Origin of the sequence: Pseudomonas sp. NPDC087598 (assembly GCF_044743525.1) — a bacterium.
Taxonomy (GTDB): domain Bacteria; phylum Pseudomonadota; class Gammaproteobacteria; order Pseudomonadales; family Pseudomonadaceae; genus Aquipseudomonas.
This window is the reverse complement of sequence record NZ_JBIUWQ010000038.1, coordinates 1-56216: the sequence shown is the minus strand read 5'-3', so window position 1 is coordinate 56216 and position 56216 is coordinate 1. Positions and strand designations below refer to the sequence as shown.

52 protein-coding genes and 1 pseudogene (1 of these 53 running past the window's edge) are annotated in these 56216 nt (G+C 59.1%); 38 read left to right on the top strand and 15 right to left on the bottom strand.

Features of this window, described 5'->3' with window-relative positions; genetic code table 11:
- The 19 genes from ACIOWE_RS19900 to ACIOWE_RS19810 all read left to right on the top strand — a co-directional run.
- Positions 1 to 35, top strand: partial view of a hypothetical protein gene (locus tag ACIOWE_RS19900; RefSeq protein WP_401394860.1) — the end only. It extends 187 nt beyond the left edge of the window; only the last 35 of its 222 coding nucleotides appear in the window; its start codon lies beyond the left edge, outside the window; its stop codon occupies positions 33 to 35.
- Positions 32 to 478: a hypothetical protein gene (locus tag ACIOWE_RS19895; RefSeq protein WP_401394858.1), complete on the top strand. Its 447-nt coding sequence runs from the start codon at positions 32 to 34 to the stop codon at positions 476 to 478. The genes ACIOWE_RS19900 and ACIOWE_RS19895 overlap by 4 nt, the downstream gene beginning before the upstream one ends.
- A complete protein-coding gene (locus ACIOWE_RS19890) occupies positions 471 to 896 on the top strand; it encodes a hypothetical protein (RefSeq protein ID WP_401394855.1) in 426 nt (141 codons plus the stop codon). Before ACIOWE_RS19895 ends, ACIOWE_RS19890 begins: the two co-directional genes overlap by 8 nt.
- A gap of 27 nt (positions 897 to 923) precedes the next feature.
- Positions 924 to 2711, top strand: a complete 1788-nt coding sequence (gene tssF, locus ACIOWE_RS19885; RefSeq protein WP_201229349.1) for a type VI secretion system baseplate subunit TssF — start codon at positions 924 to 926, stop codon at positions 2709 to 2711.
- Positions 2675 to 3682, top strand: coding sequence for a type VI secretion system baseplate subunit TssG (gene tssG, locus ACIOWE_RS19880; protein WP_401394851.1), 1008 nt, complete (start codon positions 2675 to 2677; stop codon positions 3680 to 3682). The genes tssF and tssG overlap by 37 nt, the downstream gene beginning before the upstream one ends.
- A gap of 11 nt (positions 3683 to 3693) precedes the next feature.
- Complete coding sequence (gene tssH, locus ACIOWE_RS19875; RefSeq protein WP_401394848.1) at positions 3694 to 6351, top strand: type VI secretion system ATPase TssH; 2658 nt, start codon at positions 3694 to 3696, stop codon at positions 6349 to 6351.
- A gap of 10 nt (positions 6352 to 6361) precedes the next feature.
- Positions 6362 to 7882, top strand: coding sequence for a sigma-54 interaction domain-containing protein (locus ACIOWE_RS19870; protein ID WP_401394846.1), 1521 nt, complete (start codon positions 6362 to 6364; stop codon positions 7880 to 7882).
- A 333-nt stretch (positions 7883 to 8215) separates the two neighbouring features.
- Complete coding sequence (locus ACIOWE_RS19865) at positions 8216 to 8356, top strand: type VI secretion protein (protein ID WP_095137719.1); 141 nt, start codon at positions 8216 to 8218, stop codon at positions 8354 to 8356.
- A gap of 18 nt (positions 8357 to 8374) precedes the next feature.
- A complete protein-coding gene (gene tagH / locus ACIOWE_RS19860; protein WP_401394843.1) occupies positions 8375 to 9571 on the top strand; it encodes a type VI secretion system-associated FHA domain protein TagH in 1197 nt (398 codons plus the stop codon).
- Positions 9572 to 9576: 5 nt separating this feature from the next.
- Positions 9577 to 10077, top strand: coding sequence for a type VI secretion system lipoprotein TssJ (tssJ, locus tag ACIOWE_RS19855; protein ID WP_401394840.1), 501 nt, complete (start codon positions 9577 to 9579; stop codon positions 10075 to 10077).
- Positions 10078 to 10079: 2 nt separating this feature from the next.
- Positions 10080 to 11411 (top strand): type VI secretion system baseplate subunit TssK, encoded by a 1332-nt coding sequence (gene tssK / locus ACIOWE_RS19850; protein ID WP_401394837.1) that lies wholly within the window; start codon positions 10080 to 10082, stop codon positions 11409 to 11411.
- Between the two features lie 5 nt (positions 11412 to 11416).
- Positions 11417 to 12292: a type IVB secretion system protein IcmH/DotU gene (gene icmH / locus ACIOWE_RS19845; RefSeq protein ID WP_201236280.1), complete on the top strand. Its 876-nt coding sequence runs from the start codon at positions 11417 to 11419 to the stop codon at positions 12290 to 12292.
- 12 nt (positions 12293 to 12304) lie between these two features.
- Entirely contained in the window at positions 12305 to 15844 is a 3540-nt protein-coding gene (gene tssM, locus ACIOWE_RS19840; protein ID WP_401394833.1) for a type VI secretion system membrane subunit TssM, read from the top strand.
- Positions 15844 to 16572 (top strand): PP2C family protein-serine/threonine phosphatase, encoded by a 729-nt coding sequence (locus ACIOWE_RS19835; RefSeq protein WP_401394830.1) that lies wholly within the window; start codon positions 15844 to 15846, stop codon positions 16570 to 16572. The genes tssM and ACIOWE_RS19835 overlap by 1 nt, the downstream gene beginning before the upstream one ends.
- Entirely contained in the window at positions 16569 to 17570 is a 1002-nt protein-coding gene (locus ACIOWE_RS19830; protein WP_401394827.1) for a serine/threonine-protein kinase, read from the top strand. Before ACIOWE_RS19835 ends, ACIOWE_RS19830 begins: the two co-directional genes overlap by 4 nt.
- 28 nt (positions 17571 to 17598) lie before the next feature.
- Positions 17599 to 19647 carry a type VI secretion system tip protein VgrG gene (locus ACIOWE_RS19825; protein WP_401394824.1) on the top strand — a complete coding sequence of 683 codons (2049 nt, stop codon included), beginning with the start codon at positions 17599 to 17601 and terminating at the stop codon, positions 19645 to 19647.
- Positions 19648 to 19652: 5 nt separating this feature from the next.
- Entirely contained in the window at positions 19653 to 20672 is a 1020-nt protein-coding gene (locus ACIOWE_RS19820) for a tetratricopeptide repeat protein (protein ID WP_401394821.1), read from the top strand.
- Positions 20673 to 20688: 16 nt separating this feature from the next.
- Positions 20689 to 23724 carry a hypothetical protein gene (locus tag ACIOWE_RS19815; RefSeq protein ID WP_401394818.1) on the top strand — a complete coding sequence of 1012 codons (3036 nt, stop codon included), beginning with the start codon at positions 20689 to 20691 and terminating at the stop codon, positions 23722 to 23724.
- A complete protein-coding gene (locus ACIOWE_RS19810) occupies positions 23714 to 24223 on the top strand; it encodes a hypothetical protein (RefSeq protein ID WP_401394815.1) in 510 nt (169 codons plus the stop codon). Before ACIOWE_RS19815 ends, ACIOWE_RS19810 begins: the two co-directional genes overlap by 11 nt.
- A gap of 73 nt (positions 24224 to 24296) precedes the next feature.
- On the opposite strand, the gene ACIOWE_RS19805 is transcribed toward ACIOWE_RS19810, so the two are convergent.
- Complete coding sequence (locus tag ACIOWE_RS19805) at positions 24297 to 24683, bottom strand: DUF6124 family protein (protein ID WP_401394812.1); 387 nt, start codon at positions 24681 to 24683, stop codon at positions 24297 to 24299.
- A 509-nt stretch (positions 24684 to 25192) separates the two neighbouring features.
- Between ACIOWE_RS19805 and ACIOWE_RS19800 the strand changes: the two genes are divergently transcribed.
- From ACIOWE_RS19800 to ACIOWE_RS19740, 13 genes are all read left to right on the top strand, one after another.
- Positions 25193 to 25618 (top strand): hypothetical protein, encoded by a 426-nt coding sequence (locus ACIOWE_RS19800; RefSeq protein WP_401394809.1) that lies wholly within the window; start codon positions 25193 to 25195, stop codon positions 25616 to 25618.
- A gap of 9 nt (positions 25619 to 25627) precedes the next feature.
- Positions 25628 to 26089 carry an XAC2610-related protein gene (locus tag ACIOWE_RS19795; protein ID WP_401394806.1) on the top strand — a complete coding sequence of 154 codons (462 nt, stop codon included), beginning with the start codon at positions 25628 to 25630 and terminating at the stop codon, positions 26087 to 26089.
- Between the two features lie 20 nt (positions 26090 to 26109).
- Positions 26110 to 27480, top strand: a complete 1371-nt coding sequence (locus ACIOWE_RS19790; protein ID WP_401394886.1) for a lysozyme inhibitor LprI family protein — start codon at positions 26110 to 26112, stop codon at positions 27478 to 27480.
- Positions 27481 to 27547: 67 nt separating this feature from the next.
- Positions 27548 to 28942, top strand: coding sequence for a TIGR01777 family oxidoreductase (locus ACIOWE_RS19785; protein ID WP_401394804.1), 1395 nt, complete (start codon positions 27548 to 27550; stop codon positions 28940 to 28942).
- 9 nt (positions 28943 to 28951) lie between these two features.
- Positions 28952 to 31402, top strand: coding sequence for an alpha/beta hydrolase (locus tag ACIOWE_RS19780; protein WP_401394801.1), 2451 nt, complete (start codon positions 28952 to 28954; stop codon positions 31400 to 31402).
- 97 nt (positions 31403 to 31499) lie between these two features.
- On the top strand, positions 31500 to 31949 hold the full coding sequence (locus ACIOWE_RS19775; RefSeq protein WP_401394883.1) for a hypothetical protein: 450 nt from the start codon (positions 31500 to 31502) through the stop codon (positions 31947 to 31949).
- A 10-nt stretch (positions 31950 to 31959) separates the two neighbouring features.
- A complete protein-coding gene (locus tag ACIOWE_RS19770) occupies positions 31960 to 32331 on the top strand; it encodes a hypothetical protein (RefSeq protein WP_401394798.1) in 372 nt (123 codons plus the stop codon).
- A gap of 19 nt (positions 32332 to 32350) precedes the next feature.
- Positions 32351 to 32899, top strand: coding sequence for a hypothetical protein (locus ACIOWE_RS19765; protein WP_401394796.1), 549 nt, complete (start codon positions 32351 to 32353; stop codon positions 32897 to 32899).
- The gene (locus tag ACIOWE_RS19760) at positions 32886 to 33731 is read left to right on the top strand and encodes a type IV pilus biogenesis/stability protein PilW (RefSeq protein ID WP_401394793.1); all 846 of its coding nucleotides are present in this window, start codon (positions 32886 to 32888) and stop codon (positions 33729 to 33731) included. Before ACIOWE_RS19765 ends, ACIOWE_RS19760 begins: the two co-directional genes overlap by 14 nt.
- The gene (locus ACIOWE_RS19755) at positions 33728 to 34489 is read left to right on the top strand and encodes a lysozyme inhibitor LprI family protein (protein WP_401394790.1); all 762 of its coding nucleotides are present in this window, start codon (positions 33728 to 33730) and stop codon (positions 34487 to 34489) included. Before ACIOWE_RS19760 ends, ACIOWE_RS19755 begins: the two co-directional genes overlap by 4 nt.
- A gap of 87 nt (positions 34490 to 34576) precedes the next feature.
- Entirely contained in the window at positions 34577 to 35542 is a 966-nt protein-coding gene (locus ACIOWE_RS19750) for a hypothetical protein (protein ID WP_401394787.1), read from the top strand.
- A 61-nt stretch (positions 35543 to 35603) separates the two neighbouring features.
- Entirely contained in the window at positions 35604 to 36026 is a 423-nt protein-coding gene (locus tag ACIOWE_RS19745) for a hypothetical protein (protein ID WP_401394784.1), read from the top strand.
- 253 nt (positions 36027 to 36279) lie between these two features.
- The gene (locus tag ACIOWE_RS19740; RefSeq protein WP_185036836.1) at positions 36280 to 36441 is read left to right on the top strand and encodes a hypothetical protein; all 162 of its coding nucleotides are present in this window, start codon (positions 36280 to 36282) and stop codon (positions 36439 to 36441) included.
- A 113-nt stretch (positions 36442 to 36554) separates the two neighbouring features.
- On the opposite strand, the gene ACIOWE_RS19735 is transcribed toward ACIOWE_RS19740, so the two are convergent.
- Positions 36555 to 36917 carry a DUF6124 family protein gene (locus ACIOWE_RS19735; protein ID WP_401394781.1) on the bottom strand — a complete coding sequence of 121 codons (363 nt, stop codon included), beginning with the start codon at positions 36915 to 36917 and terminating at the stop codon, positions 36555 to 36557.
- 367 nt (positions 36918 to 37284) lie between these two features.
- Between ACIOWE_RS19735 and ACIOWE_RS19730 the strand changes: the two genes are divergently transcribed.
- Entirely contained in the window at positions 37285 to 37668 is a 384-nt protein-coding gene (locus tag ACIOWE_RS19730; RefSeq protein ID WP_401394778.1) for an SCP2 sterol-binding domain-containing protein, read from the top strand.
- 258 nt (positions 37669 to 37926) lie between these two features.
- Here ACIOWE_RS19730 and ACIOWE_RS19725 read toward each other — a convergent pair whose 3' ends face one another.
- The 6 genes from ACIOWE_RS19725 to exbB all read right to left on the bottom strand — a co-directional run bounded on the left by ACIOWE_RS19725 (position 37927) and on the right by exbB (position 44836).
- On the bottom strand, positions 37927 to 39327 hold the full coding sequence (locus ACIOWE_RS19725) for an aminoacyl-tRNA deacylase and HDOD domain-containing protein (RefSeq protein ID WP_401394775.1): 1401 nt from the start codon (positions 39325 to 39327) through the stop codon (positions 37927 to 37929).
- 79 nt (positions 39328 to 39406) lie between these two features.
- Entirely contained in the window at positions 39407 to 41482 is a 2076-nt protein-coding gene (gene recG / locus ACIOWE_RS19720; RefSeq protein ID WP_401394772.1) for an ATP-dependent DNA helicase RecG, read from the bottom strand.
- A 9-nt stretch (positions 41483 to 41491) separates the two neighbouring features.
- Positions 41492 to 42421 (bottom strand): hydrogen peroxide-inducible genes activator, encoded by a 930-nt coding sequence (locus ACIOWE_RS19715; protein WP_103302608.1) that lies wholly within the window; start codon positions 42419 to 42421, stop codon positions 41492 to 41494.
- Positions 42422 to 42698: 277 nt separating this feature from the next.
- The gene (locus ACIOWE_RS19710) at positions 42699 to 43445 is read right to left on the bottom strand and encodes a TonB family protein (protein WP_401394769.1); all 747 of its coding nucleotides are present in this window, start codon (positions 43443 to 43445) and stop codon (positions 42699 to 42701) included.
- Positions 43442 to 43870, bottom strand: a complete 429-nt coding sequence (gene exbD, locus ACIOWE_RS19705) for a TonB system transport protein ExbD (protein WP_103302606.1) — start codon at positions 43868 to 43870, stop codon at positions 43442 to 43444. Before exbD ends, ACIOWE_RS19710 begins: the two co-directional genes overlap by 4 nt.
- 6 nt (positions 43871 to 43876) lie before the next feature.
- Positions 43877 to 44836 carry a tonB-system energizer ExbB gene (exbB, locus tag ACIOWE_RS19700; RefSeq protein ID WP_401394766.1) on the bottom strand — a complete coding sequence of 320 codons (960 nt, stop codon included), beginning with the start codon at positions 44834 to 44836 and terminating at the stop codon, positions 43877 to 43879.
- A gap of 188 nt (positions 44837 to 45024) precedes the next feature.
- Here exbB and ACIOWE_RS19695 point away from each other — a divergent pair, with 188 nt between their 5' ends.
- A complete protein-coding gene (locus ACIOWE_RS19695) occupies positions 45025 to 45882 on the top strand; it encodes an SDR family oxidoreductase (protein WP_401394763.1) in 858 nt (285 codons plus the stop codon).
- 147 nt (positions 45883 to 46029) lie between these two features.
- On the opposite strand, the gene ACIOWE_RS19690 is transcribed toward ACIOWE_RS19695, so the two are convergent.
- The 6 genes from ACIOWE_RS19690 to ACIOWE_RS19665 form a co-directional block, all read right to left on the bottom strand.
- The gene (locus ACIOWE_RS19690) at positions 46030 to 46770 is read right to left on the bottom strand and encodes a hypothetical protein (RefSeq protein WP_201236301.1); all 741 of its coding nucleotides are present in this window, start codon (positions 46768 to 46770) and stop codon (positions 46030 to 46032) included.
- Positions 46771 to 46839: 69 nt separating this feature from the next.
- Complete coding sequence (locus ACIOWE_RS19685) at positions 46840 to 47220, bottom strand: RidA family protein (protein ID WP_003229509.1); 381 nt, start codon at positions 47218 to 47220, stop codon at positions 46840 to 46842.
- A 24-nt stretch (positions 47221 to 47244) separates the two neighbouring features.
- Complete coding sequence (gene spoT / locus ACIOWE_RS19680) at positions 47245 to 49350, bottom strand: bifunctional GTP diphosphokinase/guanosine-3',5'-bis pyrophosphate 3'-pyrophosphohydrolase (RefSeq protein ID WP_401394760.1); 2106 nt, start codon at positions 49348 to 49350, stop codon at positions 47245 to 47247.
- A gap of 57 nt (positions 49351 to 49407) precedes the next feature.
- On the bottom strand, positions 49408 to 49671 hold the full coding sequence (gene rpoZ, locus ACIOWE_RS19675; RefSeq protein ID WP_007894670.1) for a DNA-directed RNA polymerase subunit omega: 264 nt from the start codon (positions 49669 to 49671) through the stop codon (positions 49408 to 49410).
- Positions 49672 to 49838: 167 nt separating this feature from the next.
- A complete protein-coding gene (gene gmk, locus ACIOWE_RS19670; RefSeq protein WP_201236302.1) occupies positions 49839 to 50459 on the bottom strand; it encodes a guanylate kinase in 621 nt (206 codons plus the stop codon).
- A 10-nt stretch (positions 50460 to 50469) separates the two neighbouring features.
- Positions 50470 to 51333, bottom strand: coding sequence for a YicC/YloC family endoribonuclease (locus tag ACIOWE_RS19665; RefSeq protein ID WP_103302951.1), 864 nt, complete (start codon positions 51331 to 51333; stop codon positions 50470 to 50472).
- A 270-nt stretch (positions 51334 to 51603) separates the two neighbouring features.
- Here ACIOWE_RS19665 and rph point away from each other — a divergent pair, with 270 nt between their 5' ends.
- The 4 genes from rph to ACIOWE_RS19645 all read left to right on the top strand — a co-directional run bounded on the left by rph (position 51604) and on the right by ACIOWE_RS19645 (position 55697).
- Positions 51604 to 52326 (top strand): ribonuclease PH, encoded by a 723-nt coding sequence (gene rph / locus ACIOWE_RS19660; RefSeq protein ID WP_003229494.1) that lies wholly within the window; start codon positions 51604 to 51606, stop codon positions 52324 to 52326.
- A gap of 28 nt (positions 52327 to 52354) precedes the next feature.
- Positions 52355 to 52723: a DUF4870 domain-containing protein gene (locus ACIOWE_RS19655; RefSeq protein WP_201236303.1), complete on the top strand. Its 369-nt coding sequence runs from the start codon at positions 52355 to 52357 to the stop codon at positions 52721 to 52723.
- A gap of 402 nt (positions 52724 to 53125) precedes the next feature.
- A complete protein-coding gene (gene gltS, locus ACIOWE_RS19650) occupies positions 53126 to 54334 on the top strand; it encodes a sodium/glutamate symporter (protein ID WP_401394755.1) in 1209 nt (402 codons plus the stop codon).
- Positions 54335 to 54491: 157 nt separating this feature from the next.
- On the top strand, positions 54492 to 55697 hold the full coding sequence (locus ACIOWE_RS19645) for an ISL3 family transposase (protein ID WP_401394753.1): 1206 nt from the start codon (positions 54492 to 54494) through the stop codon (positions 55695 to 55697).
- Between the two features lie 59 nt (positions 55698 to 55756).
- Here the strand turns inward: ACIOWE_RS19645 and crc are convergent.
- Positions 55757 to 56216, bottom strand: a pseudogene (gene crc / locus ACIOWE_RS19640) (catabolite repression control protein Crc); the annotation flags it as partial.

Genomic DNA, 56216 nt, shown 5'->3' with positions numbered 1-56216 from the left:
CCGGCGCTTACTACTCATCGTTGCCTGTCGCATGAACCTGCCGGCCCGCCTGATCTGCTGCCTGTTGATCCACAGTGTTTTCTGTGTGGGTTACACGTTGCTGAACAATTTTGCCGCCGACTGGTACATCGCGACCTACGGCGGTTTGACCTCGCGTGGGGTGAACATTCGCCTGACCAGCAAATTCCTTTACGAGTTTTTCCTGGTGTTCAACTGGCTGCTGGCGATGATCCTCGTTCTGCGCGTGAAGCTGGTGTTGTGGGCGATCTGGGTGGCGTTGGTGCTGTTGTGGATGCTGCCGGATCACCCGCTGCGGGCGCTGCTGTATGGCGTCGGTCAAGGGACTTTCACCCTAGCGGCGATCCTGCTCTGCACCGGGCTGGACCGCTGGTACACCCGCAGATCCAAGGCAGGACAGAACCCGGCACATGGGCAAGAACCGGCCAGCGTGCCTGTCTCGGGGGCCGAGCATGCTTAGTCGCGCGCAACTGAATTTCTTCATGGCGGCCTTGTGGGCGCCGTTGCTGTTGATGCTGGCGTTTTCATCCTATGGCCTGTGGATTGGCGACTACTCGACACTCGAATCGCCAGAGACCCACTGGGTGTATCTGCTGTGGTTCGGTATGCCCGGGCTGCTGCTGTTTGCGCTGTGGGTATCGCGGTCGGCGAAGAGTCGAAGCGAGCAACAAGCGCTGCGGATGGTGTGGCGGGCGCCGGTCAAGTTCATCCCGTTCTACGCCGTGCCGTGGATGCTTTATGGCCTGTGCAGCCTGATCGCTGGCCCACTCGATGACGCTTTCATGGCCTACAGCTGGATCTTGCTGGTGCCATACCTCCTGATCGCCGGTTATGTCTGCGCCGGCGTGACGGTTGCGCTCTACAGGATATTTTTTTGATGAGTACCACTACCAGGCAGGTAACCCGTGTCCTTTAACCACTACTACCAAAGCGAACTCACCGCTCTGCGCCAACTCGGTCGCCGTTTCGCCGAGCGTAGTCCGGCGCTGGCCCCGTATCTGGGGCAGGCCGGGCGGGATCCGGACGTGGAGCGGTTGCTCGAAGGCTTTGCGTTTCTGACCGGGCGCTTGCGCCAGAAGCTCGATGACGAGCTGCCGGAACTCAGCCATTCCCTGATGCAACTGCTGTGGCCGAACTACATGCGCCCGCTGCCGGCGTTCAGCATCTTGCAGTTCGACCCGCTCAAGCGTTCCGGGCCGGCGCTTAAGGTCGAACGTGATACCCCTATCGAAAGCGTGCCGATCGAAGACGTGCGTTGCCGCTTCCGCACCTGCTACCCGACCGAAGTGTTGCCGCTGGATCTGGCCGCGCTGAATTACTCGGTAAAGGGCGACGGTTCGCTGCTCAGCCTGCGTCTGGAAATGAGCGCCGATGGTCACCTCGGTGAATTGGAACTGAGCAAACTGCGCCTGCACTTCGCCGGTGAGCGATATATCAGCCAGATGCTGTACCTGAGCTTGCTGCGCAACCTTGAAGGCATCGAACTGATCCCGCTCGACGGCGCCGGCAAGCCCATCGATGGCGTTAGCGGCAAGCCAATGGCGTTCAAGATTCCCGGTGACCGGGTCAAACCGGTGGGCTTTGCCGAAGAAGAAGCGTTGATCCCGTATCCGCTGAACACCTTCCGTGGTTATCGCTACCTTCAGGAATACTTCGCCTTCCAGGACAAGTTCCTGTTCGTCGACGTCAACGGTCTGGACATTCTCAAGGCGCTGCCGGAAGACACCCTCAAGCAGATGCGCGGCCTCGAATTGCGCTTCGATATCCGCAAGAGCGGCATCATGCGCATGCGACCGACGCTGGATAACGTGAAGCTGTTCTGCACGCCAATTGCCAACTTGTTTGCGCACGACGCACTGCCGATTCGCCTCGATGGCAAGCAGGACGAATACCTGTTGCTGCCGGCGGAATACGATCTGGAAAACTGCGGCGTGTTCTCCGTGGAAACCGTGACCGGCTGGAAGCCTGGCGGCCTCGGTTATCAGGAATACGTGCCGTTCGAGTCCTTCGAGCACGACCCGAGTTTCGACGTGCCCAACAGCCGTCCGCATTACAGCATCCGCCAGCGCTCGTCCTTGTTGCACGACGGCCTCGACACTTACCTGAGCTTCGGCATACGCCACACCGAAGCCCACGAAACCCTGTCGATCGAGCTGATGTGCACCAACCAGAACCTGCCGCGCAAGCTCAAGCTCGGCGACATCTGCATGGCTTGCGAAGAGACGCCGGAGTTCTTGAGTTTCCGCAACATCACCCCGGCGACCTCAAGTTTTGCGCCACCGCTGAACCGTGACTTCCTGTGGAAGCTGATCAGCAACATGTCGCTTAACTATCTGTCGCTGGCCGACGTCAATGCGTTGAAGGTGATTCTCGAAACCTACGACTTGCCGCGCTACTACGACCAGCACGCGGAGAAGGTCAGCAAGCGCCTGCTCGGCGGCCTCAAGCACATCAAGCATCACCACGTGGACCGCTTGCACCGCGGCCTGCCGGTGCGCGGTTTGCGCACCGAACTGACCATCGACCCGGAAGGGTATATCGGCGAAGGCGACCTGTTCGTTTTCGCTTCGGTTCTTAACGAGTTTTTCGCGCTTTACGCCAGTCTCAATTCGTTTCACGAGTTGCGCGTAAAAAGCACACAGGGAGAGGTGTACCAATGGACACCACGTATGGGCCTGCAGCCCCTGCTTTAAGCGGGCTGACGAAGGTAATACGCGAGTACTCGCTGTTTCAGGCCGTGCTGCTGGTGATCGACCGGCTGCGCGAGGCACACCCGCACCTGAGCGAAGACGATCTGTACGATCAGGTCGAGTTCCAGGCCAACCCGAGCCTTGGATTTCCGCGCAGCGATGTCGATCGCGTGGAGTTTTTCGAAGAGCACGGACAGATGCGCGCGCGCATGCGTTTCAACCTGATCGGCCTGGTCGGCTCGGGTTCGCCGTTGCCGGCGTTCTACGGCGAACAGGCCCTGGGCGACAGCGAAGACGGCAACCCGACGCGCAACTTCCTCGACCTGTTTCACCATCGTCTGCAACGGCTGATGCTGCCGATCTGGCGCAAATACCGCTATCGCGCGAGCTTCCAGAGTGGCGCGCTCGACCCGTTCTCGGCGCAGTTGTTTGCGCTGATCGGTCTGGGTGGCGACGAGATCCGCAAAGCCAAGGAACTCAACTGGAAACGCCTGTTGCCGTACCTCGGCCTGCTCAGCTTGCGGGCGCACTCGGCGGCACTGATCGAAGCCGTGCTGCGTTACTACTTCAAGCACGAAGACCTGGTCATCGAGCAGTGCATCGAGCGTCGCGTGGAAATTCTCGAAGAACAGCGCAATCGTTTGGGCCGCGACAACAGCGTGCTTGGTGAGGACCTGGTGCTCGGTGAGCACGTGCGCGACCGCAGCGGCAAATTCCGCATTCACATCACCCAACTCGACTGGCAGCGATTCCATGAATTCCTGCCGATCGGTTTCGGTTACCAGCCGCTCTGCGCGCTGGTGCGGTTCACCCTGCGTGACCCGCTCGATTACGACATTCGCCTGGTCCTGCGCCAGGAAGAAATCCGCGAACTGCGCATCGGTGAGCAGAACGCCTGTCGCCTTGGCTGGACCAGTTGGCTGGGCCGCGAAAAAGCGGACGGCGTGGTGACCCTGGGCAGCAAAATTCATTAAGGACGTGAGCCATGATCAACGTAGACCTGCAACAACTGATTCAGGCGCTGGACGCCGAAACCCGCCGTGATCTGGAGCGTTCGGCCGAGCGCTGCGTTGCCCGTGGCGGCAGCAAGATCCTTGTCGAAGACTTGATGCTCGGCCTGCTGGAGCGTCCCAACGGCTTGCTCGCGCGCGCGTTGCAGGATGCTGATGTCGACGCCGGTGAACTGAGCGCCGCACTGCAATCGCGAGTTGAACACAGCGCATCGCGCAATCCAGTGTTTGCCCCGGAACTGGTGCAATGGCTGCAAGACGCCTTGCTGGTGGCCAACCTCGAACTGGGCCAGACCCAGGTCGAAGACGCCGCGCTGATTCTCGCGCTGCTGCGCAACCCGATGCGCTACGCCGGCAGCCGTTATCAGCCACTGCTCGCCAAGCTGAACATCGATCGCTTGAAAGAATTTGCCCTGTCGCAAAAAGAGCAACCGGCGGCCAACGGCAAACCGGCCGCGCAGGGCGAATCGCTGTTGCAGCGCTTCACCCACAACCTGACCCAACAGGCCCGCGACGGCAAACTCGACCCGGTACTGTGCCGCGATGGCGCGATCCGCCAGATGGTCGACATCCTTGCCCGTCGCCGCAAGAACAACCCGATTGTGGTCGGTGAAGCCGGTGTCGGTAAAACCGCCATCGTCGAAGGCCTGGCCTCGCGCATCGCTGCCGGTGAAGTGCCGCAGGTGCTCAAGGGCGTCGAGTTGCTGTCGCTGGACATGGGCTTGCTGCAGGCCGGCGCCAGCGTCAAAGGTGAATTCGAACGTCGCCTCAAAGGCGTGATCGACGAAGTCAAAGCCTCGCCGAAACCGATCATTCTGTTCATCGACGAAGCTCACACCCTGATCGGCGCGGGCGGCAATGCCGGCGGTTCCGACGCGGCCAACCTGCTGAAACCGGCGCTGGCGCGTGGTGAACTGCGCACCATCGCCGCGACCACTTGGGCCGAGTACAAGAAATACTTCGAGAAAGACCCGGCACTGGCCCGTCGTTTCCAACCGGTGCAACTGCACGAACCGACTGTGAACGAAGCGGTGACCATCCTCCGTGGCCTGGCTCAGGTCTACGAGAAGAGCCACGGTATCTATCTGCGCGATGACGCGGTGGTGTCTGCGGCCGAGTTGTCCGCGCGTTATCTGGCCGGTCGCCAACTGCCGGACAAAGCCGTTGACGTTCTCGACACCGCTTGCGCCCGCGTACGCATCAGCCTCGCCGCTGCCCCGGAAAGCCTGGAACGCCTGCGCGGCGAACTGGCTGAAGGTGGCCGTCAGCGTCAGGCCCTGCGCCGCGATGCCGAGGCCGGTCTGCTGATCGACCACGAAGCACTGGACGCACTGGAAGCGCGGCTGGAAGAAGCCGAAAGCGAAATGGTCGCGCTGGAAACCCTGTGGACTGAACAGAAAGCGTTGGCCGAGCGCCTGCTGGAACTGCGTCAGCAACTGGCCAAGGCCCGCGAGGCCGCCGCCGTTGAGCCGACCGTAAGCGTTGAAGAAGACGCCGAAGGCACCGTGATCGAAACCCTCACGGCCGCCGTTGAAGAAGGCCAAAGCGTCGAAGCGCTGGAAGCCGAACTGAACAAGACTCACGCCGAGCTGACCGCCGCACAGGTCAAGGAGCGTCTGGTCAGCTTCGAAGTCTGCCCGCGTCTGGTGGCTGAAGTGATCAGCGCGTGGACCGGTGTGCCGTTGGCGCAACTGGCCCGCGAGCACAATGCCAAGGTCGCCAGTTTCGCCATCGACCTGCGCACGCGCATCCGTGGTCAGGAGCAAGCCGTACACGCCCTGGATCGCTCGATGCGCGCCACGGCGGCTGGCCTGAACAAACCCGATGCGCCAGTCGGCGTGTTCCTGCTGGTCGGCCCGAGCGGCGTCGGCAAAACCGAAACCGCGCTGGCGCTCGCTGACCTGCTGTACGGCGGCGATCGTTTCATCACCACCATCAACATGTCCGAGTTCCAGGAGAAGCACACCGTATCGCGTCTGATCGGTGCGCCACCGGGCTACGTCGGTTATGGCGAGGGCGGCATGCTCACCGAAGCCGTGCGGCAGAAACCGTACTCGGTGGTGCTGCTCGATGAAGTCGAAAAGGCTGATCCGGATGTGCTCAACCTGTTCTACCAAATTTTCGACAAAGGCGTGGCCAACGACGGCGAGGGTCGCGAGATCGACTTCCGCAACACGCTGATCCTGATGACCTCGAACCTCGGTAGCGACAAGATCAGCGACCTCTGCGAAGACGGCGCACGGCCGACTGCCGAACTGCTCGAAGAAACCATTCGCCCGGTGCTCAGCAAACACTTCAAACCAGCACTGCTGGCGCGGATGAAAGTGGTGCCGTACTACCCGGTCGGCGGCCCGGTATTGCGCGAGCTGATCGAGATCAAACTGGGTCGTCTCGGCGAGCGTCTCAACCGTCGTCAGCTGGATTTCAGCTGGTGCCAGAACCTCGTCGATCACTTGTCCGAGCGCTGCACGCAAAGCGAAAGCGGTGCGCGCCTGATCGATCATCTGCTCGATCAGCACGTCCTGCCGCTGGTGGCCGATCGTCTGCTCGACGCGATGGCGACCGGTGAAAGCCTCAAACGTGTGCATGCCACGCTCGACGGCAACGCCAGCGTGATGTGCGAGTTCGCCTGAGGTGGGTGTGATGTTCACTCAAGTACCGCAACCACTGGTCTACGCCGAAGCGTTGCTGGCGCAGTTCGCCAGCCTGTCGCGGGCGGCGGACGGTGCTGCGTTGCTGGGTGACTTCGTGCGTGGACTGGCCGAGCTGAGCGGTTGCGAATTGACGCAACTGTATTTGCTCGACGCCACCCACACCTGCCTGGGGATGAACGCCGAGTGCCTCGACGGCGCGCTGCAACCGCGCCAGGCGGCGAGCCTGCCGGCGGATTACAACGGTGAACAACTGCTGCAATTCGCCCTGTGCCAGAACCGCGTGGTGTGCCTCGACGACCTCGGCGGCAGCCTGCACGAAACCAGTTTTCTGCCCGCCGTTGCGGCGCCGTGGCAGTCGCTGTTGTGCGTGCCGCTGGTCAATCGGCACAAGGCTGTCGAAGGCCTGTTGTTGTGTGCCAGTCAGCGTCGCACCGACCTGCAAGGTTTTGCCGAATCACTCGGTCAGCTCGGCTCGTTCGTACTCGGCCAATTGCATTTGCTGCAACGCCTGCGCCAGCCGCTAGATGCTCAGGCGCCGGCGGTGCGCAGCGTGCCAAGCATCAGCGGTTACGGTTTGATCGGCAAAAGCGCAGCGATGCGCCAGACCTACTCGTTGATCAGCAAAGTCCTGCACAGTCCGTACACCGTGCTGTTGCGCGGCGAGACCGGCACCGGCAAGGAAGTCGTTGCGCGGGCGATTCACGACTGCGGCCCGCGGCGCTCACAGGCGTTCATCGTGCAGAACTGCGCGGCGTTCCCGGAAAACCTGCTGGAAAGCGAGCTGTTCGGCTATCGCAAAGGTGCCTTCACCGGCGCTGATCGCGACCGGGCGGGGCTGTTCGATGCGGCCAATGGCGGCACGCTGTTGCTCGATGAGATCGGCGACATGCCCCTGTCGTTGCAGGCCAAGTTGCTGCGCGTGTTGCAGGAAGGCGAGATCCGTCCGCTGGGCTCCAACGACACGCACAAGATCGACGTGCGCATCATCGCCGCGACCCACCGCGATCTGTCGGTGCTGGTCAGCGAAGGCAAGTTCCGCGAGGACCTGTATTACCGCCTCGCGCAATTCCCGATCGAACTGCCGGCCCTGCGTCAGCGCGAAGGCGACATTCTGGAGCTGGCCCGGCACTTCGCCGACAAGGCTTGCGCGTTCTTGCAGCGTGACCCGGTGCGTTGGTCAGAGGCGGCGCTGGAACATTTGTCGGGCTACAACTTCCCCGGCAACGTCCGTGAACTCAAAGGCCTGGTCGAACGCGCGGTGCTGTTGTGCGAGGGCGGCGAGTTGCTGGCCGAGCATTTCTCCCTGCGCATGGAAGCGATGCCCGAAGACAACAGCGGCCTGAATCTGCGCGAACGCCTGGAGCAGGTCGAACGCACGCTGCTGCTCGATTGCCTGCGCAAGAACGACGGCAACCAGACCCTCGCTGCCCGCGAACTCGGCTTGCCACGCCGCACGCTGCTGTACCGCCTCGGGCGCCTGAATATCAACCTGGGTGACTTCGATGGTTGATCTCAAATTGATGTCTGCGGTGAACAACATTCCTCTGGCTAGTGGATTCCCTGTGGATTGCAGATTACCTGTGGCGAGGGAGCTTGCTCCCGCTCGGCTGCGCAGCAGTCGTAATCCGGTCAACACGGTTTTCCTGACACACCGAAGTGTCTGGTTTTGGCGCTGCTTCGCAGCCCAGCGGGAGCAAGCTCCCTCGCCACAGGAGGTCGCCGTACCTCTGAGGATTGGCTCAAGGCCCCGATGTAGAGCCTTACAGATGACCTCAAGAATTAATTTCAGCGCCGCCCGCAAGGGTCGGCGCTTTGTGCTTTGTCTACCCCTGGAGACCCTCTGATGTCTGTTCGTCACTGGAACGCTGTCCTGCTGACCCTCGTCGTTCTCTGCGGCCTTGGTGGCTGTAGCGGCAATTACAAATTCAACGATAACGACTATCGCCCGTTGGGTGATCCGCAAGCGGTCAATCGCGGCAAGTGACCGCAAGGAGCATCAAACATGGAATTGGTTTTCGAAATGCTGAACACCAAGCAGTTCGTGCCCACCGAGTTGTGCCAGAAGACCTTCAAACAGGCGGGTGGCGTGATCGGGCGGGGCGAGGACTGCGACTGGATCATTCCTGACCGCAAGCGTCATCTGTCCAATCACCACGCGATTGTCAGTTACCGCGAAGGCACGTTCTTCCTGACCGACACCAGCAGCAACGGGGTTCAGGACGGCGACAGCGGTGCACGTCTGCACAAAGGCGAGCCGGTGCGCATCGAACACGGCAGCACTTACGTGCTGGGTGATTTCGAGATTCGTGCGCGGCTGGTGCGTGACCCGGCGACCTTCGACGGTGAAGCCGGTCGTCCGCGTGCTGCCGGCAGTATCATCCCGGACGACGCGTTCCTCGATCTCGATCCGCTCAACGCGCTCGAACAGCAAGAACGCGTCTACTCGGAAATCGACGAACTGCTGGCGCCGAACACCAAACCTGAGGACTCCCGTCAGCGTGCCGACTACGCGCGCATCGACATGGAAAGCCTGATGGTTCCGGAGCTGATCGCAGCCCCCGCCGAGCCTGAACCTGCGCCGGCACCAAAAGCCATCGAGCGTCAGAGTGAAGGTTTCTGGGAGCACTTCGGTGCTGCGCTGGGCGTGGATGTCAAAGGTCTCAGCCACGACGAACGCGAAGCCATGGCGCTGAACGCTGCACGCCTGTTGCGTCAGAGCGTCGGCGGTTTGCAGCAGAGCCTGCGTACCCGTTCCGAGCTGAAAAACGAACTGCGTCTGGCCCAGACCACCGTGCAAGGCACCAACAAGAATCCGCTGAAATTCGCCGTTGATCCGAGCGAAGCGCTGCAGATCCTGTTGCAGCCGCACAAGCCGGGCCACTTGCCGGCCGAGCAAGCGGTGTCCCGTGCGTTCCGCGATTTGCAGGCGCATCAGGTGGCCTTGCTCACCGCCAGTCGCGCCGCCGTGCGCGGCACGCTGGAACACTTCTCGCCGGAACAGTTGACCCTGCGTTTCGAACGCGACAACAAGCCGCTGATCGCCACGTCCGGCGGGCGCTGGAGAGCCTTCGGCCGCTATCACCAGGCCCTGCGTCAGGACGACGACTGGAGCGAGCGTCTGCTCGCCCGCGACTTCGCCCAGGCCTACGAAGAACAGATTCGTCTGATCTCCACCCTCCACACCGACCACCAAGGATGATGCGCATGTCTCGCCGCTCGACTGCTTTTTTCAAAACGCTGACTGCGCTCACCATGCTGGTGCTGCTCGCCGGTTGCTCGTCGCTGTCGCCGTACTCGAAAGTGACCAAGATCAATCTGAAACTGACCGGCAGCGATCAGCTCAACCCGGACCTCAACGGTCGCCCGTCGCCGATCGTGGTGCGCCTGTTCGAACTCAAGCACCCGGTGACCTTCGAGAACGCTGATTTCTTCAGCCTCTACGAACGCGCCAAGGAATCCCTCAACCCGGATCTGGTGGCCAGCGAAGAACTCGAACTGCGCCCGGGTGAAACCGTGGAAATGAAGCTCAGCGTGGAAGAGGGCAGCCGTTACGTCGGCATCCTCGCCGCTTACCGCGACTTGCCGGAAACCAAATGGCGCTACACCGTGCAGATCACTCCGCTGGAAGTCACCGAGGCCGATCTGACCCTGGATCAGGCCGGTATCCGCAACACCCACGAAGCGCTCGCCAAGGCGGATGACTGACCATGAATACCCATAAAGTCATTTGGCAGGAAGGCATGCTGCTGCGTCCGCAGCACTTCCAGCACAACGATCGCTATTACGATCACCAGATGAAAACCCGCACCCAATTGCTGGGTGGCTACACCTGGGGTTTTCTCAATCTGCAGATCGACCTGCAGTTTCTCAACATGGGCAAACTGGTCATCAGTGAAGCCTCGGGGATTCTGCCGGACGGCAGCCTCTTCGAACTCGGTGGCAACACCGAGCCGCTGGCGCTGGACGTGCCGCCGAACACCGGCAACACGCCGATCTACCTGGCGCTACCGCTGGTCACCGGCAATCACATCGAGTCGCGCCGTCCAGAGCAATCCGACGTGCTGGCGCGCTACACCGCGTACGACGCCGAAGTCGCCGACTCGAACGCCGGTGACGATTCCGCCAGTCAGGTCAGCTGTGGTCGTCCGGACTTCAAACTGTTGCTCGGCGAGCAGCAGAGCGATCAGGCTTACGTGAAGCTGAAGATCTGCGACGTGCTCGACACCACGCCCGACGGCGTGATCAGCCTCGATCCGGATTTCGTGCCGACCTACATTCAGGCCCACGCCTCCAGCTATTTGCTGTCGTGCCTGAAAGAAGTCATCAGCATGCTCAACCATCGGGGCGATACGATTGCCGAGCGGATTCGCTCCAACGGTAAGGTCGGCGGCGCCGAAGTCGGCGACTTCATGATGCTGCAACTGATCAACCGTACCGAACTGCTGCTGCGCCACTATCTGGGCCTGGAGCAAGTGCATCCGGAAGAGTTGTACCGCACGTTGCTGACCATGCTTGGCGATCTGGCGACCTTCTCCGGCGAGAGCAAACGCCCACGCCTGGACAGCCGCTATTCCCACGCCGACCAGGGCGCGAGCTTTCGCAAACTGATGGAAGCGATTCGTCAGGTGCTGTCGATGGTGCTCGAACAGCACGCCATCGAACTGATCCTGCAAGCACGTCAATACGGGATCATCGTGTCGCCGTTGCACGACCACAAACTGCTCGGCTCGGCCTCGTTCGTGCTGGCAGCGAGTGCCAACTGCGACTCCGAAGAACTGCGCCACCGCTTGCCGGCGCACCTCAAGGTCGGCCCGGTGGAGCGTATTCGCCAACTGGTCAACCTGCACTTGCCGGGGATCAAGGTCAAACCGTTGCCGGTGGCCCCACGGCAGATCGCGTTCCACTCCAACAAACCCTATTTCATCCTCGAACTCAGTTCCGAAGACCTGGCACAACTCGAGCGCTCCGGCGGCTTCGCGTTCCACGTGTCCGGCGAATTCGCCGAGCTTGAACTGAAATTCTGGGCCATCAGGAACTGACCGACATGATCAAGGACATGGAACACAACCAGGACGACAAAACCGTCCTGCTCGACCGTCAGGGCCACGGCCCGGCGTCGAGTCCGCTGACCGACTTCGCCGCGCCACCGCGCTTCGAGCAACTGGAAGAACGGATGATCTACGCCGCGCGCCTGCGCCCGGCGGAAGCGTTCAACATCAGCCTCAATTCGCTGGTGGCGGCGTCGTCCGAATTGCTCTCGGAAGTGGTGCGTCTCAAGCACAGCGAAACCCGCGAAGATATGTACGCGCTCAACGAGCGCCTGACCGCCGGGCTCAAACTGTTTGAAGTGCGCGCCCTGCACAACGGCGCGGAAAGCAGCCAGGTGATGGCCGCACGTTACGTGCTCTGCACCGTGGTCGACGAAGCTGTCGTGACAACGCCATGGGGCAACGAAAGCGAGTGGTCGCAGATGAGCCTGCTGAGCAGCTTCCACAACGAAACCTTCGGTGGCGAGAAGTTCTTCCAGCTGCTCGATCGGCTGTCGAAAAACCCGGTCAAGCACCTGCCGATGCTCGAATTGATGTACCTGTGCCTGTCCCTCGGTTTCGAGGGCAAGTACCGCGTGCAGGCGCGTGGCATGCTTGAACTCGAAGGCATCCGCGATGCCTTGTACCGGCAGATCCGTCAGTTGCGTGGCGACGTGCCGCGTGAGTTGTCGCCGCACTGGGAAGGCCTCAACGATCAGCGTCGCAGCCTGGTGCGCATCGTGCCGGCGTGGATGGTGGTGTTGTTCACTTTTGTCTGCCTGGTGGTGATGTATTCGGGCTTCGCCTGGGTGTTGGGCGAGCAGCGCGACACCGTTCTGCAACCTTATCAGCCGCTTGATCCGGCCGCGGTTCAACCGCAGTCGCAGCCGTAACAGGGACGTGTGATGAAGAATTTTTTCAAGAAAGTCGGCGCCTTCCTGCGCCAGACCTGGGTCTGGACCTTGCTGCTGGTGCTGTTCGTGGCGCTGCTGGTGTGGTTCGTCGGCCCGTTGTTGGCGGTGGATGACTACAAGTTCTGGGAGGGCGCTACCTCGCGTCTGCTGACCATCAGCGTCCTGTTCCTGATCTGGGGCCTGACCATGGTCTTCGTCAGCTGGCGCGCCGGTGTGCGCAAGAAAGAAGTCGAAGCCACCGAAGACGGCCAGGAGCGCATTCGCCGCGAAGAGCAGATCGACGACGAGCAGAAAGAGTTGAAGGCGCGTTTCAAAGACGCGCTGAAAACCCTGAAAACCTCGAGTCTGTATCGCGGTCGCAGCGAACGCTGGCGCAGCGACTTGCCGTGGTACCTGCTGATCGGTCCGCAAGCCTCCGGCAAGACCAGCCTGCTGGACTTCTCCGGTCTGGAATTCCCGATCAACAAGATCGACCGCAAGCTGACCCGCGACACCCTCGGCACCCGTCATTGCGACTGGTACTTCGCCGACCACGGTGTGCTGATCGACACCGCCGGGCGCTACACAACTCAGCCGGACGCGGAAGTCGACGGCAGTGCCTGGCGCACCTTGCTGGAACTGTTGCGCAAGCGTCGTCGCGGCCGTCCGTTGAACGGTGTGCTGGTGACCATTCCGGTGGAATCCCTGACCGGTGGCAGCGAGCAGGACATTGATGTTCTGGCGCGCCAGGTTCGCGCTCGTCTGCAAGACGTTTATCAGAAGCTGCACGTCGATGTGCCGGTGTATCTGGTGTTGAGCAAGGCTGACAAGCTGCTTGGCTTTGACGAGTTCTTCGATCAACTGACCCGCGAAGAAAGCGATCAGGTCCTCGGCACCAGTTTCCGCAAGGATCAACAAGGCACCGACGTGGCGGTGCTGCGCAACGAGTTCGAAGAACTGCTGCGCCGTCTCAACAGCCAAGTGATCATGCGCATGCACTCCGAGCGTGACACTCAGCGCCGTGGCCGCATCCTCGACTTCCCGCATCAACTGGGGCAGATCGGCGAGCGCCTGTGCCTGTTCGTCGACATGGCGTTCACCGGCAACCGTTATCAGCGGGCCACGCAACTGCGCGGTTTCTACCTGACCAGTGCGCCGCACCTGACCCAGGAAATGGACGCAACCACCGCCGGCATCGGCGCCAACCTCGGCATCAATGCCGGTGTGTTGCCGACCCTGCGCAGCGGTCGTTCGCGCTTCATCCATCACCTGCTGAGCCAGGTGATTTTCCCCGAGGCCGATCTGGCCGGTCTGGACAAACGCGAACGCAGCCGCATTCATTGGGGCCAGCGTGCGTTGTACGTTGGCGCACTGGCGGCACTGGCCTTGTTCGGCATGCTCTGGGCGGGCGGTTTCTCGGCCAACTATGAGCGTCTGGAAAACCTGCGCACACTGGCGCAGAACTGGACTCAGCAACGTTCGGCACTGACCCCGCGGGATGATGCGATGGGCGTGCTGAAAACCCTCGACACCAGCTACGCCGCGACCCAGGCCTTCCCGAAGAAGGGCGACGTCTCGTATCACGAGCGTGGTGGTCTGTATCAGGGCGAAGACGTCAATCCAGTGGTCAAAGCGGCTTACGAGCGTGAGCTTGAGAAGCAACTGCTGCCACGGGTTGCAACCACGCTCGAAGGGCAAATCCGCGCCAACATGAAGGACCGCGAAAAGCTGATCAACAGCCTGCGTGCGTACCTGATGTTGAACATGAAGGATCGTCGCGACGCCGCGTGGCTCAAGGACTGGGTCGCCGCTGACTGGTCGCAACGCTACACCGGCAACACCGCCGTGCAGAACGGTTTGACCACCCACCTTGAGCGCCTGCTGAAGCAGCCGTTCATCTACCCGCTGAACGATCAGTTGGTGACGCAGGCACGTCAGGTTCTGCGTGCCGAATCGCTGGCCACCGTGGTCTACCGCATGCTCCGCGAGCAAGCACGCAACCTGCCGGAATACCGTTTCAGCCAACACCTCGGCCCACAGGGCTCGCTGTTCATCGGCACCGAGTACGTGATCCCGGGTTTCTACACCCAGCAGGGTTATCAGCAGTACTTCTCGGTGCAGGGCTCGGCACTGGTCACCGACATCCTGCGTGACAACTGGGTGCTGGGCGAAGGCGCGGGCATCAGCGACATGGACTTGCGTCGCCTGATGGTCGAACTGGAGCAACTGTACTTCCGCGACTACGCCAACTACTGGAGCGAGGCCGTTGGCCAAGTGGCATTGCCACCGATCAGCGATGCCGGTGAAGGCGCCGAGCAACTGGCGGGCCTGACCTCGGCCAACTCGCCGGTGCTGGCGCTGCTCACTGAAGTGCGTGAAAACACCCGTTTCCCAGCCGCTGCTGACCCGGTTGATGAAGCCGGCGATGCCGCCGATGCGTTGGCCGGGCAGAAAGGCAAACTGGGTAAAGTCGGCAAACTGGCGTCGGCCGTAGCGGACAAGGCTTCGGCGATGAACGTCGCGAAAAACCTTCCGGACACCGCGAAGAAGTCGCTGCAACGTCGCTTCGAGCCGCTGCATCGTTTGCTCGATGACAACAACGGCCCGGCCGCCGACCTGACGCCAGCCCTCAGCGCGCTCAACGACCTGCAACTGCAACTGTCCGGTCTGGCCCGTTCGAGTACGCCGGAACAAGCCGCGTTTGAAATGGCGAAAACCCGCATGAGCGGCCAGCGTGATGCGCTGACCAACCTGCGCACCGCTTCGGGTCGCCTGCCGCGTCCGCTGAGCGTGTGGTTCAACGTGCTGGCCGAAGACTCGTGGCGTCTGGTGCTCAACGATGCTTACCAATATCTGAATGGCCGTTATCAGAACGAGCTGTACAGCGTGTATGGCAAGACCATCAGCAAGCGTTATCCGTTCAGCGCCAGCAGCACCAGCGACGTGGCGATCAGCGATTTCCGCGAGTTCTTCCGGGCTCAAGGTACAGTCGACCGCTTCTTCGACAGCTACATGCGTCCGTTCGTCAGCGGTGATCCGGGCAACTACCGGATGCGCAGCATCGACGGCCACAGCTTGCCGGTGTCCAAGGTCTACCTCGATCAGATGGCGGCGGCGCTGACGATTCGTCAGAGCTTCTTCTCGATCAACCCGGCCGAGCCGACCGTGCAGTTCAAGCTTGAGCCGTACACCCTCGACCCGGCCGTCAGCCGTTCCGAGTTCAAGTTCGGCGACAAGACCATGGAATACCGCCACGGCCCGATCCTGCCAATGTCGTTCAAATGGCCGACCGATGCTGAAGATGGTCGTACCAGTCTGGTCATGGACAAGATGGCGGGGCGCCCGATCGGCATCGAGAAGAACTCCGGCCCATGGTCGCTGTTCCGTCTGTTCGACCTGATGCAGACCGAGTACCTGACCGGTCGCGACGTGCTGGTGCTGAAAGCTGACGTAGGCGGCCTGCGCGCCAACTACCTGCTGACCAGCCAGCGCACGCCGAACCCGTTCGACATGGGCGTACTGCGCACCTTCCGTATGCCGGTGCAGCTCTGATGCTGGTGGCCAGTCCCTGGCGCAGCGCGGCGCGTACCGACCCGGGCAAGGTGCGGGCGCGCAACGAAGATGCCTTCCTCGACAATCCGCAGCAGGGGCTGTGGGTGGTCGCGGACGGCATGGGCGGTCATCAGGGTGGCGACATCGCCAGCCAGTTGATCGTCGCCAGCCTGGCTGAACTGCCGCAACACGAGGACTTCGACGAACGCCTCAAAGCAATCCGCCAGTGCCTGCACTGGCTGAACCGGCGCCTGGGACAGGAGTTGACCGTCACCGCCGGGCGTCACGACAGCATCATGGGCAGCACCGTCGTGGCACTGCTGGTGGAAGGCAATCGCGCGGCCTGCATCTGGGCCGGCGACAGCCGTTGTTATCTGTGGCGTGGGCAGCGGCTGTATCAGCTGTCCAAGGACCATTCGCTGCAACAGCAACTGATCGACGAACAACAGATGAGCGTCGAACAAGCGGCAGCGCATCCGGCGGCTCAGGCCTTGACCCGAGCCGTCGGCGCCGCCGAAACACTGACCCTGGATGTACTGGAACTCGAGGTTTATCCGGGCGATGCGTTTTTGCTCTGCAGCGATGGTTTGTATCAAGGCCTGAGTAGCGATGCCCTTGGCAACGCCCTCAGCCTCAGCGCGCCGCACGTGGCGCTGGAACGTTTGTTCGACGGCGCCCTGCGCGGCGCCGCTCGCGACAATTTGACTGCCGTGGTAATCCGCCAATGAGTGAAATCGAATCGCCAATCGATGACTTGCTGATGAGCGAAGAACAGGCCAACAACCTGACCTACTTCGCCTTCGCCAAAGCCCATGACGCGGAACCCGCGCTGGCCCCCACCAAGGCCAGCATCGGCGCGTTACCGGACGTGCTGGCCGGCCGTTATCGCCTCGAGCGTCTGCTCGGGGCCGGCGGCATGGGCGCTGTCTACCGGGCGAGGGATCTGCTGCACGAACAGTTCGGTGATCCCGACCCTTACATCGCGCTGAAAATCCTCAGCGAAGAATTTGCCGAATCGCCGGACGCCAGTGCCTTGCTCTACAGCGAGTTCGCTCTGACCCGACGCCTGCGCCACGACAACGTTGTGCGCGCGCACACCTTTGAAGTCGACACCGATTGCCAGCGGGCCTTCATCACCATGGAATACATGCGTGGCCTGACCCTGGACAAATTGCTCTGCGAGCGGCCTCTCGGCCTGCCGTGGAAAGAACTGCGCGACATCGTCCTGCCGCTGCTCGACACGCTGGCCTATGCCCACCGTCGCGGCGTGCTGCACGGTGACATGAAACCGAGCAACGTCATGCTCAGCGAAGACGGCCTGCGCCTCTTCGACTTCGGCTTGGGTCAGGCAGAGGAGGGCACGTTGCCCGGCCTGCCACACCTGAGCCGTGAACGCTTCAACGCCTGGACGCCAGGCTACGCCGCCCCCGAACTGCTTGAGGGCCAACCGTTATCGGCCAGCGCGGACGTGTACGGCGTGGCCTGTGTGATCTTTGAACTGGCAGGCGGCAAACACCCGTTCCGCCGCTTGCCTTCGACCCAGGCCCGCGACGAGCACCTGGAGCGCGAACTGCAAGCCCCGCAGAACTTACCGAAACACTGTTGGCCAGCGCTGCAAACCGCGCTGAGCTTCGATGCGGCAGCGCGCACCATCACTGCCGAACAACTGCGTGACGCCTTGGGCGCCACTTCATCCTGGCTGCAACGTCTGCGGTTTCGGGCGTAACGGATGACATTCGAACAGGGAGCACACAATGTTCAACTCAGCTAACGAGACCCACTTCAGCCTCAAGGTCGAAGACTACGTGGGCGACCTGCAAGTGCTGGCGTTCACCGGCACCGATGGCATCAGTCAGCCGTTTCGCTTCGACCTCGAACTGGTCAGCGAAAACCCCGATCTGGACCTGGAAAAGCTCCTGCACAAACAGGCGTTCCTGGCGTTCGATCCACAAGGTTCGGGCATTCACGGGCAGATCTACCGCGTCGCCCAAGGCGATGCCGGCAAGCGCCTGACCCGCTACAAAGTGTCGATGGTGCCGCAACTGCAATACCTGCATCACCGCACCAACCAGCGCATCTACCAGCAGATGTCGGCGCCGAAAATCATCGCGCTGATCCTCGAAGAACACGGCATCAAGGGCAACGCCTACAACTTCCAGCTGAACCAGCCGTGCCCGGATCGCGACTACTGCGTGCAGTACGACGAAACCGACCTGCACTTCGTCCAGCGCCTGTGTGAAGAAGAGGGTATTCACTACCACTTCCAGCACACGCCGAAAGGGCACCTGCTGGTGTTCGGCGACGATCAGACCGTGTTCCAGAAACTCGGTCAGCCGACCGCGTACGTGCAAGGCAGTGGCATGGTCGCCGACGAGCCGGTGATCAAAGGCTTCAAACTGCGCCTGGAAACCCGCACCAGCCGCGTCACCCGTCGCGACTACGACTTCGAAAAACCGCGTCTGCAAATGGAAGCGGCGTACAAACCCGACGGCGCTCTCGATAGCAAAGACGCTGAACCGGATCTGGAAGACTACGACTACCCGGGCCGCTTCATCGACCGCGCGCGCGGCAAGTTCCTCAGCCAGCGCGCCCTCGAACGCCACCGCGCCGACTACCGTCAGGCCGAAGGCCGCAGCGACCAGACCCGCCTCGTCAGCGGCCACTTCCTGGAAATGTCCGACCACCCGCGCACCGAGTGGAACGACCTCTGGCTGCTCACCGAAATCGTCCACGAAGGCAAACAGCCGCAAGTCCTCGAAGAAGGCGTGACCAGCGACACCACCGACAACAAGGACGACTTCCACCAGGGCTACCGCAACACCTTCCTCGCCACCCCGTGGGAAGTGTTCTACCGCCCGGCCCTTGAACACCCGAAACCGCGCGTGCTCGGCAGCCAGACCGCCCACGTCACCGGCCCCGCAGGCGAAGAAATCCACTGCGACCAGTACGGCCGCATCAAAGTGCAATTCCACTGGGACCGCGAAGGCCAGGCTGACGACAAAACCAGCTGCTGGCTACGCGTCTCCAGCTCTTGGGCCGGCGACCGCTACGGCGCCATCAGCATCCCGCGCATCGGCATGGAAGTCCTCGTCACCTTCCTCGAAGGCGACCCCGACCAACCGCTGGTGACCGGCTGCCTGTACCACAAGGAAAACCCGGTGCCCTACGCCTTGCCGGCGAACAAAACCCGCAGCGTCTTCAAAACCCTCAGCTCACCGGGGGGCGGCGGCTACAACGAACTGCGCATCGAAGACAAAAAAGGCGCCGAGCAGATCTACATCCACGCCCAGCGCGATTGGGATGAAAACGTCGAACACGACCAGAAGATTCGGGTCGGCAACGAACGCCACGACACCGTCGAAAAGAACACCTACACCGAACTCAAGGCCGAAGAACACCGCACCACGGTTTCAGACCGCAAGGTTGAAGCGAAGCTGGATGATCACCTGACGGTTGGGCAAAACCAGCATGTGAAGTTGGGGACTGCGCAACTGACCAGCGTGGGGAAAGAGATTCACCTCAAGGCTGGGGACAAGATCGTTATTGAGGCGGGAACTGAGCTGACCATTCTTGGGGGTGGGAGCTTTATCAAACTCGATGGCGGCGGCGTGACGGTGGTTGGGCCGGTGGTGAAGATTAATGCTGGCGGGGCGCCTGGGAATGGGACCGGGATCGGGATTAAACCGCCGGTGCTGCCGGGGGCGGCGGATAAGGATAAGGCGGGGAGTTTGATGGATCAGGCGTTGGCGAATTCGCCGCCTGAGAAGGTTAAGCCGAAGGCTTTTTTTGTGTTTTCTGAGTGATCGACATGAATGGTTTTTTGAAGAAGAACGATGGCTTTGCCGTAGCGGTTTTCACCGCGTCGCTGCTGAGCCTGTTTCATGGCAGCGTCTATGCGGATGAATGCCCGTCCGAGGATTTCTCTCAGTTCCTTCCGGCGTTTTCTGCGAATGCTGAAACCCAGCAGCGCCTGACTGCGATGACTGTGAAGTTGCTGGTTTTGAAACCGGCAGGGGAGAACAATAATTTTGAGCCGATAACTACGGGGGTCAACAGTTCAACGTTGACGTTTCCCCTGATGGCACCGGTGGCGACGGACAAGACAGAAGGCGTCGAAGTCGAAACGATTGACGACAGCCACTTCAACGTTGTGGACAAGCGAGCGGGTAACAGCAACATAAAGATCCTCAACTTTGCTCGCCAAGCATGTTGGGTACTGGAGGGGATTGAAAACTGGTCGATCAGCGAAAAAGACATGGTTGTGGCAAGTACTCCGACCATGACCACTGCCGAGAACTTCTGTTATCAACGTGCACGGAACTTCGGCCGGCTGGGAGGGTTGGAAAAGTACTCTCTGACGGGAGAGCTTTTTGAGGCGGCTCTTGAAAACTATGTGTGCGCCGCAGCTTCCGGTGACCCCCAGGCAAGTCTCAATGCTGCCAGCTTGAGTCTTTCCGGAATGGCTTCTCAGTTGGAAACAGATAAGGTCGAAGCCCTGTTCAAGGCATCGGCCACTACGCTGGCAAGCGGTGCCTCGGCATTGTCCACATTCTACTGCTATGGCAACAACACTGACCCCGAGGGTCCCTGTCAGCATCCTGAAGAAGCCGAAAGGGAGTTGATTCGCGCTGCGTCGATGGGCTCACCCGAAGCTATGAATAAGCTGGGCGATACTTTTGAGACCGGTAGGTTGGTGACTAAGGATACTGCCAGAGCACTGGATTGCTATCGCTTGGCCGCCAATAAAGGCAGTGCCATCGCCCTGAATAATTTAACCAGATTAAAATCGCAAACCGCTGAAGCCGCTGAAACCAGCCATTGCTATTGATTTGCAGGATGCAGAAATGACAGAACCATTAGATTTAACGGGCAATTACGAAAATCGCGGCTACGTGTACAAGATGGGTGGCGATGGCGTAAAAACCAATGCGACCGGTAATAAATTAATCGATTGTTCGCATATGGTTAATTTGTTGCTGACGGGGGCGGGCTACAAAATCCCTTATCAAGATACAAGCGCGATGGTGGATTCCATCTATTACACGACCGTAGTGCCGCCAGACGTCAAGAAAGGTGATATCGCTCTTTGGATTAATGAAGATCCATTGGGTGGTGGGGAAAAGTTATTTCACACCGGCATTGTTTTTTCCGTTGACCCCGCTGGTACCGCAGGCAAGTTCTTCGGCGCGCAGACGAAGAAAGGTCCGTCGTTCACTCATTTTGGCACTAAAGACCCGGCGTTCTACTGGCCCATTCCAACAAAGTTTCTCAGGGCTAAAGAAGAGTACAGAACCGGCGCGGGGGAAACACCTGCACCCGCTCCCGCCCCCGCGGCAACGCCTGCTGGCCCGGAGCCTGTTCTAAACTTTCAATTTCCCATCAGAAAAGCTGATGGAAAACAATTTGAGAGTGCAAATGAACTGTATGCCGCAATCGAAAATGAGACCTCAGGTCAATACCTGTTGGGCAGCCACAATTTCTGGCACGGTGGCATTCATATCAGCGATGCCAGTGCCTCTTACTGTGTGAAAAATGAACCAGTTCGGTGCATGGCGGATGGCGTGGTTGTAGCTTATCGCCTCAATGAGGATTATTTGCAGTCGGAGTATTCTGGCGATAAGCCGGCCAAGCTTAAATACTCTAACTCTTTCTGTCTGGTCCGGCATGACTACAAATCGCCTGCCAACCCGGAAGAGGGCGCAAATAAAGGAAAACAAAACAGCTTAGTGTTCTTCAGTCTTTATATGCACCTTGTGCCCTTCAAAGGATATTTGCCAACAGAGGAAGAATTGGGCAAGCCTAAGATAAAATTCACGGTAGGAGATTTTATCGCCCGTAGTGAAGCTGAGGATGGGCCAGGGTGTGAAAAGTACGGGATGATTTCTACTGGCACCGTCTTTGAGGTTCTAGAGGAAAAGCTTGCCAGTAACGGTATTGTTTATGCCAAAGGCAAGTTGTTAAGCGGAAAGGTTCCCAAGAGGAAAGTCGGGCAAGAAGCATGGTTTGCGTACAAGAAAAATGGTGTGGCAGTAACCAATAAAAAAGACACCGCGATCTGGAGTGCGATATTACCCCCGGAGCGAACTCGCCCAGGTTATTGGAAAGGCACAGTAAAGGCTCGCGTCAGCGCGCCTAACGGATTACCGTTGTTCGCAGCGCCCAAAGCTGTTGCTAACGGTGAAAGTGCCGGGGAGCCGATGGGAGAAATGGCCCTTTGCTTGAACAGTGAAATTAAATTCGACGGTACTAAAGTATTTAATCTGAAAGTCGGAAGTTCTCTTGTTCGAATGGCTGAGTGCACCTGTTTGTCAGGTGGCTTGAGAGGCGCTGGGGCTGTTCCTTCGACTTTTTGGGCCAGCGTGGAAGATATCGGTAAAGCACGAATGGTTACGTGGGCTGAAGTCACACCCACTGAGTTCGATAAAGTAATCGCCTGTCAGTCAGCAATCAAAGCGGGCCATCCAATAGGATTTTTAGGCTTGCAGGAGAACCTTGGGAAAGTTGAGGGTACAACCTCAAGTAAGTACCATGCCCACATTGAAATATTCACCAGTGACTCGGCGCTCGACAAGTTCCTACAGAATGAAGCTGCGTTGAAGATTGGCATGAGTTATATGAGCCTGCCTGCCGGTACAGTACTTGCCAGTAAAGCGTCCACCGGACAGCCTTCGACGCTTGAATCCAAGCATATAGTGCCTATGGGCTCGGTTTCTATATTCAAAGATTCAAAGGGGGTCGAGTGGTATGAGCCAACAGTGACAGAAAAAGATAAGAAACTGTCGGGTTTGATTAAAAAAGCGGATGTGACATTTACGTCATCAGGTGCTCAACTGATATCTCAGCATGACTGGGCGAAGTTGGGATATACAGTTGTCAAAGAGGGGGATGAAAGCTCAGATGGTTTTCTCGACCCTGATGCCATGCCACCTTTTTTCAAGGAACTGCATGCGCAACTCGACACTCTGGGAGACAAAGATGGTGAGGTGACTTCTGCGGACTTGAACTCTGCATTAAAAAATGTGGAATTTCGGGATAGCTGGACGAAGTTGATCGCCTACCATCCGACCGAATGGCAAGCGAAATCCTCTGAGCCGAAGTGGAGTCGACTTGATAAATTACTCGCGGAGTCTCCAAAGTTACTCGAGCATGAAAAGGAACGCATCGATCAACTGGTATTTTGGGATGAGTTGGCGGGTGCGCTACAGATGCCACTGCCAAAACAGATTTATCATTTTCACCCCATCGCATTCGTCAATAATTTCATGAAATTTGCCGTGCCTGGAAAAGGTTGGGCACACAGCGCGTTTGCCAATTTGCTTGCGAGTGTTGAGTCGAACAACGATTACACGGCTTACAACAAGACGAAGGGTGGTTTAAAAGCCTTCTATAAAACTGATCTGACTACGTTGACGATTGCCGAACTACAGCAGAAGCAGAAAGATCGTGAGATTTTTGCGGCGGGTCGCTACCAAATGGTTCCAGACACTATCAATGAAGCGGTGAAGAAGCTTGAGCTTGCTTCCACGCTTAAATTTGATGAAGAAACTCAGGACAAAATTTTCGAAGAGTACTTGATAAAAATTAAGCGCAAGGCATTCATCCAATATCTGGAAGGCGATGGCGATGTTGAAAGAGCTGCCTATACCTGGGCATTGGAGTTTGCGTCGGCAGGTGTGAGAAAAGGCAAAACCATTAGCTCGGTGCCGAAAAAAGATGAGCACGGCAACATTGAAATGAAAGACGGAAAACCTGTCATGTTATCGAGGGTCGCAAGCTTTGAAGGACAGTCGTATTATGCTGGCGACGGTCTCAACACCGCACACATTTTGCCGGCTGACATGGTTCGAGTTCTAGAGGAGTCAAAAAATAATGGCAAGTAAGGTATCAGCGTTTCGTTTGTTTTGGTTGGGCGCGCTTTTTCTCTTCTCATGTTTCGCCCAAGCTGACACGCCGCGCTTCGAGAACTATAAAGTCGAAGAAATTTTTCAGGGCCAACATCATGATGTCGTCACGAATGATGAAAATAAAAGCTGGGCTGAGGGACGGAAAAATGCGATCAAGCAACCTGTAAATTTTGCGGGCCATTATGTGGTTTACGCAAACGGCTGTGGCGGCGGTTCTATCTGTGGAGAAGTCCTTGACGTGAAAACCGGTGAGGTTGTTACGTCATTCCCTAACGCTTATTACATCATCGGTAATGACGGTACAGCGCCTTACGCGGCCGTCTACAAGCCAGACAGCAGATTGCTGGTGATTATGGGTGTCTCAGCCGACCCGGAAGTGGATGTAAAGGGTAATGACCTCGATGAAGGTAACCGGCAGCGTTTCTACGAATTCGATGGCAAGAAACTTACTTTGATAGATGTCGTCGATCAGTGATTTTGGTTTTCACCCCCCCAAAAGAGTGAGGACGGATTTGCCTCTAATGCATCATCCGTCCCCCGTTATTTCTTTATGTTTTCACTTCCTGCCTGGCCGCCATCAATTCCTCCAGATGATCCAGCGCTCGCTCCACCATGAGTTGTGCGCCATCGGCGATTCGACTCAGGGCCAGCGCTACTGAGCGGTTCGAGCCTTCGACATCGTCGGCTAATTTGGCGGCGATGGCGCTGATGGACAGCATGTCTTCGGAGGCGTTGGCCAGGAGGGCTTCCGGGTCAATGCCGGTGGAGATGGTGAAGAGCCTGCCTTTGCGGCGTTTGGACGGTTTGTCGTTGGTGGGTGGGAAGTAGTGGGCGAAGGCGCGGTCGGCTGCTTCTTTGTCGAGCATTTCTGTGTCGAGGGATTGCTCGGCGGGGGTGCCAGTATTGTCTGGCGGGTTGGGCGTTACTTTGAACATGGATACATCCCGATATGAGTATTTAAAGGGACTGACACCCGTTCGCTTGCATTCGAATGAAGGTGGTAGCTGTACGCAGGTGTGCAAGACCGGGCATATCGGACCCGGCAGACCCCAAAAGGACCTCCCGCGCACAGCCGCCATAAAGCGTCATAACGAGCATTTGAAAGCTCGAACCTCTGACTAGGCGTTTGTGCGGCGATATGTACCGGACTTGCACGTCCGTGTCACCGTTTTTTACGGTGACGAATCAAGGTTAGCGGTGAATGCAAGGGGTGGATAGTTCATGGATGGCTCGGCGTCTTGCGGGAAATGTCCGACGAACATGACATCCGTTTAGCCGCAGATCGAAAAATCGTGACTTCTGTTTAAGTGATCGCGACACAAAGAGGATCGGTCTGACAACAAAGGGCTTATCTGCGTAAATCAGTGGCTACCGATCATTTTTTTTTGCCGAGGAAAGTCGGAAGTAAAAAAGCAGTAAAGCCGACTCTCATAAGGAAATGAACATGAAAAAAGTACTTCTGTTGCTGTCCAGCCTCTTCCCGCTAGTGGCCCACAGCGCAGTCACCAGCGAATCATTTTGCTTCGAACTCTCCGAATCCAGTCCGGTAAAGTTTGAGTTCCGTACCTTTTACGACGCGTCCAGCAAATGGTCAGGTGGCTACGTAAAGTACGCCAAATCCAGCACGCCCATTTCCATTGTGTTGACGGATTCTGAAGACGAAATGTTAGGCCCCGACGCCCCATGGCAGAGCGCCACAACGTGGTCTGAAGTCATCAACGGCAAGGTCGCGGGAACCTACGATTTCGTGACTCAAGGGACGCAGATCGTCTCGATGAAGTACACGAAAAAGTCCAACGGTAAGGTTTACCACTTCTTGAATAACACCAACATCGACTCTTCCCTGGAGTCCGGATGCAAGTGGGAGTAGGGCAAGTACATGCAATTCAAAACTCTAGCGGTATCACTGCTCGGCCTGCTGTGGGCGATCCCGGCACTGGCCGAAACCACTAAGTTCAGCCCGGTCACAGGCGTCGACACGACGCTGGTTATTGAGGGCGCCACACTGAATGTCTCGGTTAAAGGCGAAACACGCAGCGAGCCCCGGACCATAGATTTTGAAGCCATAAACGCACTCAAGGTACAGATCGAGGACTTCAATTTCGACGGTGCCAAAGATTTCGCGATCTGGCAGCTGGATGACGGCATGGGCACTTACGACTACTTCAGAGTTTTCGTTTATCAAGCCAAAACCGGCACCTTCAAAGAGCTGCAGCCGGATTGCGGCGACGGTTTCGTCAACCTGCGCGTCGACAAAAAACGCAAGGTGTTGCTCAGCACTTACTGGGAAATGAACAGACCGAAGCAGTGCGTCACCCGATTCACCCAACGCAAAACCTGAATGACTCAAGGATGAACACAGTGAACCGTTTTGTTTTTACCCTGCTGGCCTCGTTGTTGCTGCCCGTCTCGGCGGCGTATGCGCAGGATGATTGCAGCCAAGTCACCTCAAGTATGGAAATGGTGCCCTGCTCGACGGCGGTGATGAAGGCTGCCGATGCGCAGCTGAACGTCAGCTACAAGCAACTGATGACGCGGCTTGAGTCTGACTATCGAACAGATCCAGCCTTGGGTGCGGAGTACGCGGCGAAGGTTAAAGAGTCGCAACGTGCGTGGCTGAAATTGCGCGATGCGAACTGCCCTTTGGAAGCATTCGAGATCGAGACGGGGATGCCGGCGCATGTGGTCGCAGTCAACTCGTGCATCGCCAGAATGAGTCGCGAGCGCTCGGCGTATCTGGACAAGATCGTCCCTGCTCTAGCGTCCGACAAGAGTGCTTCGACGGCGCCGACCAGCGACGCTTGTCCGTCGGAGGAGTTCGCGCCTTTCCTGACGGCGTTTTCCGCCAACAGCGAATCACAACGCCGTCTCACGGCGTTGACGGTCAAGTCGCTGGTGTTGAAACCGGTAGCGGGAAAGGATCGAAGTACTTTTGAGCCTTCGACCTCGGGTGTCAGGGGCACTTCTTTTACCTACCCGTTAATGGCGGCGATCGTGCCCGGTAAGACGCCTGGAGTTGCGATAGAAGAGATCGACACCAGTCACGTCAACGTCGTAGATAAGCGAGCGGGCAACAGCAATATCAAGATTTTCAACTTTTCTCGTCAGGCATGTTGGGTGCTTGAAGGCGTTGAGGATTGGTCGATCAGTGAGAAAGATTTGATAGTGGCGAGTAAGCCCATGTTGAGTGTCGAGGAGAGTTTTTGTCGTCAACGCGCCCAAGCTTTTAGCGGGCTGGGTGGTCTGGAGCAATACCGTCTCACCGGAGAGCTTTTCGAGGCGGCATTGGAAAATAATCTGTGCGCAGCGCGCTCCGGAGACCCGGAAGCCAGTTTGAGTGCCGTAAGTTTGAGCCTTTCTGGCATGGCACCGCAGTTGCCAACAGAACAGGTGGAGGCGCTGATCAAAGCGGCAGCGGAGACCTCGGCCGACGGCGCGCTGACACTTTCCTTGTATTACTGTGACGGCAACACAATTGCTGGCGTAGGTACATGCCAACATCCAGAGTTGGCTGAAAAGGCATTGATCCGTGCTGCGACCATGGGCAGCGTCCAGGCCCTGGGCGCATTAGGCTCCTCTTTCGAACGCGGTGAGCTGGTGACAAAGGACCTGTCCCGAGCGGCGGCCTGTTATGAGCTGGGCGTAGCGAGGGGCCACAAAGGATCCATTTATCGTTTGGGTGAACTGAAAAAGAACGCCGCCACGCCAATCAAACCCAGTTATTGCTACTGACACTCCCCGAAACACGACGCTTTTCCTTTAAACTCCCCACCCCCAAGGAATGCGCTCAGGACACGGAATGCCAGCCCCCTCGACCTCGCTTCGCCCCGCGCTAGTGCTGTGGCTATACGCCGCCGCGATCGTGCACATACTCGCCGGTCTCACCCTGACCTGGGCCGGTCACTCCGGTTTACTCGACGGCTATTTGCACACACTCGAACTCGCATTCTGGGGCGCCGACGCAGTACCCGCCGCCGGCCACGAACAACAAGTCTGGTGGCTCGCGCTGTTCGGCGCGACGCTGCAAAGCTATTCGTTGTACATGCTTGCGTTGGTGCACTTGGGCAATCGCTTGAAAGCCCCGGCAGTGTGGGGATGGTTGATCGCCGGCATCCTGTTATGGGCACCGCAGGACATGTGGCTGTCAGCGCAACAACAGGTCTGGTCGCACCTGTGGCTCGATAGTTTTGCGTTGCTGGTATTGTTGCCGCCGCTGTTCTGGCTCCACCGGCATGACCGGCGGAAATCCCCTTCAGTAAAGACTCCGAGCCCATCCGACCCGTTTACCGGTAGCGCCTACAAACGCGTGCTGATAACCGGCGGCACTGGTTTTATCGGTGAAGCCTTGGTCAACCAACTGCTCGACGCCGGCCATTCGGTCAACGTCCTGACGCGCGATCCGTTGAACGCGGCCAACCTGTTCAACGGCCGTACCCGCTGCGTGCATTCGCTCAGCGAACTCAGTCACGAAGAAGCCTTCGACGTAGTTATCAATCTTGCCGGCGCTCCCGTCGCCGGCCCCCGTTGGAGTCCCAAGCGTCAGGCGCAACTGCTCGCCAGCCGGGTCGGCACCACCCAAGCGCTGATGGCCTGGCTGAAGACCACAAAGCAAAAACCGGCGCTGTGGATTCAAGCCTCGGCCATCGGTTTCTACGGCGTGCGCGATGCCAGTGAGAGCCTCGATGAGCAGGCGAGCAAGGGCGACGGTTTCATGGCCGAACTCTGTGCGCGCTGGGAGGCGGCGGCGCAACCGGCCACTGAATTTGGCGTGCGCCAGGTGGTGCTGCGTCTCGGCGTGGTGTTTGGTCCGGGCGGTGCGTTGTTGCCGTTGCTGATTCCGTTTCGCCTGGGCTTCGGCGGGCGCATGGGTGACGGCCAGCAGATCATGAGCTGGGTGCACCGCGACGATGTGATTCAGGTGATCGCTCGATCCTTCCACGATGAAAACCTGCGCGGCACCTACAACATGGTCGCGCCGGAAACGGTCAGTCAGGCAGCGTTCGCCGAGAATGTCGGCAAGGTCCTCAAACGCCCGGTGTGGTTCCACATTCCTGCTGCGCCAGTGCGGGCGCTGGCGGGGGAGATGGCGCAGCTGTTTTTCGACGGTCAGCGTGTGGTGCCGCAGCGTTTGAGCGAGGCGGGTTATTCGTTCCGCTATCCGACCCTCGACGCCGCGCTGCGCGATCTGGCCTGAGGATCGCCGATGAGCAAGCCCTTGATGTACCTGCTGGCCGGCAACGGCAGCGCCGCCGATTGGTGGGATGACGCGCTGCCGCACTTTCAGCGCTACGAGGTGGTGCCGCTGGAATTGCCCGGTTTCGGCGCCAACCCGCAGCCGCCCTGCGAGGATCTTGCGCACTATGCGCAAACCTTGCTGGCAATGACGCAGCAGGGCAGCTCGATTATGGCGGTCGGGGTCAACGCGTTGCTGGTGCTGCATGCGCTGCAACGTCGGCCCGGGCATTTTTCTCGCAGTGTTTTGTTGGCGCCGGTCGGTGCTTTTTTATGGCAACGGCGGTTGCCGGCGCTGATGTCGCCGTTGCCGATCCGCAAGACCATCCACTGGTTGCTGTCGAACAAACCGACGCTGTTTGCACGCAAGTTTTCCAACCAGACCTGGACGCCCGCGCAGTATCGGCGCATGGGCGCCGGTTATGCGCGTTGCCGGGCATTTGTGCCGCATTGGGATCTGGTTCGCGCTGACACCGCGCTGCCGTTGCTGGAGTGGATCACCGATTCGGTCGAGCTGGTGTGGGGCGATCAGGACAACGTGCTCGGCATCGAGCAAGCGGCGGCGTGGTCGGCGATTCTCGCTCGCGCCGATTTGACCATCAGCCTCAAACCCGGTTGGGGTCATTACCCGTGGATCGACTCCCCGGCCGAATTTGCCGCGTGGCTGGAGTCCGGCGAGCGTGGTTTTGTCGCGCACACCAAGGGCGGCCGTTTGCGCCTCGCTGAACTGGCAAGGCAAGCGGTGCCGGCGGCGCTGACCCTCAACGATTGCGATGATCCGCGTCTGTCTGCGTTTCTCGCCGCGCAACCCGACGTGACCTGGGCGGTGCGCTCCTCCAGTTATGGCGAGGATCAGGCCGACTCGGCGAATGCCGGTTTGAGCACCACTTACCTGCGCGAGCCGCGTGCCAACGTACCGAAGCGCATCGCCGAATTGACCGCCGAAGGCGTCGAGGAAGTGGTGGTGCAGCGTTTCATCACGCCGCAGGTTTCCGGGATCGCGTTTGTGCGGCATCTGTCGGTAGAGCTGGAATGGGTTGAAGGTCATCTGGAGTCGCTGGCCGATGGTCACGTCAGCCCTGAACGGGCCGTCTTGTCGCGGGTCGGCGAGGCCTGGCGCAGCGGGGCATTTACCGCCACGCACGGTTTGACCGAAGCGCTGCTGTGGCAGTTTCTGCAAGACGTGCTGCGCGTTTTCCACTACGTACCCGGCGACGTCGAATGGGCCTGGGACGGTGCGCAACTGTGGCTGCTGCAATACCGGCCGATCAGCGACTACGGTTGGCGCCGACACTTGACCGCCGCCAACATCGCCGAGATCCTGCCACCGCAACCGAGCGTTTTTGTCGAGTACGCCCAGCGCCGGGCGGCGGCGAGCATTCCGGCGATCATGGCGCGTTGGGATGCGCGGGTGTTGCAGGACAACGAGCCATTCACCGCAGTGTTTGGCGGCGCGTCCTACATCAACAATGACCTGTTTCTCGCCCGCCTCGCCGACTGGGGCATCAGCGCCAGCAACTACGCCGGTGAAGTCGGCGGCGCGACTCCGCATCTGCCGTGGCAACCGCTGAAGCTGCTGCGTTCGCTGCCGCTGTTCCTGCGCATGCAACGCATCGCCCGCGGGCATCTGCTGAGCCTTGAACATGGCTTGCAGCGCTTCGATAAAGAGCTGGCCGAACTCGTCGCCCAAAAAGCTGACGGCCAGCAACTGGCGGACTGGTTCACCCGGTTTTACGTGTTCGTCGTGCAAGGCAATCTGTGCATCGCCACGGCGCTGGCCAGCAGTGGCGGCGATTGGCTGGGGCGCCCGCCGACCGCTTACGACAACCTTGAAAACAGTCCGCATCGATTGCCGTGGGAGACCGATCCCGGCACCCCTCGGCCGGCGTCGAGCGAACTGCCGCTCCAGCCATTTCCGCAATGGTCAGGGCTGATCCGCTTCGCGCATTCCACCGGCCTGCCGGGCCTGCGCGGCTACTACCTGCAAGTGCGCGAGTGGTACCGCGACAACCTGATGCGCATTTTCTTCCGCCTGCACCACGCCATGCCGTTAGCGGATCGCGAGCATTGGTTCGCACCGCATCCGGACGTTCGCAGTCGTGACGGCAGCTTCTGGCAGGACGGGCGCGAAGGTGCGGAGCAGGCCACCGGATTCATGATTTATCCGGGGCAGGTGCAGGGCATTCTGGGCGAGGATATTTTGCTCGAAGACACCCTCGATCCGGGGCGGCATGCGCATTACCAAACGGCGCGGGCGGTGATTGCGCGGATGGGCGGGCGCTTGTCCCACGGCTCGACGTTGTTGAGGGAATTGCGCAAGCCGTCGGCGGTGATGCCGCAGGTTGATCCGGCGTGGGTCGGGTGCGAGGTGCTGTATCGCGATGGGGAATTGAGTCTGGTCAATCCGGGCAATCAGAAATAAGCCGGCAGCCGTTGTTTTTTCAGGTCTTCCATTAAGGAGTTACAGCGTGAAAGGATTTTTGGTTCTACTCGGCAGCTTGCTGCTGGCGGTCTCTTCCATGGCTTGCGCCGCCGACCCGGATTTCAAGGATTACACCGTCACCCCGGTCTTCACCGGCACTCACCCTGCGCTGGTGCCGCAGGAAAACAGCAACCCGGTGATGGACAGTGCGCGAGCGAATGCCCTGAAAGGCAAGGTCAACTTCGCCGGCCACTACATCATCAACCCACTGGGTTGTGGCGGCGGTGCCATCTGCGCCGAAGTGCTCGATGCGCGCACCGGAGAAGTGGTCGGCGGGCTGCCGAATGCCTACGACGGCAGCACGTTCGCCATGCTCTACCACCCCGACAGCCGCTTGATCTTCATCACCGGGATTTCCCTCGATGGTGAAGTAGACGCCCAGGGCAATTCGCTGGAAAGCGTCAATCGGGATCGTTACTACGAATTTGTGAACAACGAATTCCGCCTGCTGACGATGACCGACGCGGAATCGCCGCCGCTTGAATAAGGATGTTGGGATGAACCGTTTTTTCATTCGCAGCGTGCTAAGCGTGTTGCTGCTTTTGCCTTTCGCTATGCCCGCGAGTGCCAGTGAAGTCAGTTGCTACGGCTACCTGACTGAACTGGTCAGGAGCAGCAACTTCCCGTTTCAGTATGTCGGCAAGGACAAGGTCAATCTGCTGATTGATGAGGACGACGGAGAAATGGTGTGCGCCCAATTGTTCTTCGACACCAACGGCACCGGGACCATTGGCTGGGTCAAATACACCCCGGCGACACGCATATTACTCAACACCTCGGCGGAACTGGACGAGCCGGTGGCGTTGTCCTTCGACGCCAGGTTCGCCGATGGCTACGCAAAATGCCTGACGGAAAAACAGGCCGGTTAACGGCGAAAGGGAATTCTCGATGAATCAGTTTTATCTCGCGGGCAGCCTCGTGTTGCTGCTCTGCGCGCCTGCGTTTGCAGCGCCGGCGGATGCCTACACCCAGCGCGATGTCATGCAGTGTGGCGGGGTTGAAGTGGTGTTGGTGTCGTCCTGCCGATCGGTGGCAGTGGATGACGCGGAAACCCACCTGATCGCGGTCTGCTCAGACCAAACGATCAACATCGGCGGCAAGGTGCTGCGGCGAGATGTCGGCAAAGTTCTGCAACGTACCTCCGACGGTGCGAAGACGAAGATGCTGAGCAACGTGGTGGTGGCGATGGATTGCGTGACGGGCAGCAAGGGCAGCCTAGTTTCAATCGGTGGTTACGGCGGTTGCGGTGCCTGCCCGGAGTGGCACGGGTATTACTCGACGGCCGGGCGACTGGAGCAATACAGCTTCGATAATACCCAGCGTTCGTTTGGTTCGAAGGGTTCCTGGGAGGAGCTGATTGAGGCGTATGGGGTTAGCAAAAGACAGCTGCAATCTCCAAGCCCGGCGGTAAAAAGGATTGAATATGGCCAGCGTTAAGTGGGTGTTGCTCGGCAGTCTGTTGGCCACCGCCAGTGCCTTTGCCGAGGATCCGCCAGTAGTAGGCGTGAACGGAAATACTGTGACGTTTCGGGCGACGAAATGGACGTTGCCCGGTGTGGATTCGACGACTGCATGGTTCACCGCCAATGGCAAAACCTTCCCAGTCTTCAGCGCCGACGTTGGCGCCGATGGACACTCCGATTGGCTCAGCCCTGACAAGAAAACCTTGTTGCTCGACCCGGTCGTCTTCGGCATGTTGTCTGATGAGAATCAAGAAGAAAAACTGGTGTCGCAACAGCATTGCGATGTGATTTCGATGGAGACCGGTTGCGTGCTGGCTGAGCGCTCTCCTCGTTTTTGTCTCGGCAAATGGGTGGGTAATCAGTGGTTTTCGGACGATGGCGAAGTCCTCACACCCACCCTGGAAACGCAGTCCCCAAAGGACTGGTTGAAATACATCTCGACGATTAAAACTGCGCAGTCCCGCGCTGACTCCATCGAAGGCAGCCTGGACTTTTTAAGCCCCGAATCCTACATGGCCTGCCATCCCCCGGCGCAAAACGTTCAGGCCTACAACGACCTGGGTTTTTACCTGGCCGAGGGCGGTAGAGATGAACTGGCGCTGAAGTTTTATCGCGGTGTTGAGGCGGTCGGCAAGCGCACGGTGCTGATGCTGAACATCGCGGATTCACTGTGGCGATTGAACAAGAAAGACGAAGCACAGCGTTATTACCGCGAGTACGGCGAAGCAATGGCAGCCGCTGGCAAGGCACAGAAGATTCCGCGACGAGTCATTGAGCGAACTGCACATCAGGGAATGAAAAATTGAACAGGTTGGTGCGCTTTATCGCGTTGTCCTTTGGGTTGTTGTTCGCTTCAGCCGCGTTCGCTGAGGACACTTGCAAAGTCATTACAGTGAGCTGGCAATACCTTGAATGCGTTGAAGCCGAAGGTAAGGCGGCCGACGCTAAACTGAATGCCAGTTACAAAAAACTGATGGCGCGCTTCGCGTCTGAGCGAGCAGAAGACCCAGCAGAAGCCAAGGCTTTCATGGCGATCGCCAAAGATTCACAACGTGCCTGGCTCAAGTTGCGCGACACAACGTGCCTGCTGGAAGCCACAGAAGTCCAACCTGGCTCTCAAGCACAGTCCTTGATGGTCAGCTTGTGTGTGGCACGGATAAGTCTTGAGCGTGCTGGTTATCTGGACGCTATCGCCTCTGATCGACCAAGTGATGTGCCCAATATCAGTTTAGTGTCTCAATCTGCCTCTCAACGCTACGGCGATGTCGTGGCTCGCTACGTTAGTACCTTCAGCAATCCTTGCCTGACTGTTCAGATCCTCGCGCCCGACGGCAACTGGAGAGTGCTGTCTGCCAGACAGTTTTGCAGCTTCGATGGCAAAACGTTCTGGAGCGACTATGCCGATGCGGGTTTCAAGGATCATGCGTTCGCCGAGGATGGGTTACACGTAACGCTCAGCCTGACCGAACGCAGCGCGCCCGGGGAGAAGCGGCTGGCCTGCGTGATTCCGATTCAGAACGAGCAAATCAAAGAGCTGAAATGTGGCGCCACCAAATCATCGTGATGCCCTCGCGCTAGTTATTGAAGATTGATCAATTCGTCGATCAACAAGGAAGTAATGGAAGTGACCAGGTTTTCAAGATGTGTGTGCATGCTCGTATCGATCATCGGTCTTACCGCGCCACCGGCAACGGCTAATGACCTGCAAACCATCGAGCAAATGCATCCGCCGGTGGTGGCATCGGTGGGCGAGCAGAAGATCACCGTGTTGTTCTTGAAGAACACGCTCAAAGGTCAGACGACAGGTGCCTACGTCCCCGGTGGTGAGGTTTTTTACACGACGATGAATGCCACGAAGCCAGAACTCTCGTTTGTGGCGCCGCTCATAGGTGATGAAGTCACATCGGTGTTTTTCTTTGAACGCAAATTCCCTGAGCGAGCGGGGAAGTCCTTGTACGTGCTCATGAGGCAAAAAGAGTCAAACGGTGGTTTCGAAGGCTACACCTATTGGACGCTGGAATTGCCACTCATCAAGCAGGGCGAGCAGTTGTCGTTGCGTTTTTTTCGCGGTGATCCACCAGACCCCGAGTTGCAGGACTGCCGCGACGGTCGAGACCTTGAAAACGGTGTCAATGTTGTGTGCGCCTACAAGGATGCGGCGAGTATCAAAAAGCGTCTGGCAGACCTCGATGCAAAGATCATTGCCGATTCAAAGCATCAACAGGACCTGCGCCAGAAGTCGCCCAAAACCAACGACGGCGTGACCAGTGCTGCTTGTCCTTCACCCGAGTTTTCAGTGTTCCTCGCGACGTTTTCCGAACACGCGGATGTGCAAAAAGCCTTCGTCCAGCAGCCACTGCAGATGGTCACGACGGTAGCGGGCGATCCCGAGCCGGAGCTGCAAAAGCGCAGCCTCAGCGGTGATGAACTCAAGTTTCCAATCATTCCGGATCTGGCAAAGCGAGAGGCCCAGGGCCTGACGTTGACCGTCAAGGAAGAGCGGGGCAACAAAGCGACTGCAATCCTGCAGAAGCCGGATACCGACTATGTCTTCGAGTATCGGTTTGAGCGTGGGCAGTGTTGGCAGTTGAAAGAAGTGATGGATTACTCGCTTTAGTTGACGCCGTGCGCTGTCGAGGCCGAGTTGGCTTTTCAGAAAAATTGGGTGAGAGGGATTTGTGAAAAAATTGCTTTTATTGCTGATGTTGGTGTTGCCGTCGACGGCCTTCAGTGAAGTCATTACCAGCGTTTATTGCTTCCGCTCGCAGGAAGGTAAAAATATCAATTTTGAATTCAGAACCTATTTTGACTCTGCTACCAAATGGAGCGGTGCTGGCGTCAAGTACAGTAAATCCAAGGAGACTATTGGCCTCGTTCATCGCGATACTGAACAAGAAGAATTGGTATATGGGCGTCCCTATCAGTACACGACTACCTGGACAGAGGTGACTGACGGCGCGCTGGCAGGTGAGTATCAAATGGTCACTCAGGGTGGTCGTGTTGATTCGATGACGTATAAAAACTACAAGTCTGAAAAAAAGTACTCGTTCAAGCACGATTTCAATATGGATGTCTCACCTGAGAGAACGTGTCAGTGGTGAACACGGGCTGATAAGAAGGGGAGTCACCGTCCCTTTTAACCCAGACATCTCGATCCGCCACTGAGCTGTGGTGCTGTTTGCTTCGATCAGATAATCAATATCAGAGTGTTTCTGGCGGCTATTCAAAATCTTTCAAATGTCGCTACTCTCGACCTTCAAATTGCCATTGGTTATCCATGTCCAAGAATCGCGGAGGCCGGTAGCGCTGTCAGATAGGGCTATCCAGTCAAATTTCGAGACCCGAGAGGTTTCCATGAAAAAGTCCAAGCATGAACCCAAGCCTATGATGGCTGCCCGGTTCCAGGCTGAAGCTCGTGAAGTTTTGGCCAAGCGTTCCGGTAAGCGCAGCCGCTTTCTGGATGTCGCACTGTCCAAAGGCATTGATTTTGAACCTGTCGGTCGACTGGCTGGCTGACGGTTTCGGATTCTCAAAAAAGCTGCCGTGATTGGCAGCTTTTTTGTGTCTGGGTTTTTAGAGGTTCATCAAAAAGGGGACTTAACGTCCCCTTTTTGCATCCGCAAATCGCCTCACGGCTTGGTCGGCGTACTCCGCACTTCAATGTGATCAAGCATGCCTTCCACCATCAATCGCACTCCGTCCGCCATTCTGCTCAAGGCCAGCGCCACTGAGCGGCGTGAGCCTTCGAGGTCGTCGGCCAGGTCGGAGGCGATGACGCTGATCGACAGCAGGTCTTCCGAGGCATTGGCCATGAGGGCTTCGGCGTCGGTGCCGGGGGAGAGGCTGAAGAGGCCGCCCTGGCGTTTGGCTCGGGGTTCGACGGCGGGTTTGAAGTGGTGGTCGAGGGCGCGCTCGGCGGCTTCGTGGAATTTCTTTGAGTTGGGGGATTCGTAGGGGGAGGTTGCATCGGAGGCGAATGTTTCGTCGGTCATCGGTGTAAATCCTGAGCAGTTAAATTGATTTGCCCCGAGATTCGGACTTGCACATCCGAGTCACCGTTCTTCGGTGACGCACTGAGGCTATCGATAACCATCCAAAGCGCCTAGTTCATGAACAGCCCTGCGGGTTGCAGGAAATTTCCCATAGATTTGCGGGGTGGAAGATCAAAAGATCGCAGCCTTCGGCAGCTCCTACAGAAATGTGTGTCTGGTGGTGTAGGACGTTGCTTTGAAAGTGTGACTTGGCGGTCATCGTGCGGGGAAAACGGGGGATCGTCTTCTAACGGTATTGGATAGTGGCGTTATGGCGCGAAGTCGCTACACTGCCCCGGCCGTTCATTTTCCTTTTGAGGCTGTGTGCATGAAATTTCGTTTTCTACTGTGGATGCTGGGTCTGTTGATGGGTAAGGCCAGTCGGAAAAATCCTGCGTTCCAGCAGCAGTTGGGTGACAAGGAATTGGTGTTCCAGCTACAGACCCTGGACGGGAAAGTGGCGCGGCATTTCCTCGTGAAGGATCAGCGGATCACCAGCAAGTCCGGCACGTATGCCGAGCCTGCGTTTGCGATTGCCTTTAAAGATGCTGCGTATGGTTTTGCCACGATGCAGGCGAAGAACAAGCAACTGGCGTTCATGCAGGGGATTCAGGACAAGTCGATCCAGATCAAGGGCAACCCGGCACTGGTGATGTGGTTTCAGGGGCTGATGAAGTATTTGAAGCCGAGAAAGGCCAAGCCGAAGGCTTGAGCCGAGTCTTGATGAGAAGAGCTTTTGTGGCGAGGGAGCTTGCTCCCGCTGGGCTGCGGAGCGGCCCCAAATCCTGAAAACCGAGTTTTACCTGACACACCCTGCCGGCTGTTTTGCGACTGCTGCGCAGCCGAGCGGGAGCAAGCTCCCTCGCCACAAGGGGTTGTGTTGAGTCAGGTAGACCGGGTTGGATTCTTGGCGAGCAGGCTCGCTCCCACAGGGATTTTGGTGATCCTTGGGGAGCGGGTCTGTTTGCGTTTAGGCCTGGCTGAACTGCGAAGCGAGTTCGCGCAGCAGGACTTCGGCTTCGAGGACTTTGCTGACGACGTCGTTGGCTTTGTCGCGGCTCAGGCCGACGCGTTCAAGCAGGGCGTCGGGGATGTCTTCATCCGGTCCCGAGCCAATCCCGCGACCACGCAGCAGGCGTACGGCCAGGCACACGAGGTTCGGGTATTCGGCGTAGGCGCCGTCGTAGCCTGGGTCGTGCTGGAAGCGCAGGGCGGTGGCCAGCTCGTCCGGCATGTCCCAGTAGCGCATCAGCCACGAGCCGATCTGTTCGCGGCTGATACCGAGCAGGTGTTGCTCGATGTAGCTGTGGCACAGGTGCGGGTTGACCTCCAGGTGACGGCAGATCAGCGAGAAGTGCGGCGGAAAGACGTGGGCCAGCAGCAGGTAACCGAAGTTGTGCAGCAGGCCGGCGAGGTAGGTCAGGCCAGCTTCCGGGCGCTGGGCGCGCGGCATGGCGCGGGTCAGGCCTTCGATGACGGCGGCGGTGTAGATCGATTGCTGCCAGTACGGCGTGGTGTGTTGCGGGTGGTCTTTGGGCAGGCTCAGGGTCTTGCCGAGGGCCAGGCCCAGCGCCAGATTGATCACCAGATCGAAACCCAGCACGCGAACGATCGCGTCTTCCACCGAACGAATCTTGCCCGGCGAGGCGTAGTACGGCGACGCCGCCCAGCTCACCACTTGCGCGGCCAGCGCCGGGTCGGTTTCGACCACGCCGGTGATGTCGTCGATGGTCGCGTTGGGGTCGACGCGCAGCTTGATGATTTTTTGTGCCGTTTCCGCCAGTGGCGGAATCTCGATGGTCGCTTCCAGACGCTGCTGGATGCGCCGCGCGGTGAACGCTTGCACGGCCTGAGTGATTTCCTCGCGGTCGTCGTCCGGGCGGTCGAGGTTGGGACGGATGCTGCTCAGAGCTTCGCCGAAGTTGGCGGCGCTGGCCTTGGTCAGCATGGTCTTGAAGTCTTCGCTGGCGATTTCCAGCAGCAGGCCCGGCTCACCGGAGTTGATCAGCAACGTCGGTTCGCGCAGCAGGCTTTCTTCATAGAGGCACGGCGAACTGGTCAGTGCCGGCAGGCCCGGCAGCAGGCTCAGGCTGTGTTTGCCGAGCATCTTTTCCAGGCGCTCGGTCGAGACGGCGGTCAGGCGACGGCCCGTCAGTTCGGCGAGGCGGTTGAGATCCAGCAACTGGCTCTGCGGGAACAGCACCATCAGGGCGCCAACGGCGTCGTCCAGCAACACGGCTTGCACTTTGCGCGAGGCATTGAGGCCGTGGTGGTCGAGCACTTCTTCGTAGGCGACGCCCAGCTTGTTGAGCAGCAGCCGAATTACAGACGGAGCGTGCGGAGATTCGGGGGCGAGAGCAGCTTCGGTCATGGTCTGTATCCGTTTTTGAAACAATTGCAGGAGTATAACCAGCTCTGTCGGAACGAGCTGTCAGAAACTGCGACGGTGCTCACACTTGGCCGTATTGCTGCCCGTGGCGCAGCCAGCGGTCGAGCAATGGGCTGACGTGCGTCGGCCAGCGTTCCAGCAGCGCTTGCGCGGCATCGCGCACGGCCGGCAAAAGGTCGGCGTCGCGCATCAGGTCGGCGACCTTGAATTGCAGCAGACCGGTCTGGCGGGTGCCGAGCATTTCGCCGGGGCCGCGCAGTTCGAGGTCTTTTTCGGCGATGACAAAACCGTCGTTGGTCTCGCGCATGATGCCCAGCCGCTGACGGCCGATCTGCGACAGCGGCGGATGGTAGAGCAGCACGCAATGGCTGACCGCGCTGCCCCGACCGACCCGGCCGCGCAACTGGTGCAGTTGCGCGAGGCCGAGGCGCTCGGGGTTTTCGATGATCATCAGGCTGGCATTGGGCACGTCGACGCCGACTTCGATCACCGTGGTGGCGACCAGCAGTTGCAGGTTGCCGGCCTTGAATTCGGCCATGACCGCAGCTTTTTCCGCAGGCTTCATGCGCCCGTGAATCAGCCCGACTTTCAGCTCGCCGAGGGCCGCGGTGAGGTCTTCGAAGGTGGTTTCGGCGGCCTGACAGGTCAGCTCTTCCGACTCTTCAATCAGCGTGCACACCCAATAGGCCTGACGGCCCTCGGCGCAGGCACTGCGCACGCGTTCGATGACTTCGACGCGGCGCGTGTCGGTGACCAGCACAGTGTTGACCGGGGTTCGCCCGGGCGGCAGTTCGTCGAGGATCGAAGTGTCGAGGTCGGCGTAGGCGCTCATGGCCAACGTCCGTGGGATCGGTGTGGCGGTCATGATCAACTGGTGCGGACACATGCGCCCGCCGACGCCTTTCTGCCGCAGCGCCAGGCGTTGCTGGACGCCGAAGCGGTGTTGTTCGTCGATGATCACCAGCGCGAGGTTCTTGAACTGCACTTCGTCCTGGAACAGTGCGTGGGTGCCGACCACCATCGGCGTACCGCTGGCGATCTGTTCCAGCGCCGCGACACGATTCTTGCCTTTGAGCTTGCCGGCTAGCCACGCGACTTCAATGCCCAGCGGTTCGAGCCAGCGCTTGAAGGTGATGAAGTGTTGTTCGGCGAGAATCTCGGTCGGCGCCATCAGCGCGACTTGATAGCCAGCTTCCAGTGCTTGCAGCGCGGCGAGGGCGGCGACCACGGTTTTGCCTGCGCCGACGTCGCCCTGAATCAGCCGCAGCATCGGTTCGTGCTGACTGAGGTCGTAGGCGATTTCGTTGCCGACCCGTTGCTGGGCGCCGGTCGGTTTGAAACCGAGGTTGGCCAGGTATTTCGGCGGCAGTTTTGTGGCTTTCGGCATGGCCGGCGCACGGAGTGAACGCATGCTTTCACGCAGGCGCTGCTGCGACAGTTGATGTGTCAGCAGCTCTTCAAAGGCGAGGCGATGTTGCGCCCAGTGATGACCGAGGGCGAGTTCGTCGACATCGGCATCGGCAGGCGGGTTGTGCAGGTAACGGATCGCATCGGCCAGTGGCGCCAGTTGATAGTCGCGGGCCAGTTCGGTCGGCAGCCAGTCGGGCAGGGTGGCAGGCTTGAGCATCGCCAGGGTCTGCATGCACAACTGACGCAGCCGCGCCTGTGTCAGGCCTTCGGTGAGCGGGTAGACCGGGGTCAGAGTTTCATCCACCGGTGGTGGTTCGTCGCCCGTGATGGCGCGGTATTCCGGGTGGTAGATTTCAAGGCCGGACGCGCCGGGCCGGGCCTCGCCGTAGCAGCGAATCCGCGTGCCGCGCTTGAGGCCTTCTTTTTGCGCGTTGCTGAAGTGGTAGAAGCGCAGGCTGAGGCCGCCAGTGCCGTCCTGTAAACGGACGACGAGGCTGCGCCGCCGGCCCATGACCACGTCGGCGCCGCTGACGGTGCCTTCGACCACGGCGTCCTGTCCCGGCCGCAGTGCACCGATCGGCACCACGCGGGTGCGATCCTGATAGCGCAGCGGCAAGTGGAACAACACGTCCTGGAGATTCTCCAGGCCGACCTTGGCCAATTTCTCGGCCATGGCTTCGCCGACACCCTTGAGTGCCGTCACCGACACTTGCGACAACTCAGTCATGACGCTCGCTTAACCGGCCGTAACCGGTGCCGCTGGCTTGGCCACCGAGCACAGGCGAACGGAGTCGGCGAGGATCTCGATGGCTTTCGGCCGCGGGAAGCTCGCGCGCCAGGCAATGGCCACGGTGCGGAACGGCACCGGCGGCGACAGCGGACGCACTTCGATCACGCCCGGGGCGTAGTGATGGCTGTCCACCGCCGACAACGGCAGGATCGAGATGCCCAGGCCGGAGGCGACCATGTGCCGAATGGTTTCCAGTGAACTGGATTCGACCGTGGTGTGCTTGGCGCCGTCGTTGCCCTTGGTCAGGGTCGGGCAGGCTTCCAGCACTTGATCGCGGAAGCAGTGGCCTTCGCCGAGCAGCAGCAGGCTCTTGTCGTTGAGCAGGCCGGCGTCGATGGTTTCTTTTTGCGTCCACGGGTGCTGGGCCGGCATCAGGACGTAGAACGGTTCGTCGTAGAGCGGCAGGGTCAGCACGTCGGCTTCGTTGAACGGCAGGGCGATGATGATCGCGTCGAGTTCGCCGTTGCGCAGTTTGTCGCGCAGAACGTGAGTGAAGTTTTCTTCGATGTACAACGGCATCTGCGGGGCGACCCGATGCAGTTGCGGAATCAGGTGCGGGAACAGATACGGGCCGACGGTGTAGATGGCGCCGACTTTCAGCGGGGCGGTCAGTTGATTCTTGCCGGCCTGGGCCAGCTCGCGGATGCCTTGGGCTTGCTCGAGGACTTTTTGCGCCTGGGCGACAATGCCTTCGCCGACCGGGGTCAGGCGTACGGCGCTTTTGCTGCGCTCGAAAATCAGCACACCGAGTTCGTCTTCAAGCTTTTTCACGCCCACGGAGAGGGTCGGCTGACTGACGTGGCACTTCTCGGCCGCGTGACCGAAGTGCTGCTCTTGGGCGAGGGTAACGATGTAGCGTAATTCTGTGAGAGTCATAGCAAGCGTCCATGAAGATGCGGGCCAAGCATACCGGCTGCAATCGATAGACGCACGTTATCAGACTGAGGGAGGAGTGCGACACCGGGCAATGCCCGTTTGCCGCGTACAGATATGCAAAAGGCACCTTTCGGTGCCTTTATCTCGATTTAACCGTCGCCACATAACCCCTGTGGGAGCGAGCCTGCTCGCGAAAGCGGTGGGTCAGACAAGCATGTGCTGACTGACACGACCTCTTCGCGAGCAGGCTCGCTCCCACAGGGTATTGCAGTGTTGCTTAGCGGCGACGTTCCAGCGAGTAAACAAACGGCGCAACAATTTCGATCGAGCCGTTGTTCAGCATATCGGCCGGTGGCTTGGGCAGCGGTTGTGCGCGGCGGATCATTTCCAGGGTGGCCCGGTCCAGATCGGCGTTGCCGGAGCGGCCCACCAGTTCGAACGACAACACATTACCTTCGCCATCGACCACAAAACGCAGGCGGTTCAGACCTTCCTTGCCCCGTGCCTGGGCGCTGGCCGGGTACTTTTTGTACTTGGCCAGATGCGCGAGCAGGGTGCCTTGCCAACTGGCCTTGGCGGCCATTTGTGCAGGCGACGGGCCTGGCGCAGGCTGGGCGGATTTCTCCGTTGGCGCCTGAGTCGGTTGGGTGTCGGCCGGTTTTTCCTCGGAAGGTTTTTCCTTCGGCGGATCAGGCTGCTTCTTCTCGACTGGCTTCGGCGGCTGAGGCTTGGGCTTCGGTTTAGGCTTCTGCACCGCGATTTCGGCTTTCGGTGCTTCGGCCAGTTTCGGAATCGGCAACTCTTCAACCGGAGCCGGTGGCTGTGGCGGTGTGACGACTTTTGGCGGTGCAGGCGGTGGCGGGGCCGGAACCGGTGCCAGCTCGACCATCATTGCCTGCGGCGGCAATTCGATGGGCGGGCGGGCGGTCCAGTTCAGCGCCAGCGCGATGGCCAGCGCATGAACGCCCAGCACCACGGCCAGGCTACCGCTGTAACGCGTCAGCTTATGGCGCGTCGTGATCATTTCTTGACCGCGCTCTCGAGTCCGACCAGGCCAACCTTCAGGTAACCGGCAGAGCGCAGGTTATCCATCACGCTCATCAGGTCGCCGTAATCCACGCCTTTATCGGCCTGGAAGAAGATCGTCGTGTCTTTCTTGCCTTTGGTGCGGGCGTCGAGGGTGGCGCCCAGTGTTTCAGGCTTCACTTCGTCTTCACCGAGGAACAGGCGCTGGTCAGCCTTGACGCTGAGGAACACCGGTTTCTCCGGCCGCGGCGCCGGTTTGGCGGTCGAGGCAGGCAGGTCGACTTTGATATCGACGGTGGCCAATGGCGCGGCCACCATGAAGATGATCAACAGCACCAGCATCACGTCGATGAACGGCGTGACGTTGATTTCGTGGTTCTCGGCCAGATCGTCGTCTGCGCCTTCTTTCAAATGCAGGCCCATGGCCGATTACCCCACTTTCACCATGTGCGGTTGCGAGCTGCGCTCAGGCTGGTGATCGAGGTCACGGCTGACCAGCAGCAGAACTTCTGCCGAGGCATCGGAAACCTGCGCCTTGTAACCGGCGATGGAGCGGGCGAAGACGTTGTAGATCACTACTGCAGGAATCGCCGCAACCAGACCCAGTGCGGTGGCCAGCAGCGCTTCAGCGATACCGGGCGCTACAACAGCAAGGTTGGTGGTCTGGGTTTTGGCGATGCCGATGAAGGAGTTCATGATGCCCCAGACGGTACCGAACAGGCCGACGAACGGCGCGGTGGAACCGATGGTGGCGAGGACGCCGGTGCCGCTGCTCATGTTGCGACCGCAAGCGGCGACGAGGCGCTCGAGACGGAAGCTGACGCGTTCCTTGATGCCTTCTTTCTCGCGGCTGTTGACCGACAGGCGCATTTCTTCGAGCGCGTCGTGCACCAGCAGGTTGGCGAGGGTGCCTTCCTTGCCCGCGGTGGCGCTGGCTTCTTTAAGGGTGGTGGCTTTCTTCAGGGCGGCGATTTCACCACGCAGACGACGCTTGGCGCCCATCAGCTCGAAGCCTTTGGCAATCCAGATGGTCCAGGTGATGATCGACGCGATGGCCAGACCGATCATCACGATCTTCACGATGATGTCGGCGTTCTGGTACATGCCCCATGGCGACAGGTCGTGGGCCATGCCCAGAGTGTTGTCGGCTTCGAGAACTTCAGGGACGTCGGCCGCATCGACAGCTTGCACTGGATCGGTGGCGGCCGGAGCAGCGGCTGGCGCGTCAGCAGCAGGTGCGTGTTGTTCGGTGGCTGCCGGGGTGGCCGGCGCCTGAGCGTCGGCGAAAGCGGCGGTCGGTGCCAGCATCAGGCTGAGCAACAGTGCCGCCACCGCGCTAAAGGCGCGAGGTCGTTTGGTTGGCGAAGCGGGAGTTTGATTGCGTGTCATGCTGGCCGGACCTGAGATAGAAAAACGTAGATGCTCTTCCAGGCCTCGTAAGGCCGAGAACAAAAGTGGCGTGCATTATTGCAAGTAATTCTTGTTAACAAAAGTAATAGAGTATCTTTTTTTCCTTGATTGCTAGCCGCTCGTCATCTGTCGGGGCTAGTCTGTCGCTTTCCGATGGGAGTTTTTTGATGTCCGCGCCTTCTGTTTTGATTGCCGGTTGTGGTGATGTCGGCAGTCGTCTGGCCACGCAATTACTGGCTGCTGGCTGGGAAGTTCACGGCCTGCGCCGGGACGTTTCACGCCTGCCCGATGGCGTCATTGGCGTTGCCGGTGACCTGTTCAATGAAGACTGCCCGGCGACCTGGCCGGTGGGGGCGGTGGATTACCTGGTGTACTGCGCGGCTGCCACTGATCACGATGAAGCCGGGTATCGCGCGGCTTACGTGCAGGGCCTGCAGAACGTACTGAGCTGGCTGGACGATTACGGCCAGGTGCCGGAGCGGCTGATCTTTGTGTCCAGCAGCAGCGTTTATGGGCAGATGGATGGCGAGTGGGTGGATGAGAACTCAGAGACCGTCGCTGCCGGTTATTCCGGGCGATTGATGCTCGAAGCCGAGCAGGTAGCGCTCAAGAGCGGCATCCCGGCGAGCATTCTGCGTCTGACCGGAATCTATGGCCCTGGCCGTGAATGGCTGCTGACTCAGGTGCGTCGAGGTTATCGAGTGGCCGTTGATCCGCCGCTGTATGGCAATCGGATTCATGCCGATGACGCGGCGGGGTTGCTGGCATTCCTGTTGGAGAAGGCTCGGCAGGGCGTGAAGCTGGAGGATTTCTACATCGGCGTCGACGATGCACCGGCGCCGTTGGCCGAAGTGGTGGGCTGGCTGCGCGAATATCTGGGCGTTACCGAATGGGCGGAAGATGCCAGCGTTCGGCGCACTGGCAGCAAGCGTTGCAGCAATGCGCGGGCCAAGGGCCTTGGCTGGATGCCAACGTACCCAAGCTATCGCGAGGGCTACGCGGCGATCCTCGAAGGTAAATGCTGACTCCCTGACTCCCTGACACCCCAAAAACTACTGTGGGAGCGAGCCTGCTCGCGAATCGGTGTGTCAGACAACATTGCTTTGGCTGACACACTGCTTTCGCGAGCAGGCTCGCTCCCACATTTGATCTTCAGTGGTTTCAGAGGCGGGTTACTGCTTCTCGAGCAACCACTTGCGCTCGCCCGGCGTGTACTGCGGCATTTCATCAGCCAGTGCCGTGTTCACCGCCTGGAAAATCTCCAGTTCCTTGCCCTTGCGCGCAAAGATGTAGGCATTGCCCTGCCCGTTGAGTTGCAGCCACATGTTGTCATTGGTGCTGCTCATCGACGCGCAATCACCTGCCAGGCACAGGGCATACCGGTCGGCCCCCGGCAAACCGGAGACCTGGCCGTCGGCCTGGAACTGCACGGTGTTGCCTTCACCCTGACCGCTGGCGATTTTCCAGCTGCCGCCCATGTAGGCGGAATACAGCGCGCGTTCGAAGCTGGCGCCGATTGGCGCGCCTTCCGGCACCGGGATCTGCGCGCGGTCGAAGACTTGCTCCGGTTCGTTGTCGCTGGCAGCTTGTTGCAGTTGTCCGCCATCACGTTTCAGCTCGCTGGCGGAGCTGCCATAGAAGTCGACTTTCCAGGCGCCGGACTGTTCGCCCAGCAGCCGTCCTTCGACGTTCTCAAAACCGTTGGTGTAGCGGGCCTGGCTGGCCTTGGTGTTGACGTCCCACTCCAGGTTCGGGCCGTAGGCCTGAAGCGCTTCGCGCAGGGGGCCGCCCTTGGCTGCGGCATCGATCGCCACCTGGTTGATCCAGGTGCCGCTGATGTCACGATCGGCAGGGTTGCTGGCGCAGCCGCCGAGGAAAATGGCGAGCAGCGGGAGAGCTAGCGCTTTGCGCATGGTGGAATCCTTTCAAAACCTTGTCTTGCTGAGCAGTCGGCGCGGCGTTTGAAGGCCGCGCCGTGCGCATTACTCGATGACCAGAATGGCATCCATTTCAACCTGCGAACCCTTTGGCAGGGCAGCAACGCCGATGGCGGCGCGGGCCGGGTATGGCTGGTCGAAGTATTTGCCCATGATCTCGTTGACCTTGGCGAAGTGGCTCAGGTCGGTGAGGAAGATGTTCAGTTTGACGATGTCCTTGAACGAACCGCCGGCCGCTTCGGCTACGGCTTTGAGGTTCTCGAACACCTGGACGGTCTGGGCTTCGAAGCCTTCAACCAGTTCCATGGTTTTTGGGTCCAGAGGAATCTGGCCCGACATGTAGACGGTGTTGCCAGCCTTGATTGCCTGGGAGTAGGTGCCGATGGCAGCCGGGGCCTTGTCGCTGGTGATAACAGTCTTGGTCATGTATGACTCCTTGTTAGATGTGAGTTATGCACGCATGCGGGTAATGCGGATTACCCCGGTCAGGGCGCGCAGCTTCTTGATCACGCGGGCCAGGTGCACACGATCGTGGACGCTGACCACCAGTTGCACGACGCTGATGCGACCATCGCGTTCGTCCATGCTGATTTTCTCGATATTGCCGTCCGCCGCGTTGACGCTGCTGGCCAGCAGCGCGATCAGGCCGCGTTGGTGTTCCAGCTCGACGCGCAGTTCGACGTTGAATTCGCCGGTGACATCCTTGGCCCACGAGAGCTGGATGCATTTTTCCGGGTTGTGCCTGATTTCGCTGATGTTGCGGCAGTTGTCCAGGTGCACGACCATGCCTTTGCCCGCCGACAGGTGCCCGACAATCGGGTCGCCCGGGATCGGCGTGCAGCATTTGGCATAGCTGAGGACCAGACCTTCGGTGCCGCGAATCGCCAGCGGGCCTTCCGGGCTTGGCAACTGTTCGCCTTCGCCGAGCAGGCGGCGGGCGACGACGTAGGCCATGCGGTTGCCCAGGCCAATGTCTTCGAGCAGGTCTTCGATCAGTTCGAGGCGGTACTCGGTGAGCATCGCCTTGACGCGTTCGGCCGGGATCTTCTCCAGCGAACTGTCGAAACCGTTGAGCACTTTGTTCAGCAAGCGTTCGCCAAGGCTGATGGACTCCGAGCGGCGTTGCAGTTTCAGTGCATGGCGGATATGCGTGCGCGCTTTGCCGGTGACCACGAAGTTGAGCCAGGCCGGATTCGGCCGCGCGCCGGGCGCGCTGACGATCTCGACCGTGGAGCCGCTTTGCAGCGGCTCGGACAGCGGCGCGAGGCGGCGGTTGATCCGGCAGGCGATGCAGCTGTTGCCGACGTCGGTGTGTACCGCGTAGGCAAAGTCGACCGCCGTGGAGCCTTTCGGCAGCTCCATGATCCGGCCTTTGGGCGTGAACACGTAGACCTCGTCCGGGAACCGGTCGATCTTCACGCTCTCGATGAATTCCAGCGAGTTGCCGGCGCGTTGCTGCATTTCCAGCACGCCTTTGACCCACTGGCGGGCACGGGCGTGAGTGCCTTTCGGCTGCTCGTCACCGCTGGATTTGTACAGCCAATGGGCGGCGATGCCGTTGTTGGCCATCTCTTCCATTTCGCGGGTACGGATCTGGATCTCGATCGGTACGCCGTGCATGCCGAACAATGTCGTGTGCAGCGACTGATAGCCGTTGGCCTTGGGGATCGCGATGTAATCCTTGAAGCGCCCCGGCAACGGTTTGTACAAATTATGCACAGCGCCTAGCACGCGGTAGCAGGTATCGACCTTGTCGACGATGATCCGGAACGCATAGACGTCCATGATCTCGTTGAAGGCCCGACGTTTGCCGCGCATTTTCTTGTAGATGCAGTAGAGGTGTTTCTGGCGACCGCTGACTTCACCCAGGATGCAGTCGATTGCGAGGCAATGGCCGAGGGATTCTTCGATCTTGTTGACGATTTCCTTGCGGTTGCCCCGGGCGCGTTTGACCGCCTGGTAGATCCGCGCCGAACGCATCGGGTGCATGGCCTTGAAGCCGAGGTCTTCGAATTCGATACGAATGGCATGCATGCCCAGCCGGTTGGCGATGGGCGCGTAGATCTCGAGGGTTTCCTTGGCGATGCGCCGGCGCTTTTCGCCGGACAGCACTTCCAGCGTGCGCATGTTGTGCAGGCGGTCGGCGAGCTTGACCAGGATCACGCGAATGTCGCGGGCCATGGCCATGGCCATTTTCTGGAAGTTTTCAGCCTGAGCTTCGGCCTTGGTCTCGAAATTCATCTGGGTCAGTTTGCTGACCCCGTCGACCAGTTCGGCCACGGTTTCACCGAACTGCGCTTGCAGCGCTTCTTTGGCGATACCGGTGTCTTCGATCACGTCATGCAGCATCGCCGCCATCAGGCTCTGATGGTCCATGTGCATGTCGGCAAGAATATTGGCCACGGCAAGAGGATGCGTGACATACGCCTCGCCACTGCGGCGGCGTTGACCGTCGTGGGCTTGTTCGGCGTAGAAATACGCTCGGCGGACCAGATTGACCTGGTCATTGCCGAGGTAGGTCGATAAGCGATCGGCGAGGGCGTCTATGCTCGGCATGATGACTCCTGCCGTTCGCTGTGACCCCGCGCCGTGCTACGTCGACCAGGCATAGGCTTAGACGGCCTCGTTGGACTCGTCCTCGAACGCTGCGAACAGCGGTTCGTCTTCGACGATTTCAGCGTTGGCGATGAACTCGTAGCTCATCAGGCCTTCAGCGATTTCACGCAGCGCTACTACGGTAGGCTTGTCGTTTTCCCACTGAACCAGTGGCTCTTTGCCGCCGGTGGCCAGTTGACGGGCACGTTTGGTAGAGAGCATGACCAGCTCAAAACGGTTTTCCACGTGGTTCAGGCAGTCTTCAACGGTTACGCGGGCCATGGTATTCCTCGGAGCGAATGCAAGATGCGCGCTGCCCGGTTGGGCGAGCGGACTCAACAGTTTAAAAAATCACCAGCGATTAGGGAAGCGCTGATTTTTTAACCAAGCCCTTCAACGCGCCGCAAGTGCCAATGTAAAGCCCTTGCAGCGGTTTTGGGAAGTACTGATTAGCCGAGCAATTCGGCCAGTAATTTGCCGAAACGTACCTGTTGGCGCTTCTGTTGCAGCTGATTGGCGCGGAAAATCGCCTTGAGATCGTCCAGCGCGTGGCCGAAATCGTCGTTGATGATCAGGTAGTCGTACTCGACATAGTGGCTCATTTCACTGACGGCTTCGCGCATCCGGCCGGCAATGATCTCGTCGCTGTCCTGGCCGCGGTTGGTCAAGCGCTGATGCAAGGCTTGCAGCGATGGCGGCAGGATGAAGATCGAACGTGCCTGCGGCATCAGCTTGCGCACTTGCTCGGCACCTTGCCAGTCGATTTCCAGAATCAGGTCGTGACCCTCGTCCAGAGTTTGCTGCAGGCGGCTTTGCGAGGTGCCGTAGAAGTTGCCGAAGACTTCGGCGCGCTCGAGGAAGTCGCCGTGCTCGCCCATCTTCACAAACTCTTCGCGGGAGACGAAGTGATAGTTAACGCCATCCACTTCGCCCGGGCGCATGGCGCGGGTGGTGTGGGAGATCGATACGCGAATCTCCGGATTGGCATCGGTCAAAGCCTTGACCAAACTGCTTTTGCCCGCGCCCGATGGCGCGGAAATGATGTACAGGGTGCCGGTGCTGTGGGTCATGTCTGTTGCCTTACTCAATATTCTGCACTTGTTCGCGCATCTGCTCGATCAACACCTTGAGGTTGACGGCGGCCTGGGTGCTGCGCGGGTCGAAGGCCTTGGAGCCCAGTGTGTTGGCTTCGCGGTTGAGTTCCTGCATCAGGAAGTCGAGGCGACGCCCGGCCGCACCACCGGACTTGAGTACCCGGCGAACTTCGATGATGTGGGTGCTCAGACGATCCAGCTCTTCGGCCACGTCGCTTTTTTGCGCGAGGATGACCATTTCCTGTTCCAGACGCTGCGGATCCAGTTCGGCCTTCATGTCGGCGAAACGGTCGAGAACCTTTTGACGCTGGGTCGCAAGCATCTGCGGTACCAGTTCACGCAGGGTCACGACGTCTTCTTCAATGGATGTCAGGCGTTCGTTGATCAGTCGAGCCAGCTCCGAACCTTCACGCTCGCGGCCCGCTTTCAAATCTTTCAGGCCTTGATTGAACAGGGCGAGGGCTTCGGCATTCAGCGCTTGCGGATCGCTTGCATCTGCAACCAGCACGCCAGGCCAGGCCAGCACCTCCAGCGGGTTCAGCGCGGCCGGATTCTTGATCAGCCCGGCAACGGTCTCGGCGGCGGCGACCAGTTGCGCGGCGCGCTCACGATCAACTTGCAGCGGCTTGCCGGTGCTTTCTTCAGTGAAGCGCAGGGTGCATTCCAGTTTGCCTCGCGACAGGCCCTGACGCAGGGCTTCGCGGACGGCGCCCTCGAGGTCGCGAAACGACTCCGGCAAGCGCAAGTGCGGTTCCAGATAGCGGCTGTTGACCGAGCGCAGTTCCCAGCTCAGGGTGCCCTGGACGCCGGCTTTTTCGACGCGGGCGAAGGCGGTCATGCTGTGCACCATGGCGGTGACCTCGCAATGCAGATCGGCGCGGAACTGCAGTTCCGCGGGCGCGATATGAATGAATTTAAGCCGACTGGCAGCAAAGGCGCAGGATTGTAGCGCAGTGCGGCGAATGCGCCCAAACACACGGTGTGACAAAGGGCTGCAGCCCGTCGGTAATGCGTGGTTCAGGGGCCTCGGTCGTCGGTCCGGATTTTTAACAAGTGCCCAGTGGCGGTGCAGGGCTCTATAATGCTCGGCAGTTTTCCGTCCCCAGTACAGGTATTCCCTATGAAACGTCCAAGTGGTCGCGCTGCCGATCAGCTTCGCTCGATCCGCATTACCCGCAACTACACCAAACACGCCGAGGGGTCCGTACTGGTCGAGTTCGGTGATACCAAAGTCATCTGCACCGTCAGCGTCGAAAACGGCGTGCCGCGTTTCCTCAAGGGGCAGGGCCAGGGTTGGTTGACCGCCGAGTACGGCATGCTGCCGCGCGCCACTGGCGAGCGTAACCAGCGTGAAGCGAGCCGTGGCAAGCAAGGCGGCCGCACTCTGGAAATCCAGCGCCTGATCGGCCGTTCGCTGCGCGCAGCGCTGGACATGTCGAAGCTGGGCGACGTGACCCTGTACGTCGACTGCGACGTGATCCAGGCTGACGGCGGTACGCGTACCGCGTCCATCACCGGTGCCATGGTCGCGCTGGTCGATGCGCTGAAAGTGATCAAGAAGCGCGGCGGCCTGAAAGGCGGCGACCCGCTCAAGCAAATGATCGGTGCGGTATCGGTTGGCATGTATCAGGGCGAGCCAGTGCTGGATCTGGACTATCTTGAAGATTCCGCCGCCGAGACTGACCTCAACGTCGTCATGACCAGCACCGGTGGTTTCATCGAAGTGCAGGGCACCGCCGAAGGCGCGCCGTTCCAGCCTGAAGAGCTGAACGCGATGCTGGAACTGGCCAAGAAAGGCATGAACGAGATTTTCGAACTGCAGAAGGCTGCACTGGCCGACTGAGCAGGTTCCAACCCGCAAGGAGGACGCGATGAGTGACGAGCAAGAGCTGCTGCCCAAACCGAGCCAGGAGGTTCGCCAATGGGCGATGTTTTGTCACCTGTCCGCCTTGCTGGGGATCTGGATTCCGTTCGGCAATCTGATCGGGCCGTTGATCCTGTGGCAGATGAAACGCGAGTCGGATCCGTTCATTGATGCCCAGGGTAAGGAAGCGCTGAACTTTCAGATCACCGTGGCGATTGCTGCGGCGATCTGCCTGTTGCTGATGGTGCTGATCATCGGCTTCTTCTTGCTTGGTCTGCTGGCCATCGGAGCGCTGGTCTTGACGATCATCGCCGGAGTTAAGGCTAACGAAGGTTTTCCTTATCGTTATCCGTTCACCTGGCGGTTGATCAAATAACGATCAACGAAAACTCCCTCATGGGAACTGTTGTAGTTCGTAGCGGTTGAAAATAAACGCCCTGACTTGTCAGGGCGTTTGTGTTTTTGCAACTGGATTAATTGCCTTGGCGCGTAGGATTAGTCTATTTGCGATGAGTGGATACATAAGTTGTTACATCATTTACATGGTTACACTTTTAGTCACAACTACGGTGCCTTGGTGTTGCCCTCTATCTTGGCAATTGGACTTCGTGGTTGTTAAAGTCGTCGCACGTTATATTCCTGTTGAAATATTTCGATATATTCAGGCCATCGAAGGTTCTTGAATTTCACAGCAATCAGTGTTGAGACGATCAGCCGGTTCATGGGGCGTGGTTAGGTAAAAATTGCGCCTCTGAATATATAGCCAAGAATAATCCCAATGATGCAGTTTGATTTTTATGGAACACTTGTGGCCGCCTCCTTAGTGCTTCTGCTGGGGCGCGGACTTGTTACACGTGTCGCATGTTTGCGTAATTACAATATCCCCGAGCCCGTCGCGGGCGGTTTAGTGGTTGCTCTGGTTTTATTGGTGTTGCGCACTTTCGATATTGAGATTCGCTTCGACACTTCCCTGCAAACACCTTTGATGTTGGCATTTTTTGCCACCATCGGATTGAGTGCAGACTTTGCCAGCCTGAAGAAGGGTGGCCGGGTCGTAGGCATATTTCTATTGGCGGTCACCGGGCTTCTGGTCGTTCAGAATGCTATGGGCATCGGCCTGGCGACAATGCTCGGGCTGGATCCGTTGATGGGCTTGCTGACGGGTTCGATCACCTTGGCGGGCGGCCACGGTACGGGTGCTGCTTGGGGCACGGTGTTCAGCGAGAAATACGGCCTGGCATCTGCTTCCGAACTGGCGATCGCCTCTGCGACATTCGGCCTGGTGCTGGGTGGCTTGATTGGTGGTCCGGTGGCTCGCCTGCTGATCAAGCGCGTTCAAGTGCCGGGCTGCAATCCACAGGAAACGCCACGGTTACCAAAGGGGTTTGAGCAGCCGAACAAGGAGCGTTCGATTACGCCGTTTTCGTTTATCGAGACCCTGGCCTTGATCGCCGTCAGCCTGCTGGGGGGCAACCTCTTGAATGGCCTGCTGCAAGGAACGGCGTTTGAGTTGCCGACGTTTGTCTGCGTGCTGTTCGTCGGGGTCGTTCTGCGTAACGGGTTGTCGGCGTTGGGCTTGTATCAGGTGTTCGAGCGCGAAGTCTCTGTGCTGGGAAATGTCAGCCTTTCGCTGTTCCTGGCAATTGCCTTGATGTCGCTCAAATTGTGGGATCTGGCCGCTCTGGCGTTGCCGATCTTCATCATCCTGGCTGTACAGGCCTTGGTCATGGCACTCTTTGCGATCTTCGTGACGTTCAGAATGATGGGTAGCAACTACGATGCGGCGGTACTGGCAGCAGGTCACTGCGGTTTCGGGCTGGGCGCGACGCCAACCGCCATCGCCAACATGCAGGCGGTGACACAGCGCTACGGGCCTTCGCAGATTGCGTTTCTGGTGGTGCCGATGGTGGGTGCGTTCTTCATCGACATCATTAACGTGATCGTTATCAAGCTGTACCTGGCACTGCCGTTTTTCGTTGCCGTCTGATCCGCGGCTCATGTCCGGCGATCGTTGATCTGCTTTAGCGTGGTTTAGCGCATAAAAAAATGGTTCATCACGGAATCCCGGGAAACACAGAAACAAGAACGCCGATTTGGTTGATGATGTTCGTGCGAGCAAACACATCTAACAAACCGGCGTTCTTATGCGCGATATTAATACTTTCCTTCCTTTTTGGGAGGGCTTTTCTGTCGTCACGATCAAGCCTGATGGTGACGCCCTCCAGATTGATCTGACACCCCACGCTACCCGATTTCCTTCCTGTGGCGGGTGCCAAAAAATCTGTTCAACCACGCATGAATATTGCGAGCGAGTCATTCGCGATTTACCCATTCTCGGTCGTGCGGTGCGCCTGAGCGTTTTACTCAGGCGCGTTGATTGCCGCGATTGCGGTAAACGCATGGAGGCCGTCAGTTGGCTGGATCGCTATGCCCGTATGACACGGCGTCTGGCAGAGGCGGTCATTCGAGCCTGTGAACGCCTTCCCACGTTGCACGTGGCGCAGATGTTTGGGCTGCATTGGGAGACCGTTCGGTTGCTGGAGCGTCGAGCCTTGCAAGCAGCATTGAGCATTTTGCCAAAGGCGCAACCGCGACGTTTGGTGATGGACGAGTTCGCGCTGTTCAAAGGTCATCGTTATGCCAGCGTTGTCCTGGATGCGGATACACGGCGGGTGCTGTGGATCGGCGAAGGCCGCAGCCGGGCGGCGGTCAGGCCATTTTTCGAAGAGCTGGGGCCAGAGGGTTGCGCTCGCATCGAAGCGGTGGCGATGGACATGAACACCGCTTTTGATCTGGAGGTTCGTCAGCACTGCCCACAAGCACGCGTGGTCTACGACCTGTTCCATGTGGTGGCCAAATATGGCCGAGAGGTGATTGATCGGGTGCGCGTCGACGAAGCCAATCGACTGCGTCATGACAAACCGGCCCGAAAGGTCATCAAGCAGGCGCGATGGCTGCTTCTGCGTAATCCGCAGAACCTGAAAACACCGGAACAACAGGTTCGCCTGGAGGATCTGCTGGCGGCTAACCAGGCATTGATGACGGTCTATTTAATGAAGGCTGAACTCAAAACGCTCTGGACGCCGAGTACTGCCTGGAGTTGGAGATCGGCATGGAAGCAATGGCTGCGCCATGCTCAAGAAAGCGAAATACCTGCTCTGATCCAGTTTGCCAAACGGCTAAAGGCATACTGGCGAGGCATCGTAAGCCGGGTTCGCTGGCCGATGCACACAGGTCAGCTGGAAGGAATGAATAATCGAATAAAGGTGATCAAGCGGATGGCGTACGGCTACCGGGATAGCGAATTCTTTTTCATGAAGATCAAGAGCGTCTTTCCCGGCAATCCGTGATGAACCAAAAAAATGCCCGTATCGTTTGATACGGGCATTTTTTGTCTGCGAATGGACGCTTAGATGGTCAGCGTCCAGTCGTAGTCGACGATCAGCGGCGCGTGCTGCGAGAACCGCGGCTGACGTGGCAGGCGTGCACTGCGTACAAAACGGCGCAGGCCTGGCGTCAGGATCTGGTAGTCGAAGCGCCAGCCGAGATTGAGCATCTCGGCCTGTTCGTTGTCTGGCCACCAGCTGTACTGGTCGCCTTCGCGGCTGACTTCGCGCAGGGCATCGACATAGCCCATGTTGCCGACAATCTCGTCCATCCAGGCGCGTTCTGGCGCCAGGAAGCCCGGGGATTGCTGGCTGTCGCGCCAGTTCTTGATGTCGAGCTTCTGCTGCGCCACGTACAGCGAGCCACAGTAGATGTACTCGCGACGTTTGCGTCGCTGTTTGTCCAGGTACTTGCCGAAGTCGTCCATGAGCTTGAACTTCTGGTTCAAGTCCTCATCACCGTTCATCCCCGAAGGGAGCAGC

Excerpts from the sequence above, each read along its gene's own strand:
- ACIOWE_RS19870 (WP_401394846.1), top strand. The coding sequence starts at position 6,362 with ATGTTCACTCAAGTACCGCAACCACTGGTCTACGCCGAAGCGTTGCTG.
- ACIOWE_RS19800 (WP_401394809.1), top strand. The coding sequence starts at position 25,193 with ATGAAAAAAGTACTTCTGTTGCTGTCCAGCCTCTTCCCGCTAGTGGCC.
- ACIOWE_RS19815 (WP_401394818.1), top strand. The coding sequence starts at position 20,689 with ATGACAGAACCATTAGATTTAACGGGCAATTACGAAAATCGCGGCTAC.
- ACIOWE_RS19715 (WP_103302608.1), bottom strand. The coding sequence starts at position 42,421 with ATGACTCTCACAGAATTACGCTACATCGTTACCCTCGCCCAAGAGCAG.
- recG (WP_401394772.1), bottom strand. The coding sequence starts at position 41,482 with ATGACTGAGTTGTCGCAAGTGTCGGTGACGGCACTCAAGGGTGTCGGC.
- tssH (WP_401394848.1), top strand. The coding sequence starts at position 3,694 with ATGATCAACGTAGACCTGCAACAACTGATTCAGGCGCTGGACGCCGAA.
- icmH (WP_201236280.1), top strand. The coding sequence starts at position 11,417 with ATGATCAAGGACATGGAACACAACCAGGACGACAAAACCGTCCTGCTC.
- ACIOWE_RS19690 (WP_201236301.1), bottom strand. The coding sequence starts at position 46,770 with ATGCGCAAAGCGCTAGCTCTCCCGCTGCTCGCCATTTTCCTCGGCGGC.
- ACIOWE_RS19735 (WP_401394781.1), bottom strand. The coding sequence starts at position 36,917 with ATGACCGACGAAACATTCGCCTCCGATGCAACCTCCCCCTACGAATCC.
- ACIOWE_RS19655 (WP_201236303.1), top strand. The coding sequence starts at position 52,355 with ATGAGTGACGAGCAAGAGCTGCTGCCCAAACCGAGCCAGGAGGTTCGC.
- ACIOWE_RS19830 (WP_401394827.1), top strand. The coding sequence starts at position 16,569 with ATGAGTGAAATCGAATCGCCAATCGATGACTTGCTGATGAGCGAAGAA.
- ACIOWE_RS19810 (WP_401394815.1), top strand. The coding sequence starts at position 23,714 with ATGGCAAGTAAGGTATCAGCGTTTCGTTTGTTTTGGTTGGGCGCGCTT.
- tssM (WP_401394833.1), top strand. The coding sequence starts at position 12,305 with ATGAAGAATTTTTTCAAGAAAGTCGGCGCCTTCCTGCGCCAGACCTGG.
- tssJ (WP_401394840.1), top strand. The coding sequence starts at position 9,577 with ATGTCTCGCCGCTCGACTGCTTTTTTCAAAACGCTGACTGCGCTCACC.
- ACIOWE_RS19795 (WP_401394806.1), top strand. The coding sequence starts at position 25,628 with ATGCAATTCAAAACTCTAGCGGTATCACTGCTCGGCCTGCTGTGGGCG.
- ACIOWE_RS19695 (WP_401394763.1), top strand. The coding sequence starts at position 45,025 with ATGTCCGCGCCTTCTGTTTTGATTGCCGGTTGTGGTGATGTCGGCAGT.
- ACIOWE_RS19665 (WP_103302951.1), bottom strand. The coding sequence starts at position 51,333 with ATGGTGCACAGCATGACCGCCTTCGCCCGCGTCGAAAAAGCCGGCGTC.
- ACIOWE_RS19645 (WP_401394753.1), top strand. The coding sequence starts at position 54,492 with ATGCGCGATATTAATACTTTCCTTCCTTTTTGGGAGGGCTTTTCTGTC.
- ACIOWE_RS19710 (WP_401394769.1), bottom strand. The coding sequence starts at position 43,445 with ATGATCACGACGCGCCATAAGCTGACGCGTTACAGCGGTAGCCTGGCC.
- rpoZ (WP_007894670.1), bottom strand. The coding sequence starts at position 49,671 with ATGGCCCGCGTAACCGTTGAAGACTGCCTGAACCACGTGGAAAACCGT.
- ACIOWE_RS19895 (WP_401394858.1), top strand. The coding sequence starts at position 32 with ATGAACCTGCCGGCCCGCCTGATCTGCTGCCTGTTGATCCACAGTGTT.
- tagH (WP_401394843.1), top strand. The coding sequence starts at position 8,375 with ATGGAATTGGTTTTCGAAATGCTGAACACCAAGCAGTTCGTGCCCACC.
- ACIOWE_RS19805 (WP_401394812.1), bottom strand. The coding sequence starts at position 24,683 with ATGTTCAAAGTAACGCCCAACCCGCCAGACAATACTGGCACCCCCGCC.
- ACIOWE_RS19775 (WP_401394883.1), top strand. The coding sequence starts at position 31,500 with ATGGCTTGCGCCGCCGACCCGGATTTCAAGGATTACACCGTCACCCCG.
- ACIOWE_RS19765 (WP_401394796.1), top strand. The coding sequence starts at position 32,351 with ATGAATCAGTTTTATCTCGCGGGCAGCCTCGTGTTGCTGCTCTGCGCG.
- exbD (WP_103302606.1), bottom strand. The coding sequence starts at position 43,870 with ATGGGCCTGCATTTGAAAGAAGGCGCAGACGACGATCTGGCCGAGAAC.
- ACIOWE_RS19685 (WP_003229509.1), bottom strand. The coding sequence starts at position 47,220 with ATGACCAAGACTGTTATCACCAGCGACAAGGCCCCGGCTGCCATCGGC.
- ACIOWE_RS19780 (WP_401394801.1), top strand. The coding sequence starts at position 28,952 with ATGAGCAAGCCCTTGATGTACCTGCTGGCCGGCAACGGCAGCGCCGCC.
- ACIOWE_RS19730 (WP_401394778.1), top strand. The coding sequence starts at position 37,285 with ATGAAATTTCGTTTTCTACTGTGGATGCTGGGTCTGTTGATGGGTAAG.
- ACIOWE_RS19835 (WP_401394830.1), top strand. The coding sequence starts at position 15,844 with ATGCTGGTGGCCAGTCCCTGGCGCAGCGCGGCGCGTACCGACCCGGGC.
- ACIOWE_RS19865 (WP_095137719.1), top strand. The coding sequence starts at position 8,216 with ATGTCTGTTCGTCACTGGAACGCTGTCCTGCTGACCCTCGTCGTTCTC.
- ACIOWE_RS19770 (WP_401394798.1), top strand. The coding sequence starts at position 31,960 with ATGAACCGTTTTTTCATTCGCAGCGTGCTAAGCGTGTTGCTGCTTTTG.
- tssG (WP_401394851.1), top strand. The coding sequence starts at position 2,675 with ATGGACACCACGTATGGGCCTGCAGCCCCTGCTTTAAGCGGGCTGACG.
- ACIOWE_RS19760 (WP_401394793.1), top strand. The coding sequence starts at position 32,886 with ATGGCCAGCGTTAAGTGGGTGTTGCTCGGCAGTCTGTTGGCCACCGCC.
- ACIOWE_RS19750 (WP_401394787.1), top strand. The coding sequence starts at position 34,577 with ATGCTCGTATCGATCATCGGTCTTACCGCGCCACCGGCAACGGCTAAT.
- spoT (WP_401394760.1), bottom strand. The coding sequence starts at position 49,350 with ATGCCGAGCATAGACGCCCTCGCCGATCGCTTATCGACCTACCTCGGC.
- exbB (WP_401394766.1), bottom strand. The coding sequence starts at position 44,836 with ATGACACGCAATCAAACTCCCGCTTCGCCAACCAAACGACCTCGCGCC.
- ACIOWE_RS19890 (WP_401394855.1), top strand. The coding sequence starts at position 471 with ATGCTTAGTCGCGCGCAACTGAATTTCTTCATGGCGGCCTTGTGGGCG.
- ACIOWE_RS19725 (WP_401394775.1), bottom strand. The coding sequence starts at position 39,327 with ATGACCGAAGCTGCTCTCGCCCCCGAATCTCCGCACGCTCCGTCTGTA.
- ACIOWE_RS19825 (WP_401394824.1), top strand. The coding sequence starts at position 17,599 with ATGTTCAACTCAGCTAACGAGACCCACTTCAGCCTCAAGGTCGAAGAC.
- gmk (WP_201236302.1), bottom strand. The coding sequence starts at position 50,459 with ATGACCCACAGCACCGGCACCCTGTACATCATTTCCGCGCCATCGGGC.
- tssK (WP_401394837.1), top strand. The coding sequence starts at position 10,080 with ATGAATACCCATAAAGTCATTTGGCAGGAAGGCATGCTGCTGCGTCCG.
- rph (WP_003229494.1), top strand. The coding sequence starts at position 51,604 with ATGAAACGTCCAAGTGGTCGCGCTGCCGATCAGCTTCGCTCGATCCGC.
- ACIOWE_RS19820 (WP_401394821.1), top strand. The coding sequence starts at position 19,653 with ATGAATGGTTTTTTGAAGAAGAACGATGGCTTTGCCGTAGCGGTTTTC.
- gltS (WP_401394755.1), top strand. The coding sequence starts at position 53,126 with ATGATGCAGTTTGATTTTTATGGAACACTTGTGGCCGCCTCCTTAGTG.
- ACIOWE_RS19740 (WP_185036836.1), top strand. The coding sequence starts at position 36,280 with ATGAAAAAGTCCAAGCATGAACCCAAGCCTATGATGGCTGCCCGGTTC.
- ACIOWE_RS19785 (WP_401394804.1), top strand. The coding sequence starts at position 27,548 with ATGCCAGCCCCCTCGACCTCGCTTCGCCCCGCGCTAGTGCTGTGGCTA.